We start from the raw sequence: 56,294 nt of genomic DNA, 5'->3' as shown, positions 1-56,294 counted from the left end.
CTGCGATCGAAGGATGCAGGTTAACCGGCAGGCGTCATCACTTCGTTTCCGGCGCGCCCCCGATGCCGGATTTTTGAAGTACGTGCCGGGACATCGCCCCTCGACGTCGCCTCTCGGGCCGTCGGATTTCAGGTGGGCCATGCGCCGGAATCGCGGTTCCTGTTCCCCGCGCCTCCGACACGCCTGCAGCTGCTCGGCCCACTGAGCCTCACAGGTGCGATGCAGAGAACTGGTCCGCACCGTCCCGTCACTGCCGACCCCGCTGCCACGCCGGCCCGAGAGGGCTCGCGAAACCATCGGGCGCATCGGCCGCGGGGAGGGCCGATGTAGAGGGCCGCGCCGCTCGGAGCAACCGTCGGCGCGGCGACCATTGGCCTGTTGCGGCGCTTCGTCCGGTCGGCGGCGCCAAGCGCCTGCGGCTTCCGCCCCGCTTGTTGGTGTGGTCCGACCTGCTACCCTGTCGATATGAGTGACGCCTTTCCCTCGTCCGATCGAACCGAGACCCCCGTGCCCTGGCGACTGGCGGAGGCCGAAGCTCGTTTCGCCGAACTCGTGCGCCGGGTCCGCAGCGAGGGGCCGCAGCACGTGACGGTCCACGGCCAGGACGAGGTCGTGGTCATCGCGGCCGAAGAATTTCGCCGCCTCACGATGGCTCAGGCGGATCGGAAGGCGACCGGTGAGGCGCTGATTGCCGCGCTCCAGGCCTCGCCCTATCGCGACGTCGAAATTGAGCCGGAGCGGTTTGCCATGCCGGTTCGCGACCCGGCGCCGTGACCGCTTGGCTGCTCGACACCAACGTCTTGTCCCGAGTTGCGCCGTCCGCGGCCGGAACCGAAGGTCGTGGCCTTCGTTCGAGACCAGCCGCTCGACAGCCTGCATATCAGCACCGTGACTCTGGCCGAGATCCGCTTCGGCATCGAACGCCTCGGCGAGAGCGAGCAGCGCACGGCCCTCCATCACTGGCTCGATGCGCGGATCAGACCGATGTTCGAAGGGCGTACGCTGGCAATCACGGAGGATGTGATGCTGCGCTGGCGGCTTCTCTTCGAGGAAGGCAGGAAGGCCCGCCACACGTTCACGCAGCCCGATCTGATCATCGCCGCTACGGCGATCCAGCACGATCTGACCGTGGTGACCCGGGACGTGAATGACTATCGCAGAGCGCAGGTCGCCGTCATGAATCCTTGGCTTGCAACCCACACTCCTTGAGCGGTGCCGCGGGCATCACCACGCCCGCGGCATCAATCAAAAAGTTACCGCAGCGAGCCGCAGAACCGCTGGATGCGGCGGCAGGCCTCTTCCAGCGCCGTGTTCGAGGTGGCGTAGGAGATGCGCAGGTTCGGGCCGAGGCCGAAGGCCGAGCCGTGGACCGCGGCGACCCCTTCCGCCTGAAGGAGTTCGGTGACGAAATCCTCGTCGGTCTCGAGGGTCTTGCCGGTCTCGGTCCTGCGGCCGATCAGTTCGGCGCAGGACGGGTAGACGTAGAAGGCGCCCTCCGGCGTCGGGCATTTCAGGCCGCTCGTCTGGTTGAGCATCGAGACCACGAGGTCGCGCCGCTCCTGGAACGCCGCCTTGAAGCGGGCGAGGTGCTCCTGCGTGCCGTCCAGCGCCGCCACCGCCGCCCATTGCGAGATCGAGGAGGCGCCCGAGGTCTGCTGGCCCTGGACGAAGTCCATCGCCTTGATCAGCGGCTCGGGACCCGCGGCGTAGCCGATGCGCCAGCCGGTCATGGCGTAGGCTTTTGACACGCCGTTCATGGTGAGCGTGCGGTCATAGAGGCCGGGCTCGACCTGGGCCGGGGTGACGAATTCGAAGGCGCCGTAGGTCAGGTGCTCGTACATGTCGTCGGTCAGCACCCAGACATGCGGGTGCCGCATCAGCACGTCGGTCACCTGCTTCAGCTCGTCGCGGCTATAGGCGGCGCCCGAGGGGTTCGAGGGCGAGTTGAGGATGATCCACTTCGTTTTCGGCGTGATCGCCCGCTCCAGATCCTCCGGCTGGAGCTTGAAGTCGTGCGCCATGTCGGTCTCGACGAAGACCGGCGTGCCGCCGCACAGCACCACCATCTCCGGGTAGGACACCCAGTAGGGGCGCGGGATCACCACCTCGTCGCCGGGGTTCAGGGTGGCGAGCAGGGCGTTGTAGATGACGTGCTTGCCGCCGGTGCCGACGATGGTCTGCGAGGCCTTGTAGTCGAGGCCGTTCTCGCGCTTGAACTTCTTCACGATGGCATCGCGCAAGGGGACGATGCCGGAGACGGGCGGGTACTTGGTCTCGCCGCGGCGGATCGCGTCGATCGCCGCCTCCTTGATGTGGTCGGGCGTGTCGAAGTCCGGCTCGCCGACCGAGAGGCTGATCACGTCGACGCCCTTGGCTTTCAGCTCGCGGGCCTTCTGCGTCATCGCGATGGTCGCGGACGGTTTCACGCGCGAGAGGGCGTCGGCGAGAAAGCCCATGGGAAAACTCCGAGGATTCTGACGGTTGGGGCCGGGCTCCGGGTGTCGGCCCGGATTGCGCGGCCCTCGTAGTCCCGCCGTGCCGGAGCCACAAGACCGGGGAGCGGATCGCCGTCCCCGATCCTGGCATTTTTCACACCACGAAGAAGTCCGAAGCCGACAGGCTGCTCAGCACGCCGGGCTGGCCGATGTCGAGATCGGCGACCGCGACGGCCTCCCGCGCGCCGGAGCCGTCGGCATCGTAGAAGACGATGCCGTTCCAGGACGAGACGACGATGCGGTCGTCGGCGTCGAGGCCCGAGGGTCTCTGGGTGTCGACGATCCTGAAGGCGTCCGCATCGAGGGCGCCGCGCTCCAGCGCGGTGAAGATCGCATCGTCGAGATGGATCACGTCGTCGACGGGGCGGAAGTCGGTGATCTGGTCGAGGTTGATGGTGTCGGTCGGCCGGGTGTTGAACACGAAGGTGTCCGAGCCGGTGCCGCCGGACAGGATGTCCCGGCCCAGCCCGCCGACGATCACGTCGTGGCCGCTCGCTCCGCTGAGGGTGTCGTTGCCCTCGCCGCCCTCGATCCGGTTGTTGGCGCTCGATCCGGTGATGCGGTCGTTGAACCGGCCGCCGCTGATGTTCTCGATCGAGACCAGGGTGTCGGTGCCGATGGAGTGGAACTCCATGCCGGAGCCGACCCGGTAGATGCCCTCTTCCTGCGTGGCGGTGCCGCGGGCGAGGTTCGCGACCACCTGACCGTAGAAGCCCGAGTAATCGACCGTGTCGGTGCCGGCGCCGCCGTCCATCCGGTCGTTGCCGTTGAGGTCGCGGAACGTGTCGTTGTTGTCCCCGCCATACATCCGGTCGTTGCCCCAGCCGCCGAGCAGGGTGTCGTTGTTCGCGCCGCCGTACAGCACGTCGTTGTGGTTGCCGCCGTCGAGGATGTCGGCGCCGTCACCGCCGTGCAGGCGGTCGTCGCCGTTGCCGCCGAACAGCCGGTCGTTGCCGCCGCCGCCGAGGATCAGGTCGTTGCCGTCCAGGCCGTAGATGAAGTCCTGGCGGCTCGTGCCGGTCAATTCGTCGTCCTTGAAGAACCAGTTCTGATCGCCGCGGATCGTGGCCATGGTCGCCTCCTTCGTCGTCGGTGCCCGAAGCGCCGGGCCCGTGAGAGGGACCATGACCCCGTCGGCGGCGGACTTCCGTGATGCGGATCACACAAGCCCGGAACCTCTCGCGGAGCCTGGCTCACGCCTCGACGAGCACGACGTCGAGGGAGGCCCGCCGGCCGCGGAGCGCCGCGCGGGCGGGGCGGGACCGATGGGGCAGGGGCACGGCCTCCAGGCGCGCGGCCAGCAGCGCGGCGGAGAGCACCAGGGGCACGCCCTCCGCCTTCGCCACGTCGAGGAGGCGCGCGGTGGTGTTCACGGTGTCCCCGGTCGCGGTGATGTGCTGGTTGCGCGCCCCGCCGAGGCGCGACAGCACCACCGGCCCGGCATGGGCGCCGATCCGCACGCCCGCCGGCGCCTCGCCGGGTGTCAGCCCCGCGAGCCACGCGCGCAGGGCGTCCGCGAGGTCGAACGCCGCCGCGACCGCCCGGTCGGCGTCGTCGGGCCGCGCCTCGGGCAGGCCGAACAGGACCATCGCCCCGTCGCCCATGAAGCTCGTCACCGCGCCGCCGCGGGCGGTCACGGCTTCCTCGACCCGGTCGTGCATCGCCTTCAGCATCGCCCGCGTCCGGACGGGGCCGAGCCCCTCGCTCGCGGCGGTGAAGCCGGAGAGATCGAGGAACAGGACGGCGGCCCGCTGCTCCACCGGCTCGGCGAGGAAGTCCGGCGCCTCGGCGAGCCGATCCGCGACGGCGGGCGGCAGGAAGCGCAGCAGCGCGTCGCGGGAGGCGGCGAGCCGCCGTTCGGCCGCCCGGTCGAGCCAGAGGCGGGCCGCGAGCGCGGGGGCGAGCGGGGCGAGCGCCGCCAGCGGCAGGGCCATCGACAGCCAGATCCCGTGGGCGAACAGCAGCGTTGCGCCGACGAGGAAGCCCGCCAGCGGAAGCGCCGCCAGCGCGAGGCCGAGGCCGACCCGCCGCAGGGAGAGGGCGGCGAGCATCAGGAGCGGCAGGACGAGCGCGGCCGCCGCGTCCGCCCGGCGCACGGCGGCGCCCCGGTCGAGGGCGTCGCCGTGGATCAGGTGGGACAGGCCCGTCGCCAGAACCTCCGCGCCGGGCAGGACCGGATCGAACGGCGTGGCGAAGCTGTCGCCGCTGCCGAGCGCGGTGGCGCCGACGACGAGGATCTTCTCGCGGATCGCCGCATCGGCTTCGCCCGCCATCACGGCGGCGGCGCTCACCGTCGGCACGCTGCCCTGCGGGCCGTAGAAGCGCAGCGCCAGGGCCGCGCCGAGATCGAGCGGCGTGCGCGTCCCGCCGAGGCGCACGGCATCGGCCTCGAAGGCGGGCCGGCCGCCGGCCGCCAGCATCGCCGCCCGCAGGGGCAGGCTCGGCAGGACGGCGCCCTCGTGCGCGACGAGCAGCGGCACGTGCCGGGGCGTGCCACCCGCATCGGTCGCGACGTTGACGAGCCCGCCCTGCGCCGCCGTCCTCAGGCGCTCGGTCGGGCGGGCGAGGGTCTCGGCCACCGGCAGGCCGTCGACGGAACCGAGGCGCGCCCGCCGCTCGGACCCGGTCCGGGCGAAGGTCGCCGCCATCCCGACCACCGCGGGCAGGCCGGCCAGGGCGGCGGCGAGGCCTGCGTCGGCCTCCGCCGGGCCGGGATCGAGGAGCAGCATGTCGAGGGCGACCGCCCGCGGCCGGGCCGCGCGGAGCGCCTCCATCAGCCGCGCGAGCGAGGCCCGCGGCAGCGGGTAGCCGCCGGCCGCGGCGATCGTGCGCTCGTCGATGGCGACGATGACCACGCCTTCCGGCACCGGGCGCGGGCCGGCGATCAGGAAGCGCAGGTCGGCCAGCGTCGCCTCGGCCCGGTCGAGGACGGAGGCCTCGCCCGACAGGTGCGGCAGGGCGAGCGACAGGCCGACGCCGAGCGAGGCCGCGACCGCGAGCGCCGCCAGAGCGAGCCGCGGGGCCGCCCCGTTCCGCATCAGCGGCCGAAGCGCGCCAGGAGGTGCAGGCGCCGCTCCCGCGCCCACCGCTTCACCGCGAGCGCCGCGCCGTCGGGGGCGACATCGACCCCGTCGCCGGCCCGCAGCAGCACCGCCGCCGGTCCGCTCGAGGGCGCATCCCGGCGCGTCACCCGCACCGCGCCGTCCTCGACGAAGATGGCGGTGGCCCCCGCTCCCGCATCCACCGCCCAGGTCGTGCCGCGCACCGAGGCGACGGCGTGGGGCGTGCGGACCTGGAAGCCGGAGCCGCGGGGGGCGACCTCGATCAGCAGTGCCTTGCCGTCGAGTTCCACCGCCTCCGGCCGCCCGTTCCGGTCGGCGTCGATCAGGCGGTAGGCCGCGCCCTTCTCGGCGCTCAGGGTCACGCCGCCGGGACAGTCGAGCACCTCCCGCGGCGGGTCGGTGAAGGTGCTGACCCGGCAGCCGTCGCGGGTCTGGGCGCTCGCCGCGGCCGCCCAGGACAAAGCCAGGACGGCGATCGGGAGACCGATCGTCGAGGGTCTCGAACCCGTCCGTACCCGCATGACTACGCTCCCGCCCTGTCGTCGCTGTCGCTCGCCCGGCGCATCAGCGCGTCGGGATCGAGGATGGTGATGCGCCCGCGGCCCAGGGTCAGCAGGCCCTCGCGCCGCCAGATCTGGAGCTGGCGGTTGACGCTCTCGCGGGCCGCGCCGACGAACCGCGCCAGTTCCTCCTGCGAGACGGTGATCTCGCTGCCGTAATCCTCGCACAGGCCCGCGAGCCTTCGCAGGAGGCGATCCTCCAGGGACAGGAACGCGGCCTCCTCGGCCCGCCGGCTCAGCCAGCGGATGCGCGCGCAGAGGAAGGCGATGAGGCGCACTGCGATGGCCGGCTGCCGCTCGATGAGGGCCAGCAGATCGCGCCGCAGGATCGCGAACAGCTCGGTCGGCTCCACCGCGACGGCGGTCGCGGTGCGCGGCTGCCCGTCGAGGAGCGCCACCTCGCCGAAGACGTCGCCGGAGCCGAGCAGGTTGAGGGTGGTGCTGCGCCCGTCCCCGGTCTCGGTGAGGATGCGGACCTGCCCGCGCCGCACCGCGTAGAGCGCGTCGCCGGGATCGCCCTGGCAGAACAGGGTGCGGCCGGCCTCCAGGCTGCGCGTCACGCACAGGCCCGCGAGCGCCGCCACCGCCTCCTCGCCGAGGCTGGCGAAGAAGGGGTTGGCGGAGAGGAGCCGCGCGAGGTCGCGCGGCGGGCTCGCGGGCCCACTCATGCGCCGGCCCTCGGTGGCGGAAGGGGCCATGCCCCGTGTCTGTCCATCCGCATCGTCCCGCCCGAAGCCCGTCTCGCCGCGTCGGCGAATCGCCGGCTCGACCGGAGCCTATCCGCCCGAGCGGGACCGTGACACAGATCACGGATGACGGGCATGGCCCGCGCGTCGATGCCGGCGCGGCATCGCGGCGGAGCTTCGCCGCGGCGCAATTTTTCTCAATCTGCGTGGAAGAGTTTTTCAGGAGTGCCTTCGGGCGGTTCTGCGTTATCTTCGCGAATAGAGTCATGCTGTTTCTTGCGCTGCCGCGAATGTTCGGTGCAGTGCAAGAATGATTGCATGCAAAATTCAACCGACCGCGCCGCCGGGACTTGCCGGCGTCGTGCGGCCGGCCGATGTCATGGTCGGATGCGAGGACCGCCGCACGGGACGGCCCGCACCGGACCGGAGGGAGGATCGCGGGCTCCATGAAGAAGAACAAGGTCATCACGGCGGAAGAGGCGATCGCGCTGATCCGCGAGAACGACGTCGTGACCACCACGGGCTTCGTCCAGAGCTGCATCCCGGAGGCCCTGCACGCCGCCCTGGAGAAGCGCTTCGTCGAGACCGGAAGCCCGCGTGGCCTCACCCTGATCATGACCGCGGGCGCGGGCGACTCGAAGGGCCTCGGCACCGGGCGCCTGGGCCATGACGGCCTGCTCTCGCGGGTCATCGCCGCCAATTTCGGGCGCATGCCGAAGGTCGCGCAGGCCGCGCAGAACAACCTGATCCGCGGCTACAACCTGCCTCAGGGCGTGATCTCGCAGCTCTACCGCGCCTGCGCCGCGGGCCAGCCGGGGCTGTTCTCGAAGGTCGGCCTCAAGACCTACGTCGATCCGCGCCACGGCGGCGCCAAGGTCAACGACCTGACGACGGAAGACATCGTCAAGCTCGTCGAGGTCGATGGCGAGGAGTGGCTGTTCTACACCGCCACCAAGATCGACGTGGCCTTCATCCGCGCCACCTCGTCCGACCCGTCGGGCAACCTCTCCTTCGAGAAGGAGGCGCTGACCCTCGACTGCCTCGCCCAGGCGATGGCGGCGCGCAACAACGGCGGCATCGTCATCGCCCAGGTCGAGCGCATCGTCGACGACGGCTTCCTGCTGCCCAAGGACGTGCGGGTGCCCGGCATCCTCGTGGACTGCGTGGTGCTGGCCGAGCCCGAGATGCACCGCATGAATTACGGCGTGATGCACGACCCCGCGCTCGCCGGGCAGATCCGCGTGCCCGTCACCGGCATCAAGCGGATGCCGCTAAACGAGCGCAAGATCATCGCGCGCCGCGCCGCCTTCGAGCTGCCGCCGAACGGCGTGGTCAATCTCGGCGTCGGGGCCCCCGAGGGCATTTCTTCCGTCGCCAATGAGGAAAAGATCACCCCCTACATCACGCTGACGACGGAAGCCGGCGCGGTGGGCGGCGTGCTGGCCTCGGGGTCGAGCTTCGGCGCGGCGACCAACGCCGACTGCATCATCGACCAGAACCAGATGTTCGACTTCTACGACGGCGGCGGCCTCGACATGACCTGCCTCGGCATGGCCGAGTGCGACGAGGCCGGCAACGTCAACACCTCGAAGTTCGGCGGCAAGCTCAACGGCTGCGGCGGCTTCATCAACATCTCGCAGAACGCCCGCTCGGTGGTCTTCGCCGGCACCTTCACCGCGGGCGGCCTGGAGATCGCCGTGCAGGACGGTCAGGTGAAGATCGTCAAGGAGGGGCGTGCCCGCAAGTTCGTCACCGCGGTCCAGCAGAACACCTTCTCGGGGCCCTACGCGGTCGAGCGCTCGCAGCCGGTGATCTACGTGACCGAGCGCTGCGTGTTCCAGCTCACCAAGGACGGGCTCGAACTGATCGAGGTGGCGCCGGGCATCGACGTCGAGCGCGACATCCTCGCCCACATGGATTTCGCCCCGATCGTGCGGAACCCCGTGCCGATGGACGCCCGCATCTTCCGCGAAGACCCGATGGAGCTGCTCTCGGACCTGCTCAACCTCGACCTCAAGTCGCGCGTCAGCCTGGATGCCGAGCGCAACATCCTCTTCATCAATCTGGAGGGCTGGTACTGCCGCGTGAAGAGCGACATGGACGAGCTGCGCATGACCATCGTCGAGGCGTGCCGCAAAGCCGGACAGCGCGTCAACGCGGTGATCAACCACGACGGCTTCCGCCTCAACGAGAACCTCTACGACGACTATGCCGGGATGATCCAGTATCTCCAGGCGAACTACTACGCGACGACGACCCGCTACGCGACCAGCGCGTTCCTGCGCCTGAAGATGGAGGAGGCCCTGACCAAGCGCGGCGTCGCCCCCCACGTGTTCGAGCGCAAGGAGGAAGCCCAGGCCTTCGTCGGCACCACCGAGGACAAGCGCGCCCGCAAGAAGATCTCGCCCGCCGTGGCGGCCTGATCGGGGCTGCGATGGCCGGGAACGCCCTGCACGGCATCGCCGGGATCGAGGATTACTGGGAGCGCAGGACGATGCGCTCCCGGAGGCCCGCGCCGAGCGCCATGGCCGACCGCATCCTCCTCGACCTGCTCGGCCTCGGGATCGAGCAGGCGCTTCAGCATCTCGGGCAGACGCGGCCCGATTTCGACGCCTTCGCGGCCTGGGTGGTGGCCACCGCCGGGCCGCCCGACCCGGAGAAGATCGCGCGCTACAACGCCTGGGTCGCGGGCGATCCGGTGCCGGAGGCGACCGCGCGGGAATTCGCCGCCATCGACGCGATGGCGCCGGTCCTCGACGCAGACGACCTCGCGCAGTGGGACCGGCTCGGCTACGTGGTTTTGCGCCGGGCGATCGAGCCGGACGAAGCCGCCGCGGCCGAGGCGCTGCTGTGGCGCCTGCTCGACGCGCGCCCCGACGATCCGTCCGGTTGGTACGGCCCGCGCACCAACGGCATCATGATCCAGCACTTCCAGGACCCGGTGCTGGAGGTGGCGCGGCGCTCAAAGCGCATCTACAAGGCCTTCGCTCAGCTCCACGGCACCGGCGACCTGTGGGCCTCGACCGACCGCATGGGCTTCAACCCGCCCGAGCACGCGGGCTACCGCTTCCCCGGGCCCCACCTGCACTGGGACATGAGCCTCGCGAGCCCCCGCCCGCTCTCGACCGGCGGTATCCTGTATCTCACCGACACGGACGCGAACCAGGGCGCGCTGCAGGTGGTGCCCGGCTTCCACCACCGGCTCGACGGCTGGCTCGCCGAGATCGGCGACGCCGACCCGCGGACGGTCGATCTCAGCGCCGAGGCGGTGCCGATTCCGGCCCGAGCCGGCGACCTCGTGATCTGGCGCCACGAACTGCCGCACGGGGCGAGCCCCAACACCGCCACGCGTCCGCGCATGGTGCAGTACGTGAACCGCTACAGCCCGGAGGAGATCGAGCAGCGCGTCTGGCTCTGAAGTCCTCTCTTGCGGGAGGGCTGCCTTGAGGGCCGGCCTCGCCGTGTCGGATGGGATGCCAACGACCCCGCAAGGAGCACACTCTGCCGCCGAAATCCGGTTCTGCTTATCAGGCGCTATAAATATAGTTCCGATACTGTGACGATGTACTGAATATTTCACGAAATTTGCCGAGTTCGCCTCGCTGTTTTTGCGGTTTGTTAAGGTTGGGCGTCGATTCATTCGTGGATCGAAGACGGATTCATCCAATGACGATGACGCTCAAACGGACTCTCCTCGGCCTGTTCACGCTCATGCTGCTCCTGGCCGCCGGGCAGGGCACGCTCGCCCTGATGAAGCTCGACGCGATCGGCACGCGGACGGCGAGCCTGCTCGACAACACCATCCCGTCGATCAACGAGGCTCACGCCATCAACGCCCTGGTGATCCGGACACGGCTCTGGCAGTTCCGCTACGTGGCGGCCGAGAATGCGGCCGCACGCACCGAAAGCATCGAGAAGGTCGAGAGCTTCGCACGCGCGCGCAATGCCAAGATCGAAGAGTACCGCGCGCTCGTCTCCTCGCCGGAGGAGCGTCGGATCTACGACAATCTGCGGGCAAATCTGGAACTGCTCAAGCCGACCTGGGAACAGCTCCGCTCCATTCCGCCGGAGCGCCAGGACGAGGTGCTCACCTTTTTCCGCGGTCAAATGGCCACGCATTACTTCGCTGTCTCCGAGGCGGCGCAGGCGCTCGTCGGCGTCAACCTGGCCGCGAGCAAGACGATCGACGCCGCCCTCCGGGCCGAGCAGAGCACGGCCGTTCAGGTCACGCTGATCGCGCTCTGCATCACGACCCTGACCGCGATCGGCGCCATGATCTTCTCCCTTCTCGGCGTCTCGCGCCCGATCGAGCGGATGACGGACGCGATGCGGCGCCTCGCCGGCGGCGACGCCGACGCGCCGATCCCCTTCGGCCGGCGCCGCGACGAGATCGGCGCGATGGCCGGGGCGGTGCAGGTGTTCAAGGACAACCTGATCCGCACCCGCCAGCTCGAGGAGGAGACCGCGCTCGCCCGCGCCTCGGCGGAAGTGCTGCGCAAGGCCGGGATGCGCCAGATGGCCGATGGCTTCGAGCACGCCGTGGGCGGCATCCTCGCCACCGTCACCGCCGCCGCGACCGAGCTTCAGACGACGGCGCAGAGCATGACGGCCATCGCCTCGGAAACGGCCGGCCGCTCCACCGCGGTCGCGGCGGCGGCCGAACAGGCGGCCGGCAATGTCGGCATGGTCGCTGCCGCCAGCGAAGAACTCGGTTCCTCGGTGAGCGAGATCGGCCGGCAGGTCGCGGGCTCGGCCGAACTCGCCGGGATCGCGGCCGGCGAGGCGGGGCAGACCGTCTCCCTGGTGCGCGACCTCTCCGAGGCGGCCTCGCGCATCGGCGACGTGGTGGCGCTGATCTCGACCATCGCCGGCCAGACCAACCTGCTGGCGCTGAACGCCACCATCGAGGCGGCCCGCGCCGGCGAGGCGGGCCGCGGCTTCGCGGTCGTGGCGGCGGAGGTGAAGGAACTCGCCAACCAGACGGCGCGGGCCACCGACGAGATTTCGGCGCAGATCGCCCGGATCCAGGCCGCGACCGGCGGGGCGGTCACGGCGATCGACGGGATCGCAGGCCGCATCCGCGAGATCAGCACTGTGGCCACCGGCATCGCCGCGGCGGTGGAGGAGCAGGGGGCGGCGACGCAGGAGATCGTGCGCAACGTGGCACAGGCCTCCGCCGGCACGTCCGAGGTGACGGGCAACGTCGCGGGCGTCGCCCAGGCGGCGGAGGAGACGGGGGCGGCGGCCTCCCAGGTCCTGGGGGCGGCCTCCGAGCTGGCGCAGCAGGCCGACCGCCTGAGCATGGAGATGTCCCGCTTCCTCGCCACGGTGCGGGCCGCGTAGAGCCGCGCCCGGCTCCCTGGGTCGGGGGCCATCTCCAAGCCATCAGCGAGCGTGGGCCAAGCCGGGATGCGGATCGATCCGCATTCCGGCTTCGCCTTGCGCGATCCGCTGCTCTCTGCTAACGCCCCCGCCCATTCCACACGCGGAGTGGCCTCATGCCTGAATGAGGCGTTTCCGGTGGCCGGCACTGAAGCCGGCTGCACCCTCCGCGGCGGTATAACCGGAGAGACCAAAGACCATGGCCGTCGATTTTTCCATGCGCCAGCTCCTCGAGGCCGGCGCCCATTTCGGGCACCAGTCGCACCGCTGGAACCCGAAGATGCAGCCCTACATCTTCGGCACCCGCAACAACATCCACATCATCGACCTCGCCCAGACCGTGCCGGCGCTCCACGCCGCGCTGCAGGCGGTGAGCGACACCGTCGCCCGCGGCGGTCGCGTGCTGTTCGTCGGCACCAAGCGCCAGGCGGCCGATTCCATCGCCGAGGCCGCCAAGCGCTCGGCCCAGTACTACGTCAACTCCCGCTGGCTCGGCGGCATGCTGACCAACTGGAAGACCATCTCCGGCTCGATCCAGCGCCTGCGCAAGGTCGACGAGACGCTCGAGGGCGGGGCCGTCGGCCTCACCAAGAAGGAGCGCCTCATGCTGACCCGTGAGAAGGACAAGCTCGAGAAGGCGCTCGGCGGCATCAAGGACATGGGCGGCGTGCCCGACCTCCTGTTCGTGATCGACACCAACAAGGAGCAGCTCGCCATCAAGGAGGCCCAGCGCCTCGGCATCCCGGTCGCGGCCATCGTCGACACGAACTGCAACCCGGACGGCATCTCCTACATCGTCCCGGCCAACGACGACGCCGGCCGCGCCATCGCGCTCTACTGCGATCTGATCGCCCGCGCGGCGATCGAGGGCATCGGCCGCGGCCAAGGCGCGCTCGGCATCGATGTCGGCGCCTCCGAGGAGCCGACCGCCGAGGAGCTGCCGCCGGCCAACGACGACGTCGCGGCCTCCGTGGCCTCCGACGCGATCGCCCCGGCCGATGTCGCCGCGCTCGCCGAGTCGACCGAGCATTTCGAGCAGCTCGCCGCCCCCCGCGGCGCGCCCGACGACCTGACCAAGCTCAACGGCGTCGGCCCGCAGCTGGTGCAGAAGCTCAACGACGCCGGCGTGTGGCACTACTGGCAGATCGCCGCGATGCAGCCCGAGGACGTGGCCAAGCTCGACGCCGACCTGAAGCTCAACGGCCGCATCGAGCGCGACGGCTGGATCGCCCAGTCCCGCGGCTTCGTCGAGGCCGCCGCGGCTTAATTCTCGATCGTTTTCGCCGCCGGGGCCTTCCCGGCGGCGGCACCGTCATAAACCTGCAAAGCCCGGTGCTTTCAACGAGCGCCGGGCTCGTTCACTTCAAGACCTGCACTTCCAGACCCGAGAGGATCGCCATGGCCAACATCACCGCCGCACTCGTGAAGGAGCTTCGCGAAAAGACCGGCGCCGGCATGATGGATTGCAAGGGCGCGCTCAACGAGACGGACGGCGACCTCGAGGCCGCGGTCGACTGGCTGCGCAAGAAGGGGCTCGCCAAGGCCGCCAAGAAGGCCGGCCGCGTCGCGGCGGAAGGCCTCGTCGCCGTCGAGTCCGCCGGCCGCCACGCCGCTCTGGTCGAGGTGAACTCCGAGACCGACTTCGTCGCCCGCAACGACGGCTTCCAGGCCTTCGCCCGCGAGTCCGCCAAGATCGCCCTGAACACCGACGGCACGCTCGAAGGCCTCCAGGCCGCGCATTTCCCGGGCGCGTCCGAGACGGTTCAGGAGAAGCTCTCGAACCTCATCGCCACCATCGGCGAGAACATGACGCTGCGCCGCGTCGCCAAGCTCGAAGTCGCCAAGGGCGTGATCGCGTCCTACGTCCACGGCCAGATCAGCGAGGGCCTCGGCAAGATCGGCGTGCTCGTCGCGCTCGAGTCCGAGGGCGACGTGGAGGTCCTCTCGACGCTGGGCCGCCAGATCGCCATGCACATCGCGGCGACCAACCCGGTGGCGCTCGACGCCTCGGGCATCGATCCGGCCGTGGTCGAGCGCGAGAGCAACATCCTGCGCGAGAAGAACGCCGGCAAGCCGGACCACGTGATGGCCAAGATCGTCGAGAGCGGCCTGAAGAGCTACTACAAGGAGGTCACCCTCCTGGAGCAGCCCTTCGTCCACGACGGCTCCAAGACCATCTCCCAGGTGCTCAAGGAAGCCGCGGGCAAGGTCGGCGGCGACGTCGCCATCAAGGGCTTCGTCCGCTACGCGCTCGGCGAGGGCATCGAGAAGGAAGAGGGGCCGGACTTCGCGGCGGAAGTCGCGAGCATGTCGCGCTGATCCGAGGAACGTTCACGGCACGATCCGGCTCGGCCAAGGCTGGTGCCGGATCGCGTCCGCGATCGATGGCAATCTCAGATCCATGGCGGCGGTTCGAACAGAGCCGCCGCCATTTTTGTGCCATCGGATAGCTCCAGTAGCCCAATGGTCGAACTTCGATGCATTCGGATCGTCTTATGTATCCACCTGACATTACTGAACGAAACGCTTGGCCCGGCCCCTGTTTTTCGGAGAGCGGCGGCAAGAATGAAGCGTGTAATGAAGAGAATTACGTTTTCGCGGCGATCGGATCGGTCGCGTCCGGCTGGGAATTCGAGGAGCCGGAGTGGCGTCGCGTAAATCAGCCGCGCTTGAACGAGGACCAGATCGGACTTTTTGCGATTTGGAATGTAGCGGGGCAAATCGAAAACGGTGGGATTACGCAGGTATTTTATAATAGCTTTGGAGAGCTGGCTGAAGACGCCTTGCAGGGGGCTCGGCGTTTTGGGCTGAACCGACTGGCCGATATTTTGGAAGAGGCTTACGACAGATTCGCCAGACCTGTACCAATTGACCGCGAAGAGCGCTGGAGATTGCTCGAGAAAATGGCTGGCATGCAGCCGCATGATTCTGAAGATATGGAGGCCGTATCAGAAATATTTAAAAAGTGCTCGAAGGTATTCGATGATTTGGACGATCGTTATTTTGATCTGTTGAATGAAAGTGGCGAAAGCATTTTGATCACTTTGGCAAGGATCATCGAGGCGCGTAAGGGTAGTTTCTTCAAAGAATAGATCGTCTTGGACCAGGGTTGGCTTGGCCCGCCCAGGGCCGGCAGGCGGAGCGGTGAATCCGCTGCTTCTCCCATCCTGCTCGATTGGCAGCAGGAATGCCGCCGCCCCTCGACGTTCGGGTCCCCGTCTTGCTAGAAGCCGGCGCCAGCAGCCAAGCCGACGAGGATCCGATGCCGGAGACGACGCCCTACCGCCGTGTCCTGGTCAAGCTCTCGGGCGAGGCGCTCGCCGCCCCCGACGGGTTCTGGCTGCATCCGCCGATGCTGGCCGCTCTGGCCGAGGACATCCGCGAGGCCATCGGCCACGGCATCGAGATCGCCATCGTGGTCGGCGGCGGCAACCTGATCCGCGGGGCGCGCATCTCCCAGGCCGGCTGGATCGACCGGGCGACCGGCGACTCGCTCGGCATGATGGCCACCGTGATGAACTCGCTCGCCATCGAGACCGCGCTCAACGCGGCCGGCGTCCAGGCGCGCACCATGTCGGCGGTGTCGATGCCGACGATCTGCGAGACCTATGCGCGCCAGCCGGCGCTGCACCATCTCGACAAGGGGCAGGTCGTGGTGCTCGCGGGCGGCACCGGCAACCCCTACTTCACCACCGACACGGCCGCGGTTCTGCGCGCGGCGGAACTGCGCTGCGACGCGGTGCTCAAGGCGACCCAGGTGGACGGCGTCTACTCGGCGGACCCGAAGCGCGATCCGGAGGCGATCCGCTACGATTCGATCACCCACGACGAGGCCATCGCCCGCGACCTCAAGGTGATGGACACCGCCGCCTTCGCGCTGGCCCGCGAGAGCCGGCTCACCCTCGTGGTCGGCTCGGTCCATGCGCCGAGTTCGGTCACGGCGATCCTGACCGGGCAATCGGTCTCGACCCGCGTGGTGCCGTAGGCGAAACGCCGCGCCACGCTATTTGCGGCTCCAGGGTTTTTCGTTCATGTAGCGCCACCGCGACGGAGGCTTCGCGCCTTCGCGCCGATCTGCCACCCGAACGCGTCGGGATTTTCAAAACCATGGCCACACCGGATTTCGATCTCGGCGACATCAAGCGCCGCATGCAGGGCGCTATCGCCTCGCTCAGCAAGGATCTGGGCTCGCTGCGCACGGGGCGGGCGACGCCGAGCCTGGTCGAGCCGATCAATGTCGAGGCCTACGGCTCGATGATGCCGATGGCCGGCGTCGCCACCGTCAGCGTGCCCGAGCCGCGCCTGCTCTCGATCTCGGTGTGGGACCGCTCGATGGTCACCGCCGTCGAGAAGGCGATCCGCGAATCCGATCTCGGCCTCAACCCGATGACCGAGGGGCAGACCATCCGCCTGCGCATCCCCGAGATGAACGAGCAGCGCCGCAAGGAGATGGTCAAGGTCGCCCACAAATACGCCGAGGAGGCCCGCGTCGCCGTGCGCCACGTGCGCCGCGACGGGCTCGACATCCTCAAGAAGCTGGAGAAGGACGGCGCCATCAGCCAGGACGACGAGAAGCGTCAGGCCGGCGACGTGCAGAAGGCCACCGACGACGCCATCGCCGAAGTCGATCAGGTGCTGGCCTCGAAGGAAAAGGAAATCATGCAGGTCTGAGGATTTGTTTGGTTTTTCGTGAAGGGTTCCCAAAGGGCAAGCCCTTTGGCGGGGCGCCGGGGCAGAGCCCCGGCATCGTTCCAGGGCGCTGCCCTTGACCCGCGAAAGGACGTGTCCTTTCGAAACCATGACTTTTTGCCTGACGGGGAGAGGCGGTTGGTTCGCTCGGAGGGCGCGCGGCAGATCGGGGCGGACACCGCCCCCGATGGAGCGGCGCGCCCGGCTCCCCGGCACGTCGCGATCATCATGGACGGCAACGGCCGCTGGGCCGCCCGGAAGGGGCTGCCCCGCTTCGAGGGGCATCGCCGCGGCGTCGAGGCGGTGCGCCGCGCGGTGCGCTCGGCGATCGATCTCGGTGTGGCCTACCTCACCGTCTACAGCTTCTCGTCCGAGAACTGGCGCCGTCCGCCCTCCGAGATCACCGAGCTGATGGGCCTGCTGCGCCTGTTCGTGCGCGGGGATCTGGCCGACCTCCACGCCAACAACGTGCGCATTCGGGTGATCGGAGAGCGCCAAAACCTCTCCGCCGATATCGCAGCGCTCCTCGACGAGGCCGAGGCGCGCACCCGCGCCAATACCGGCCTGACGCTGGTGGTCGCCTTCAACTACGGCGGCCGCCAGGAGATTCTGAGCGCGGTTCGGCGGATCGCCGCATCGGTCGCCGCGGGCCGGCTGCGGCCGGAAGAGATCGACCTGCCGACGATCGCGGGCGCCCTCGACACCGCCGGCATCCCCGATCCCGACCTCGTGATCCGCACCTCCGGCGAGCAGCGCCTGTCGAACTTCCTGACATGGCAGACGGCCTATGCCGAGTACGTGATCGAGCCGGGCTTCTGGCCGGATTTCGACCACGCGGCCTTCGAGGCGGCGCTCGCCGAGTACCACCGCCGCGACCGCCGCTTCGGCGGCCTCGGGACGACGGCCGGCTGATGGCGCAGTCCCCACCCGTCCGGGCCGTGCGCTCCCCCTTCGCCACCCGCGAGTTCCGGCTGCGCACCGTCTCGGCGATCGTGCTCGGCACGGCGGTGGTCGGCACGCTGCTCCTCGGCGGCTGGGCCTTCGCCCTGGTCTGGCTCATCGCCGGCACGGTCGGCGCCGCCGAATGGCTCGCCATGACCCGCTCGGAGCCGCTGCTGCCGCTGCTCGGCGTCACCGGCGCGACGCTCGCCGGGCTCGCCGCCGCCGCGCTCCTCGGCGCGCCGGCGTGGAGCTTCCTGCTCATCCTGCTCGCCGGCAGCGTCGGCCTCGTCGCGCTGGCGCGCGGCATCACCCGGCGCAAGGCCGTGAGCGGCCTCCTCGGCGGCGCCGTCGTCGCGCTGGTGCCGACGCTTCTGCGCATCGATCCCGCCATCGGCCTCGTCGGGCCGGCCTGGATGTTCGCCGTGGTCTGGTCGACCGACATCCTGGCCTACATCACCGGCCGCCTGATCGGCGGGCCGAAGCTGATGCCGCGGGTGAGCCCCAACAAGACGTGGTCGGGCGCGCTCGGCGGGCTCACCGCCGGCATCGTCGCCGGCACCGTGACGGCGGCCATCGCCCGCAGCCACGGCTGGGAGGCGCTGCCCGCCGTCTCGCTGCCCGTGGTCGCGCTGTTCAGCGGGATCGCCTCGGTGCTTAGCCAAGGCGGCGACCTCGTCGAATCCTCGCTCAAGCGGCGCTACGGCGTGAAGGATTCCGGCCGCTCGATTCCCGGCCATGGCGGCGTCATGGACCGGCTCGACGGCTTCTTCGCCGTGGCGCTGCTCGCCGGCCTGTGCTTTGCCGCGCTGCGGCTCACCGCTTGAGCGCCTGTTAGGGAAGTTTCGTCGTGAGCCTCACCGTCACCGTCCTCGGCGCCACCGGATCGATCGGCCGCTCGACCACCGACCTCCTGACCCAGCATGCCGGCCGCTTCCGCGTCGGCGCGCTCGTCGGTGGCAAGGACGCGGCCGCGCTCGCCAAGCTCGCCCTGGAGATGCGGCCCGACTTCGCCGCCCTCGCCGACGAGTCCGCCGGGCCAGCTCTGGCCGAGGCTTTGTCCGGCTCCGGCATCCCGAACGGGGCGGGGGAGAGTGCGGTGCTGGAGGCGGTCGCCCGCGAGGCGGACATCGTCGTCGCCGCGGTGAGCGGGGCGGCGGGCCTGAAGCCGACCCACGCGGCGCTCCGGCTCGGGCGCACCATCGCGCTCGCCAACAAGGAGAGCCTCGTCTGCGCCGGCGACGCCTTCATGCGCGACGCCGCCCGCTACGGCGCAACGATCCTGCCGGTCGATTCCGAGCACAACGCACTGGCCCAGGCCATGGGCGACGGTCGCGTTTCCGACATCGCCAAGATGACGCTCACGGCGTCCGGCGGCCCGTTCCGCACCTGGACGCGGGAGCGCATCGCCGCCGCATCGCCGGCCGAGGCCGCCGCCCACCCGACCTGGTCGATGGGCATGAAGATCAACATCGATTCCGCCTCGCTGATGAACAAGGGGCTGGAGCTGATCGAGGCCCGTCACCTCTTCGCCATCGAGGCGGCCCGGCTCGACGTGATCGTCCATCCGCAATCGATCGTGCACGGGCTGATCGCGTGGCGCGACGGCGCCGTCACCGCAGGGCTCGCGATGCCGGACATGCGGGTGCCGATCGCCCATTGCCTCGGCCTCGGCGACCGCCTGGAGATCGCCCGCGGGCGCCCGCTCGATCTCGCGACGACGGGCAGCCTCACCTTCGAGCCGGCCGACGAGGCGCGCTTCCCCTGCCTGCGCGTCGCTCGCGCGGCGCTGACCGAGGGCGGGGCGGCGCCCACCGTGATGAACGCCGCCAACGAGATCGCGGTCGCCGCCTTCATCCGCGGCGCGATCCCCTTCTACGGCATCGCCGAACTGGTCGAGCGCGCCTGCGAGCGCTTCGCCACTGTCCACACCCGCGCGCCCGAGGACGTCGAGGAGGCGCTCGCCATCGACGCCGAGGTACGGGCCTGGAGCCTGGAGGCGGTGCCGCAGGCCCGCGCCGCCGGTTAACCCTAGGACAGGCTTGACGGGGACCGGCTCACCGCGCGCGAATCGAAACAATCGAAAGGTCTCGCGCCGGGCCGCGCGGCGTGCGACGATCCGCGACTTGCGGCTTGGGGGGCCGCCCTGTCAGGGCGGACCACGAGACGAGCGCGGCAAAAGGGTGCCGGAATGGATTTCCTCAGCAGCATGGGCGGCAACGCGGCCGGTTTCTTCGGCGCGGTGATCCCGTTCCTGATCGTGCTGACCATCGTGGTCTTCGTCCACGAGATGGGGCACTTCCTCGTCGGCCGCTGGTGCGGCGTCGGCGTCAACGCCTTCTCGATCGGCTTCGGGCCGGAACTCGTCGGCTTCACCGATCGGCGCGGCACCCGCTGGAAACTCTGCGCGATCCCGCTCGGCGGCTACGTCAAGTTCGTGGGCGACGCCAACGGCGCCAGCGTGCCCGATCCGCAAGCGGTCGCCCGGATGAACCCGCACGAGCGCGCGATCAGCTTCCCGACCCAGCCCGTGGCCAAGCGCGCGGCGATCGTCGCCGCGGGGCCGATCGCCAACTTCATCCTGGCGATCGCGGTGTTCGCGGGCGCGATCTACGTCAACGGCCGTTACGAGACGCCGGCCCGCGTCGAGGCGGTGCAGCCCGGCAGCGCCGCCGAGCGCGCCGGCTTCCAGCCCGGCGACGTGATCCGCTCCATCGACGGGCAGACCATCGCGACCTTCGGCGAGATGCAGCGCGTCGTCTCGGGGGCGGCCGGCTCGTCCCTCTCGGTCACGGTCGATCGCGGCGGTGAGGCGAAGACGCTGACCGCGGTGCCCGAGAAGATCGAGGACCGCACCCCGTTCGGCCGCCACCGCTTCGGCCGGCTCGGCATCAACGGGCCGCGGGGCGACGCGGCCAAGCTCGTGCATTACGGCCCCTACGAGTCGCTCAAGCTCGGCGTCAGCGAGACCTACTTCGTGGTCGAGCGCACCTTCGACTACATCGGCAAGCTGGTGACGGGCCGCGAATCCGCCGACCAGCTCTCCGGGCCGATCGGCATCGCCCGGGTCTCCGGCGAGGTCGCCCGCGTCGGCGGCGTCGGCGGGCTGATCGGGCTGATCGCGCTGCTCTCTGTCTCGATCGGCCTGCTCAACCTCTTCCCGATCCCGCTGCTCGACGGCGGCCACCTCCTGTTCTACGCCTTCGAAGTGGTGCGCGGGAAACCCCTGAGCGAGCGCGCCCAGGAGATCGGCTTCCGCATCGGTCTGGCCTTCGTGCTGATGCTGATGCTGTTCGCCGCCTGGAACGACATCCTCAACCTCGGCGCCTCCTTCAGCCGCGGCACCTGATTTTCCCGGCCTCCGTCGCCGGCGCCCGCCTCCGCGGGCTTCAGGTTTGCTCCTGGATGCCTCGGCCGATGCCGAGGCCCGCTGCGCGCGGCGCCCTTCGCGCCGCGACGCCGCCCGCGCGACTTCGAGCGGTGGCCCGGCCCTTTCGGCCGGGCCTTTTTCGTGGATGAGCGCCACGATTCCGATTCGGAGCCGTGGTTAACGGGGTGTTGCGGCGATCGGATCCCGATCCGAAAAGCCGTGGTGGGAGCCGCATTTACGCCCCATTCACCCTGATCCGCGATCCTGTGGGCAAGTGCCGAGCCGTTAAGTGGCGCGAAGGCCACGACCCCCCAAAATCCCTTAACGGCGGACCTCCCCCGCGTTGCGTCGCAGGGGAATCCCGATACAAGCGTGGCTGGGACCAGAGGGCGGCCTGTCTCTAACCGGACGGCGGCCCGCGGGTGCGAACCCGTGCTGAGATAAAAAGAGACGGGCGATTACATGATGTCGATGACGGGAAAGCGCCGGCGCAAGTCGGCGGAGCGGGCCATCGTTCTGGTCGCCACCGCCGCCGGTGTGATCCTCGGCGGCGAGGTCGCTCACGCCCAGCAGATCGTCGTTGAAGGCAACAAGCGGGTCGATTCCGGCACGATCCGCTCCTACGTCACCGGCACCGCCTCCGGCTCCCCCGAGGAGGCCCGGCGCAACCTCCTCTCCACCGGCCTCTTCTCCGACGTGCAGGTCTCGGCGCGCGGCGGCACCACCGTGGTGCGGGTGCGCGAGAACAGTGTCGTCGGCCGCGTCTTCTTCGAGGGCAACAAGAAGGTCGAGAAGTCGACGCTTGAGGGCGTCGTCGAGTCCAAGGAGCGCGGTGCGCTCAGCCAGGCGGTCGTCGCGGCCGACGTCGAGCGCATCCGCGAGGTCTACAAGCGCTTCGGTCGCGGCACCGCCAAGATCAGCTACCGCCTCGTCGACCTGCCCAACGGCCGCTCCGACGTCGTCTTCACCATCGACGAGGGCGACAAGACCGGCATCCGCGCGATCAACTTCGTCGGCAACCGCGCCTATTCCGAGTCGACGCTGCGCGGCCTCATGACCTCGACGGAGATGAACTTCCTGTCGTTCATCAAGACCTCCGACGTCTACGATCCGGACCGGATCGCGGCCGATGTCGAACTCGTGCGCCGCTACTACCTCAAGAACGGCTATGCCGATTTCCGCGTCGTCAACGCCGACGCCCGCTACGTCGAGGCCGCCGACGATTCCGGCTGGGTCGTCACCGTCACGGTCGACGAGGGCGAGCAGTACACCGTCGGCGCCGTCGCCGTGGATCCGCGCATTCCCGGTGTCGACCGCGAGGCCCTCGACGGCCAGATCCGCGCCCGCGTCGGCGATGTCTACAATGCCGAGGACGTGGAGAAGTCGCTGGTCGGCGTGACCACCGAGGTCAACCGCCAGGGCCATCCCTTCGCGCAGGTGCGCCCGACCGGCCAGCGCGACCGTGCTTCCCGGCAGGTCTCCCTCGGCTTCGTGGTCGAGGACGGCCCGCGCGTCTACGTCGAGCGCATCAACATCCGCGGCAACACCCGCACACGCGACTACGTCATCCGCCGCGAGCTCGACCTGACCGAGGGCGACGCCTACAACCGCGTCCTGGTCGACCGCGCCGAGCGCCGTCTCAACGGCCTGGGCTTCTTCAAGAAGGTGCGGTTCTCCAACGAGCCGGGCACCTCGCCGGACCGCGTGATCGTGAACATCGACGTCGAGGATCAGCCCACGGGCTCGTTCTCGGTGGCGGGCGGCTACTCCACCCAGGACGGCATCATCGGCGAGGTCTCGGTCTCCGAGTCGAACTTCCTGGGACGGGGCCAGTACGTGCGCGTCGCCGGCCAGGGCGGCCAGTACGCCAAGGGCTTCGACTTCTCGTTCACCGAGCCGTACTTCCTCGGCTACCGCATGGCGGCCGGCTTCGACGCCTTCTACAAGTACTCGGACCTGACCCGCTACTCGCGCTACGAGACGACCGTCTACGGCGGCCAGCTCCGCGTCGGCCTGCCGATCACCGAGGATTTCGGCGTCACCTTCCGCTACTCGCTCTACAACACCGAGCTGAAGGTGCCGAACACGATCAAGCGGCCCTACAACGACTGCTCGGTTCCGATCCCCGGCTACACGCAGCTCAACCCGGCCGGAACGGTCGATCCGACGACCGGCCAGAATGTCGCCGGGCTGCCGACCTATCCGAACTGCGCCTATGACGGCGAGGCGTCGATCGCGCTCAAGGGATCGCAGGGCTCGACCCTGACCTCTCTCGCCGGTGTGACGCTGGCCTACTCGACCCTCGACAACCTGCAGCGGCCGACCAACGGCTTCTACGGCGAGCTGAAGCCCGACGTGGCCGGCATCGGCGGCGACTCCAAGTTCTTCCGTGTGACGGGCGACGCCCGCTACTACAAGGAGATCTGGGAGGACGTGATCGGCTTCGTCCGCCTGCAGGGCGGTCACATCTCGGCGCTCGACGGCAACCCGCTGCGCATCACCGACCAGTTCTTCCTCGGCCCGTCGCTGGTCCGCGGCTTCGCGCCGAACGGCCTCGGACCCCGCGACGTCGGCATCGCCGACGCCCGCTCCAACGCCATCGGCGGCACGACCTATTTCGGCGCCACGGTCGAGGTTCAGTTCCCGATCTGGGGCATCCCGAAGGATCTCGGCCTGAAGGGCGCCGTGTTCGCCGATGCCGGTACGCTGTTCGGCTATTCCGGTCGGCGCACCTTCAACGTGAACGGCGACGCCTTCATCAACGGCCTCGGCCCGACGGGCTGCAACTACCGCAGCATCGGGGCCGGCGCGATCACCGTCGAGCCGGAATGCGTGAACGTCCGCGACAGCGCCACGATCCGTTCCTCGGTCGGTGCCTCGATCCTGTGGAACTCGCCGCTCGGCCCGATCCGCTTCGACTACGCCTACGCCCTGACCAAGGACGAGGGCGTGAGCAACGGCTTCGGCAAGGTCGGCAAGGACCAGCTCCAGGCCTTCCGCTTCTCCGGCGGCTCGCGCTTCTGACCCCGTGACGCACCGACCCGACGCGGGTCGGTGCGTTGTCCCTCCATGTCAGACCCCGTCTTCATCACGCCGCAGGGCGGCCTGAGCCTCGGTGCGGTCGCCGAGGCTTGCGGCGTTTCCCTGCCGGAGGGCGCCGACCCGGCCCGCCCCGTCACCGGTGCGGCTCCGCTCGAATCGGCGGGTCCGTCCGAGATCGCCTACATGGACAACGCCCGCTACGGCGAGGCGCTGTCCGGCACGCGGGCGCTCGCCTGCCTGGTCTCGCCGCGCTTTTCCGCCCGCGTGCCCGAGGGCACGGTGGCGCTGGTGCTGCGCGATCCCTACCGCGCCTATGCCGGCCTGCTGGCCCGCCTCTACGGCGAGGCGATGCGGCCGGGCTCGCTGTTCGGGGCGAGCGGCGTCTCCCCCGGCGCCCACGTGCATTCCCAGGCCCGCCTCGAGGACAATGTGCGCGTCGATCCCGGCGCGGTGGTCGGGCCCGGCGCCGAGATCGGCTCCGGCACGGTGATCGGGCCGAACGCCGTGATCGGGCCGAACGTGCGGATCGGACGCGATAGCTCGATCGGGGCCGGCAGCACGCTCACTCACGCGCTGGTCGGCAACCGCGTCATCGTCCATCCCGGCGCCCGCCTCGGCCAGGACGGATTCGGATTCGCCATGGGGCCGGGCGGGCATCTCAAGGTGCCGCAGATCGGCCGGGTCATCGTCCAGGACGATGTCGAGATCGGCGCCAACACCACGATCGACCGGGGCGCCTCGCGCGACACGGTGATCGGGGAGGGGACCAAGATCGACAACCTCGTGCAGATCGCCCACAACGTGGTGATCGGCCGCCACTGCGTGATCGTCTCCGGGGTCGGCATCTCCGGCTCGACCACGCTGGAGGATTACGTGGTGCTGGGCGGGCAGGTCGGCGTGGTCGGCCACCTGCGCATCGGCATGGGCTCGCAGATCGCCGGCTCCTCCAACGTCAACCGCGACGTGCCGCCCGGCTCGCGCTGGGGCGGCACGCCGGCGAAACCCGTGCGGGCATGGTTTCGCGAACTCACGACCCTGGCCCGGCTTGCCGAACGCTCGGGCAGCGACGAAAAATAAGGTTCCCGAAGGACAAGTCCTTCGGCGGGGTGCAGGGGCGGCGCCCCTGCGGCTTCGGTTCAGAACAGCGCGCGGATATCCGGCGACGCCTCCCATTCCACGAGCCGCAGGCAATGCAACGCCTCCGGCCGCCGCGTCCGATAGAGCGCGAGGCTCTCGGCCACGAAGGCGTCGAGATCGAGCACGACGGGCGGTTCGCCGCGCCGCTGCCCGCGCTTGAACGACGTGGAACCGGGAACGCCGTAGAGCGTCGCGAGGGGCGGGTAGACCGGCCAGACCGGCCCGTCGACGAGCGGGTCCGGCCCGTAGGCCTCCACCGGGACGCCGCGGATCGGGAGGCCGGCCTCGCGCAGCAACCGGGCGGCGATGTCTGCGAGCACGAAGCCGCGCGGGCGGTCGATGCCGTGCATGAACAGGCCCCGGCGCGCCCAGCGCAACAGATCGTCGGCGAAGTCGAGGCCGACGGCGCGGCCGGATGCGACGAGCGCGGCGGCGGCCCCGTCCCAGGCGTCGAGATACCCCAGCCGCGAAAAGACATCCTCGCGGTAGAGCCGGACGATCGCCTCCGCATCCAGGCCCCGGCGATGGCCGAACAGGGCGATGGCCGAGTGATCGGCCCCGAGAGGGGAGGGGACGCCGTCGATGCGCACGGCGTCCGGATGGAAGGCGGTGAAGACGACCTTTGGAAACAATCTCGCCCGCGGTGGCTCCGGGAGGCGCGGCTGGGTGAAGACGTGGTCGAACCCGGTAAGCGCCCCCCGTCCGAGATCGCCCGTCGCGATGAACCGCACGCGCGCTCCGGCTGCCAGGATGCGCATGGCCTCGGCGACGCCGCGGGCCTGTTCGTCGCCGACGACCGCGATGCGCGGGCCCGCCCCGGCCTCCTCTTCCCGCGGGCGGCGCGCGAAGAGCCTGCGGAACGACAGGGGCAACGGCCGGCTATTCCCGCCGCAGCAGGCGGTCGACGACGAGGTCGGACCAGAAGCCCGCGCGGAAATCGCGCTTCAGCGCCTCGGGGTCGTAGCTGTGCTCGACCCAGTCCGAAAAACTCTGGCCGCGCGGCTCGCCCTCGCGGAGATAGGCGGCGAAGAAGGCATCGAGGATGCCGGTCTTGGCGAAGCGGAAATGGCCGTAGCGCGGCGAGAGCTGGCGCAGCGCCTCCCGCACCGGGCGGTCCTCGTGCAGGATCAGGAACAGGGCGGCGGCGAGCCCGGCCCGGTCCGCACCGGACTTGCAGTGCATCACCGCCGGGTACTCGATGCCGGCGAAGAACGCCTTGGCGGCCATCAGGGTCTCGCGCGAGGGCGCCTCGCGGGAGCGCAGCACGAACTCGACGAGCCGCAGGCCCTGCCGCTCGCAAGCCTCCCGCTGCAGCGGCCAGGAGCCGTGCTCGCGCCCGCCCCGCAGGGAGACTACGGTGCGCACCCCCCGGCGCTTGAACCACGCGAGCTGGTGCGGGCTCGGCTGGGCCGAGCGCCAGACGAGGCCGGTGCCGATGCGATGGCGGTTGAGATAGGCCAGCCGGAACACGCCGTGATCGACCAGCAGCATGTTCGCCCACGCCTTGGCGCGGGAGACCGGACCGGCGATCGGCTTCTCGAACTTCGCGATGCGCGCCATGCGCCGCGCGTAGCGCGTCTCGGGGGGAAGGAAGCGGTTGAACAAGGGGACGCGCGGGCTGGCCGGAAGGAATGTCCGTCTAGCAGCCCATGATTCGGGCGACAACGCGGGCGGTGCGGGCAAGATCGGCGTCACGGCCGGCTATGCGACCTGCGTTGCATCCTCGTCCCGATGGAAGTCGGTCTGGATGCTGCCCCCGGCCTCGTCGATCAGATGCTGGAACGACAGGCTGATATGCGGAAATTCGGACTGCGCGGGGCCGTACCAGAACACGTCGATGCGTAACTCGACGCCCTGATCCTCGACCAGAGCCTTCATCTTGAGCCATCGTTTCTCGGACCATGCGGATCGCAGGCCGAGAATCGCGATTTCCAGGGCCTCCAGATGCTTCTTCAGGCTGCCCGAGGCCACGATGTTGCGGGTGCTGTAGACCCACAGGCCGAACCGCCTTTCCTGCTCTCGGCCTTTGACACTGTAGGTGTCGCCGCGCCGGTACGAGAGGGTGGGCTCGCGCTCCATGATGGCCGAGACGAGATCGGGGTCAAGATGCTCGCCCTTGAGCACGATCGCCGCGTAGGTCACGGGAAGCGGTCTTGGATCAGTGCTCATCGTACAGATTCCCGATCTCGTCGCCGTTGAGCCTGCCGGTCACATCGCCGTTGTCGTAGATCATCACGTCGTCGTTCGGACGGAGGCCTGCCGATTGTTTGATCGTGTGCAGGGCACCGCTGCAGACGTAAGGGTCGATCCTCAATTCCTTGCTCACATGCGGGATCGGATTGCCTCCGGTGCGATCCCAGATGACGCGACGTGACAATCGACTCGCTCGTGATCGTGTTGCCGCAATCTACAGGCGCCTTCGGGCCATTCGAGCGTAGCCGATCCCTTCTGACGCGCAAGTTGCTGCTGAAGGCCGGCTGCCCGCTTTCCCCGTTGCTCGGCCGCCGCGTTTGCCGGCATCATAGAGGCGAACCCCTCAGCGGAGCCGGCCATGACGACGAACACCGTGAGCATCCGCCGAGCCCGCCCCGCGGACGCGGCCGGCCTCGCGGGGGTGTTCGACGCGTCGTGGCGCGAGGCCTATCAGGGGGTGATTCCGGGCGTCGCCCTGGAGCGCTTCCTGGCGCGACGCGGCGGGATGGCGTGGCGGGCGATGATCGGCGGCGGGCGCGGGCTCGCCGTGGTCGAGTTCGGCGAGCGGATCGCGGGTTACGCCGCCTACGGCCGGGCGCGCGAGCGGACGATGCGGGCGGACGGCGAGATCGACGAACTCTACATCGCCCCCGAGTTCCAGGGGCTCGGCTTCGGCACGCGCCTGTTCCGGGCGGTGCGCAACGACCTGATCGACCGCGGTCTGACCCGCATCGGCGTCTGGACGCTCGCCGACAACGCCCGCGCCTGCGCCTTCTACGAGCGGCTCGGCGGCGTGCCGGGGCCGGAGGGGTTCGAGCGCGTCTCGGGCTTCAGTCTGCCCAAGACCGCCTACCTGTTCACCTGAGAGGCTTTGCGCGGCGGCAACACTCGGCGATTCCTGTCCGAAGGGCCGATTTTCTTTCGCGCGCACACACCCTAAGACAGCGAACGGTCGCCGCAGCCCGACAGGGTCGCGCCGAAGCGGCCGATATCAAGAAAGCAGACGCCATGGACATCAACGCCATCTCGATCGGCAAGACCCCGCCGCACGACGTCAACGTGATCGTCGAGGTGCCGATCGGCGGCGAGCCGATCAAGTACGAGATGGACAAGGAGGCCGGCGCGCTCGTCGTCGATCGGTTCCTGTACACGGCGATGCATTATCCGGGCAATTACGGCTTCATCCCGCACACGCTGTCGGGCGACGGCGACCCCTGCGACGTGCTGGTGGCCAACACCCGCGCCATCGCGCCGGGCGCGATCATCAGCGTGCGTCCCGTCGGCGTGCTGGTGATGGAGGACAATGCCGGCGAGGACGAGAAGATCATCGCCGTCCCCTCGCGCCACCTGACCATGCGCTACGACCGGATCGAGAACTACACCGACCTGCCCGACATCACGCTGCACCAGATCCAGCACTTCTTCGAGCACTACAAGGATCTGGAGCCCGGCAAGTGGGTCAAGGTCGTCCGCTGGGGCGACAAGGAGGAGGCTCATCGCCTGATCCTCGAAGGCATCGAGCGCGAGAAGGCCAACAAGGCCAAGTGAGTCAGAGGTTTCGAAAGGACTACGTCCTTTCGTGGGTCCAGGGCAAAGCCCTGGTCGGCGAAGCCAATCTCGGGGCTCTGCCCCGAGACCCCGGCAAAGGGATGATCCCTTTGCGATCCCGGACTTCTACAGTGCTTCGCCGCGGAGCAGGCGGGGGCCTTGGGCGCGTCGGCCCGCGGCTTGGCCGATGAAGAAGTCTTTGAGGCCCGGCAGGCGATCGACAAGGCCGAGGCCGAGGTCGCGGGTGAGCCGCAGGGGCAGGCTGTCGTTCGAGAACAGCCGGTTGAGCCCGTCGGTCGCCGCCGCCATCGCCACCGTGTCGAACCGGCGTGCCCGCTCGTAGGCCTTCAGCACGTCGTCGGTGCCCGGATCGAGCCCGAGCCGCAGCGCCTCCGTCACGGCCTCCGCCAGAGCCGCCGCCCCGGCGAGCCCGAGATTGAGCCCCTGGCCCGCCACCGGATGGATCACGTGGGCCGCGTCGCCCAAGAGCGCGAGGCGCCTCCCCCGGAAGCTGCGGGCGAGGCCGAAGGCCAGCGGATGCGCCGAGGGGCCGTGCTCCAGGGCGATCCGGCCGAGTTCCGCCCCGAACCGCCGCTCGATCTCGGCCAGCGTCTCGGCTTCGTCGCCGCCGAGCAGGGCCGGCACATCGGCGCTCCGCTCGGTCCAGACGATCGAGGAGCGGTGGCCGAGGTCGCCGCCGGCCCTGAGCGGCAGGATCGCGAAGGGGCCGCTCGGCAGGAAGTGCTCGAAGGCCCGGCCCTCGTGGTCGCGCGCGTGCCGGACCGTCGCGACGATGCCCGATTGCGGATACGACCAGCCGACCCAGCCGATCCCGGCAGCCTCCCGCAGGGCCGAGCGGGCGCCGTCCGCGGCCACCACCAGCGAAACTTTTTCGGATTGGCCGTCACTGAGTTCCGCACGGATGCCGCCGGCCTCCGGCACGGCCGCGCGCACGCCCTGCGGCACGAGCCGCACCCCGGCCTCGCGGGTGGCGTCGAGCAGGGCGGCGGCCATCGGCTCGGCCTCGACCATGTGGGCGAACGGCTCGCCGTCCGCGCTCGCCTCCGCATCGCCGAAGGTGAGGAAGACCGGCCGCACCGGATCGCCGACCCGGCTGTCGCTGATGACGAGGCGGCGCATCGGCTCCGCCGCGGGGGCGATGGCCTCCCACAGCCCGAGCCGCTCCAGCATCCGCCGCGGCCCCGCCGCCACCGCGTAGGCGCGCCCGCGATGGCGCGCGGCGCCCGCTTGCAGACCGGGGTCGCAGACCGCCACGTCGAGGGCCGGTCCGTGCGCCCGCTTCAGCGCCACCGCGAGCGTCAGGCCGGGCAGGCCCGCGCCCGCCACCAGCAGGCTGCGGCTCCCGGAACGGCGACCGGTCTCGCCCATCGACGTCTCCACAGATCTCATGCCGTGCTCATGCCCTTGCCGGGCGCCCGCGTCGAGTGATAGCCGCGCCGCGGTCCGTTCTGTCATCGCTCCGGAAGCCGCCATGCCCGATCCCGTCGACGGACTCCTCGCGATCCTCGACCTGGAGCGCCTGGAGACCGACCTGTTTCGCGGGATCAGCCCGCCGATCGGCTGGCCGCGGGTGTTCGGCGGGCAGGTGGTGGCGCAAAGCCTGATGGCCGCCTCGCGCACGGTGGTGTCGGCGCGGGCGCCCCACTCGCTGCACGCCTACTTCCTGCTCGGCGGCGATCCGGCGGTGCCGATCGTCTACGAGGTCGAGCGCATCCGCGACGGCGGCAGCTTCACCACGCGCCGCGTCAAGGCGATCCAGAAGGGCCGGGCGATCTTCGCCATGTCGGTCTCGTTCCACGAGCCGGAAGCCGGCTTCGACCACGCCGCCGAGCCGCCCGACGTGCCGGCCCCCGACGCGCTCACCGACGCCCGGACGCTCGCGCACGCCGAGGGCAGCATCGTGCCCGCGCCGATGCTGGCCTACTTCACGCAGGCCTGGCCGATCGAGCTGCGCCCGGTCGAGACCGACCGCTACCGCGACCGCACCCCGCGGCCGGGCCGCTACCACGTCTGGATGCGCACGACGAAGACCCTGCCGGACGATCCGGCGCTGCATCGGGCCGTGCTCGCCTACGCCTCGGACATGACGCTGCTCGACGCCGCGCTGATTCCGCACGGCCGCACCGTGTTCGATTCCGACATCCAGTCGGCGAGCCTCGACCACGCCCTGTGGTTCCACCGCCCGTTCCGGGCCGATTCCTGGCTGCTCTACGCGCAGGACGCCCCCAGCGCCTCCGGCGCCCGCGGCTTCGCCCGCGGCACCCTGCACGACGAGGCGGGAAACCTAATCGCCTCGGTCGCCCAGGAAGGGCTGATCCGCCCGCGCCGCTGAAGACGCCCATCTCGGAGGCGTTTCAGGTCTCGACGGAGCTTGGCCGCGCGTTTCGCGATCAAAATTGCCGCTGAGATCGCCAATTTGATTAAACTGTATGCATCTTCGATCCGGGTGCTGCCCGCCCGGCGCGCGACCGGCGCTTAGCCCTTGGGCAGAAATGCGAGCCTGAAAATGGTTCCGCTTGGCATAGTCCTTGAATGAAGGCGCCCGGTCGCAGGGTCATCCCGACGTCTGCGAGCCGCTGGGTCTCGGCCGGTGCGCGGCCGGCACGAACGAACAATCAGGGGGCGCCGCCCATGAAAATCGTGATGGCGATCATCAAGCCGTTCAAGTTGGAGGAGGTCCGCGACGCCCTGACCGGCATCGGGGTTCACGGCCTGACCGTGACCGAGGTCAAGGGCTACGGCCGGCAGAAGGGCCACACCGAGATCTACCGCGGCGCCGAGTACGCCGTGAGCTTCCTGCCGAAGCTGAAGATCGAGGTGGCGGTGGCCGCCGACCTCGTCACCAGCGTCATCGACGCCATCGCGGGCGCCGCGCGCACCGGCCAGATCGGCGACGGCAAGATTTTCGTCATGCCGCTGGAGAAGGCCGTCCGCATCCGCACCGGCGAGACCGACGTCGACGCCCTCTAAGCCTCACGCGTTTCGACGGCCCGCCCGGCCGCCCGAGAAAAGATTTCGCAACGCTCTCGCAGAACGCGATCAGGAGCTTCCCGTCCCATGAAACTTCGTACTCTTCTCGCGCTCGGGCTGGGAGGTGCCGCGCTCGGCCTCCTCCTCGTCGAGCCGTCGCTGGCCCAGACCCCCGCCCCCGAGGCCGCGCCGGCGGCCGCGACGCCGGTCCCGAACAAGGGCGACACGTCCTGGATGCTGATCTCCTCAGCCCTGGTGCTGATGATGACGGTGCCGGGCCTCGGTCTGTTCTACGGCGGCCTCGTGCGCACTAAGAACATGCTCTCGGTGCTCACCCAGGTCATGGCCATCGCCTCGATCGTCTGTCTGCTGTGGGTCTTCTACGGCTACAGCCTCGCCTTCACCAACGGCGGCGGCCTCAACGACTTCGTCGGCGGCTTCGGCAAGGCCTTCCTCAAGGGCGTCGACGCCACCACCGTGGCTGCGACCTTCTCCAACGGCGTGGTGATCCCCGAATACGTCTATATCTGCTTCCAGATGACGTTCGCGATGATCACCCCGGCGCTCATCGTCGGCGCCTTCGCCGAGCGGATGAAGTTCTCGGCGCTGGTCGTGTTCTCCATCCTGTGGGTCACGCTGATCTACTTCCCGATGGCGCACATGGTCTGGTACTGGGGCGGCCCGGACATCTTCGCCGACGCCGCCAAGAAGCTCGCCGAGGCCACCGACAAGGCTGCGGCCCAGGCCGATTACGACGCCGTGCTCGCCGACGCCGGTCTGCTGTTCAAGTGGGGGGCCCTCGACTTCGCCGGCGGCACCGTCGTGCACATCAACGCGGGCATCGCCGGCCTCGTCGGCTGCCTGATGCTCGGCAAGCGCATCGGCTACGGCCGCGACCTGCTCGCCCCGCACTCGCTGACCATGACCACGATCGGCGCCTCGCTGCTCTGGGTCGGCTGGTTCGGCTTCAACGCCGGATCGAACCTCGAGGCCAACGGCACCACCGCGCTCGCCATGATCAACACCTTCGTCGCCACGGCGGCGGCGGCGGTCTCCTGGCTCTTCGTCGAGTGGGCTGCCAAGGGTAAGCCCTCGCTGCTCGGCATGCTCTCGGGCGCCATCGCCGGCCTCGTCGCCGTGACGCCGGCCTCCGGCTTCGCCGGACCGATGGGTTCGATCGTGCTCGGGCTCGCCGCCGGCGCCGTCTGCTTCGTGATGTGCTCGACCGTGAAGAACGCGCTTGGCTACGACGACTCGCTCGACGTGTTCGGCGTCCACTGCGTCGGCGGCATCCTCGGGGCGCTCGCCACCGGTATCCTGGTCTCGCCCGATCTCGGCGGTGCCGGCATCCCGGACTACACGACGAAGCCCGGCGAGCTCGTGCTCGGCGCCTACGACATGACCGCCCAGCTCATCACCCAGGCCAAGGCGGTCGGCTTCACCCTGCTGTGGTCGGGCATCGGCTCGGCGATCCTCTACAAGCTCGTCGACCTGACGATCGGCCTGCGCGTCACGCAGGAAGAGGAGCGCGAGGGCCTCGACATCGCCGATCACGGCGAGCGCGCCTACAACTACTGACCCCTCGATCGCCGTCCCGGACCTCGCGTCCGGGACGGTTCTGTGAGCGACATGCGAAGGGCCGCGGCGCGATGCGCCGCGGCCCTTCGTGATTCGGCCCATGCCGGCTTGGCCGGCGAAGGACCGCGACGGGGCCGACGGATGCAGGAACGTCCCCGGACGGACCGCGGGATCGCTCCGATCTGTTGTTCCGGCGGCTGCCACAAATGTGTTCCTTCGGCAACAGTTCCGCGGCATCGCCGAAGCTCGGCCGTATTTGCCTACGTTTTAGGCAGTTGCCTCAATCTTCATTTTGCGATGCACGAGCCGCTCCGGCACCTTGGCCGTATCAAACAACCGGGGCAGAGCTCGATGACCATCCGACTGACACTGAAGGCCTCCGTGGCCGCACTGGCCGCCCTGACGGCCGGCCCGGCGCTCGCCGCCGACCTTCCGATGAAGTCGCCTCCGGTGATCGCCATCGAGCATTGCAAGGCCGCGATCTCCACCCCGGCCTTCGCCGGTCTGATCAAGGCGAACCCGAACCCGGCCTGCTTCACCACCGGCATCGGCGACATCTATGTCGGCGGCGCGGTGACCGGCTTCGCCTACACCCAGACCAACGCCTTCGGCATCGTCTCCCCCGGCGGCGAGGTGGACCGCTTCGGCCGCGTCGACTTCACGAACCTCCAGGCCTGGGTCCAGAAGGCCGACGGCCCGTTCCAGTTCTATGTGCATACCGGCCTGTACTCGATCCCTGCGCTCGGCCTGCCGCTCTACTCCTCGTTCGAGCAGACCGAGTCGCTATTCGGCCCGGTCCCGGTTGCCTACGGCAAGTGGCAGTTCAACGACGAGTGGTCGTTCCAGGCCGGCCGGATGTTCACCAACATCGGCTCCGAGCTGCTGTTCTCCTACCAGAACCTGAACATCACCCGCGGTCTGGTGTTCAACCAGGAGAACTTCATCAACCAGGGCGTCCAGGTGAACTACGCCAGCGGCCCGTGGGCGGCCTCGCTCTCGGTCAACGACGGCTTCTACTCGGGTGAGCTGAACTGGATCACCGGCCTCATCACCTACAAGATCGACGACTCGAACACGATCGGCATCAACGGCGGCACGCATTTCAGCGATTTCGACTCGTCGACCCGCAGCCCGCGATTCCAGTTCGCGACGATCAACTCGCTGCAGAACAGCAGCATCATCAGCGTCAACTGGACCTACGCCAACGGCCCGTGGATCGTGACCCCGTACTTCCAGTACACCAACGTCGCCTCCAAGCCGAACTACTTCTCGCCGATCGTCGGCGCCGAGACCTACGGCGGCGCGCTGCTCGCCGGCTACGCCTTCAACGAGAATTTCGGCCTCGCCGGCCGCGTCGAGTACATCGCTCAGTCGGGCACCCGCGGCGACTTCGCGGGCATCAGCGCCACCAACGTGCTCTACGGCCCGGGCAGCTCGGCCTTCTCGTTCACCATCACCCCGACCTTCACCTGGGACCGCTACTTCATCCGCGGCGAGTTCGCGACGGTGCAGGCCTATGACGTCGCCAAGGACTTCGCGCTGGGCTTCGGCTCGGGCTTCGGCCGCAACGGCCTCAAGAACTCGCAGGAGCGCTACCTGATCGAGACCGGCTTCACCTTCTGAGAAAGCCGACATCGCCCCCCGCGCCGGAAGGCGCGGACTTGCCAGAAGATCGAAGCCCCGGATCATGTCCGGGGCTTCTTTCGTTCCCGGGCCTCGATGCTTAGCCCCCCGTTAAGACGCAGGCGTTAGCCTTACCGCACCGTTGTCATCGGTCCGGTATCCCATGCGTTCCCTTCGCCGCTCCGCGTCGCCCTACGACACGTTCGTCGACAGCCTGCGGCCGTTCCTGGCCAAAAGGCTGACGGAGTGCGGCGGCCTCATCCTGTTCGCCGGCGCCGTCGCCCTGATCGTTGCGCTCGCAACGTGGTCGATCGACGATCCGAGCCTCAACCACGCCACCGACCATCGGGCGCACAACGTGCTCGGGCGTCCGGGTGCGGTGGTGGCCGACCTCGCGATGCAGCTCCTCGGCCTCGGCTCGATCATGCTGGCCCTGCCGCCCATCCTGTGGGGGATGCGGCTGATGCGGGAGCGCGAGCTGCCGCATGGCGGCATGCGTCTCGTCCTGTGGTGCATCGGCGTGCTCGGCACGAGCGCGGTCGCGAGTGCGCTACCGCCGACCGCGCGCTGGCCGCTGCCGACCGGCATGGGGGGCGTCGCGGGCGATGCCCTGCTCGCCGGAAGCCGCATGATGGTCGGGCCGTTCGCGGCCTTCGCGGGTTTCGTCTTCGCGGCCATCGCGATCCTGAGCCTCACCGCCGCCTGCCGCGTCGCCAAGCCGGCCCCGGAGGACGAGGAGGAGGTCGCCTACACCCCCGCCCGCCCGGCGCCCCACGCGCCGGCCCGCGCTTACGAGGAGCGCTACGACACCGACGAGCCGAGCCTCGGCATCCTGTCGCTCGGCGCGCTCGCCCACGCCGTGATGCGCGGCCGCGCCTCGCTCCGCGACCGGGTCGAGGCCTGGAAGGCTCCCGCCGACGAGCGCGACGGGCTCGCCTATGCCGGCGCCTCGCCCGCGCTCGCTGCCCGCCGCGCCTTCGAGGGCGAGGATGCGCCCTGGGCGGCGCATGCCCCCGCGCGTCCGACTGCGGGCCGCCGCGAGCCGGTCTTCGACGGCGAGGAAGACGACGAGGCCGAGGCGCCGCCCGCGCCCGCCTCGGCCCCCGCGCGCGCCGCCGCGCCGCGCCCTGCCGCCGTCATCGAGGACGACGAGGAGCCCGAGGCCGAGCCGCCCGTCTCCCGCGTGTCGCGGCCCACGCCGCAGCCGCAGCCGGCCCGGCCCCGTCTGGCCCCCGAATTCCGCCCCGAGCCCGGCGCCTACCAGCACCCGGCCCTCGAACTGCTCGCCCGCCCGCGCGAGGCCGCACCCGGCTCCGAGGTCTCGGCTGAGGCGCTGGAGCAGAACGCCACCATGCTGGAGGCCACCCTTCAGGATTTCGGCGTCCGCGGCGATATCCTGGCCGTGCGCCCCGGCCCGGTCGTGACCCTCTACGAGCTGGAGCCGGCGCCCGGCACCAAGTCGAGCCGCGTCATCGCGCTGGCCGACGACATCGCCCGCTCGATGGCGGCGGTCTCGGCCCGCGTCGCGGTGGTGCCGGGCCGCAACGCCATCGGCATCGAGCTGCCGAACATGAAGCGCGAGACCGTGTTCCTGCGCGAACTGCTGGCGTCCGCCGATTTCGCCGAGACCAAGCACAAGCTCGCGCTGTGTCTGGGCAAGAACATCGGCGGCGAGCCGATCATCGCCGACCTCGCGCGGATGCCGCACCTGCTGGTCGCCGGCACCACCGGCTCGGGCAAGTCCGTCGCCATCAACACCATGATCCTCAGCCTGCTCTACCGGCTCAAGCCCGAAGAGTGCCGCCTGATCATGGTCGATCCCAAGATGCTGGAGCTGTCGGTCTACGACGGCATCCCGCACCTCCTCTCGCCGGTCGTCACCGATCCGAAGAAGGCGGTCATCGCGCTGAAATGGGCCGTGCGCGAGATGGAGGAGCGCTACAAGAAGATGTCCAAGGTCGGTGTGCGCAACATCGACGGCTTCAATGCCCGCCTGGAAGAGGCCCGCACCCGCGGCGAGACCCTGACCCGCACGGTCCAGACCGGCTTCGACCGCTCGACCGGCGAGGCGGTCTACGAGGACGAGGTCATGGACCTCAACCCGCTGCCCTACATCGTCATCGTGGTCGACGAGATGGCCGACCTGATGATGGTGGCCGGCAAGGACATCGAGGGCGCGATCCAGCGGCTCGCCCAGATGGCGCGCGCCGCCGGCATCCATCTGATCATGGCGACGCAGCGCCCCTCGGTCGACGTCATCACCGGCACGATCAAGGCGAACTTCCCCACCCGCATCTCCTTCCAGGTGACCTCAAAAATCGACTCGCGCACGATCCTCGGAGAGATGGGCGCCGAGCAACTGCTCGGTCAGGGCGACATGCTGTTCATGGCCGGCGGCGGGCGCACGACCCGCGTCCATGGGCCGTTCTGCTCGGATTCGGAAGTCGAGAGCGTGGTGGCGCATCTCAAGCGCCAGGGCCGGCCCGCCTATCTCGAAGCGGTCACGGCGGACGAGGGCGAATTGCCGTCGGGTGGCGCGGCGGCCGCCTCTTCGGACGGCGCGGTGTTCGATGCCGGCCAGTTCGGCGGCTCCGAGGGCGGCGACCTCTACGAGCAGGCGGTCGCGGTGGTGATGCGGGACAAGAAGGCCTCCACCTCCTACATCCAGCGCCGCCTCCAGATCGGCTACAACCGCGCCGCCTCGCTGATGGAGCGGATGGAGACCGAAGGCCTCGTCGGCCCCGCCAACCATGCGGGCAAGCGCGAGATCCTCGTGGAGCCCGAGGCGCAGGACTACTGAGCCGGATCAGCGCCCCCGCATCGACGCCAGCAGGAAGACCAGGGCGACCCCGCAGGCCGTTGCAGTCGGGGACGCCCAGCGCTCGACGGCGCCGGCGAGCGAGGCGCCGGCGACGTCGCCGAGATTCATCGCCGCCATGAAGATCTGGAACTGCGTCGCCGACACGCCCTGCGTCCGGCTCGCCAGCACCACGGTCGGCTGCAGCGCGACGTAGAGGAGCGCCGGCACCACGCTCGCCAGCCCGAGGATGAGGGGGCCGCCCCGCGCCTCGAACCCGCCGAGAACCAGCAGCGCGATGACGGCGAAGGCCGCCGCGCAGGCGAGGCACAGCCGACGCAGGGCGGGGGCAGGCCCGGCCCGATCGACGGCGAAGCCGACGAGCCCGGCCCCGAGGGTGCCCCCGAGGAACGCCAACAGCGCCTGCACCTGCGACAGCGCCCCGGCCTCCCAGCCGTGGTCGCGCACCATCGCCACGGCGAAGGGCACCTGGAGCAGCGCCAACGCGAAATCGATCCCGAAGCACAAAGCCAGCAGCAGAAGCGCCTCGCGATGGCGGAAGGCGGCAAAGACTCGGGCGACGCCCCGCCCATGCGCCGCCAGCGCCCGCGGCGCGCCGGAGATGATCGAGCCCGAAGGCAACCCGACCCGCAGCAGCGCGTCGCCCGGCCGCTCGCGCACGAGGCTGGCCGTGACCACAAGGACGGCTGTGAGGATGAGCAGCAATCCGGCGGCGGCGGGGAGGCCGATCTCCGGCAGCAGCCAGCCGAACAGCGCGGCTCCGAGGGCGGAGCCGGTGACGAAGCCGGCGCGGGTGCAGGCGCTGACGCGGCCGAGTTCGCCCTCCGGCACGTTGGCCACGATCATCCGGTCGGTCGCCGTGTCGGCGAGCGAGGCGCAGAGGCTGTGGAGCAGGAGCACCGCGCCGAGCGTCGTCGGGTCGGGCCGCGCGCCGAGGAACGGCAGCAGGCACAGCGCGATCTGGCCCCCGAACAGCCCGCGCACGAGCCAGACGCGATGCGCGCCCATCGGATGCGGCGCGGACCCGTCGAGCAGCGGCCCCCACAGCAGCGGCTGCAACACCCACGGCAGGCCGACGAGCGCCAGCAGCGAACCGACCGCACCCGCGCCGTGACCGTTGGCGGCGAGATGGTTGGCGAGCGCCAGCGTCGCGAAGCCCGCGACCGTGCCCTGATAGAGGTAGAGGCCGGTGAACAGGCCGACGCGCCAGCGCCGGGTCAGCAGGCTTGGCCTGTTCTTCTCGGTGCGCCCGAATTGATCGAGCGCTTCACGGGATGACATTCGGGCACTCTCCACCCGAGCAGGGTGGCGGCGGCGCAGTCGCGCGGCAATGCGGCAGGATTTCCTCAGAGTACCTTTGAGCCGCTCATTCCAACCCATCCCCTCATCCTGAGGTGCGGAGCGAAGCGCAGCCTCGAAGGAGGGCTCCAGAAGTCGCGCGCGAGCTGGAGCCCTCCTTCGAGGCCCGCTCGCGCGGGCACCTCAGGATGAGGGGGGGATGGAAGAAAACGAACCGAGTTTTTAGGCCGCCAGCACCGCCAGCACGCTGCGCCCGACCTCGCTGGCGGCGTAGCGGGTGCGTTGCGTCCGGGCGTCGCGCGCGGTCACGCTCACCAGTGTCTCGCCCGCGAGCGTGTCCACGGCCCGCAGCACCAGGGCGTGCTCAATGCCGAAGACGCGGGCGAAGCTGCGGCTGTCCTCGGCCAGCCCGAGATGGAGCCCGGCGAGGATGCCGGATTCCAAGAGGCTCAGTTCGGGGCGAAGCGCCGCGATGGTGTCGGTGGTCGCCAGGAACGTCTCGGCGTCGGCGGGGGGCTCGCTCACGCGGCCTTCGCCGCGGCGCCGCGGGCCCTGACCTGCACCAGCACTGATTTCGAGGTCGGGGTGTCCGAGAACTCGCCGAAGGCCGAGAGCGGCACCAGCACGTTGAGTTCCGGGTAGTAGCCGGCGAGCGACCCGCGCGGCATGTCGAACGGCACGAGGCGGAAGTCTTCCGCCCGCCGTTCGATGCCGTCGTCGGTGCCAGCGCCGACGAGATCGACCCGCTCGCCGAACCGGTTTTTCAACTCCGCGAGGTCGTCCGGATGGGCGAAGACCACGCGGCGCTCGCCGTAGACGCCGCGGTAGCGATCATCCAGGCCGTAGACGGTCGTATTGTACTGATCGTGGCTGCGGAACGTCTGGAGCACGAAGGTCTCAGCCGAAACGCTCGCGCGCTGGTGCTCGGTCGCCACCGGCAGCGGCCCGCTGGAAAAGTTGGCCCGGCCCGTCGCCGTCTCGAACACACGCTCGGAGGCGAGGTTGCGCAGCATGAAGCCGCGGGGTTTTCGCACACGAGTGTTGAAGCCCGTGAAACCGGGAATCGTGCGCTCGATGAGGTCGCGGATGCGGTCGTGGTCGTCGGCGAGGTTTTCCCAGTCGATCCGCTCGGAACCGACGGTCGCGGCGGCCATGCCGGCGATGATGGCGACCTCGGAGCGCAGATGCGGGGAGGCCGGCTTGTTGATGCCGCCCGAGCCGTGGACCATGCTCATCGAATCCTCGACGGTCACGATCTGGACCTTGCCCCGGCTGTTGCGATCGACCTCGGTGCGGCCGAGGCAGGGCAGCACGTAGGAGACGCGGCCGGGCACGAGGTGCGAGTGGTTGAGCTTGGTCGCGATGTGGACGGTGAGCTCGCAGCCGGCGAGCGCCTTGGCCACCAGCGGCGTATCGGGGGTCGCACGTAAAAAATTGCCGCCCAGGCCGATGAAGGCCTTCGACGAGCCGTCGAGCATCGCGCCGATGGCCCCGAGCACGTTGTGGCCGTGCTTGCGCGGCATCCGCAAGCCGAACTCGCGCTCCAGCGCCTCGATGAGGGCCATGGGCGGCTTCTCGTTGATGCCGACCGTGCGGTCGCCCTGCACGTTGGAATGGCCGCGCACGGGGCACAGGCCGGTGCCGGGCCGCCCGACATGGCCGCGCAGGAACAGCACGTTGGCGATCTCGCGGATCGTCGCCACCGAGTGGCGGTGCTGGGTCACGCCCATCGCCCAGGTGGCGATCACCTTGTCGGCCCCGAGATAGACCTCGGCCGCCGCCTCGATCTCCTCGCGGGTCAGCCCCGACTGGTCGAGGATCGCGCTCCACTCCGTCGCCTCGACCGCCGCGCGGTATTCCTCGAACGCCAGCGTGTGGGTGGAGAGGAACGCGTGGTCGAGGAGCGAGGGCTTGCCCTCGCTGAGCGCCGCCGCGTCGCGGGCGAAGACCACCTTGGCGATCCCGCGGAAGGCCGCCATGTCGCCGCCGGGCTTGGGCTGGAGATAGTGGCTGGCGATGGGGCGGCTCGCACCGCGCAGCATCTCGACGCTGTTCTGCGGGTCGGCGAAGCGCTCCAGGCCCCGCTCGCGCACGGGGTTGAGCACGACGATCTGCGCACCCCGCTCGGCGGCGCGGCGCAGGTCGCCCAGCATGCGCGGATGGTTGGTGCCGGGGTTCTGGCCGACGACGAAGACCGCGTCGGCCTTCTCGAAGTCTTCGAGCAGCACCGTGCCCTTGCCGATGCCGATGGCCTGGACGAGCGCGATGCCGCTGGCCTCGTGGCACATGTTCGAGCAGTCGGGGAAGTTGTTGGTGCCGTAAGACCTAGCGAAGAGCTGGTAGAGGTAGGCCGCCTCGTTCGAGGCGCGGCCGGAGGTGTAGAACTCGGCGGCGTCCGGGTTGCCGAGGCCGCGCAACGTCGCGCCGATCTCGGCGAAGGCTTCCGTCCACTCCACCGGGCGGTAGGTGTCGGTGGCCGCGTCGTAGCGCATCGGATGCGTCAGGCGGCCCTCGCTCTCAAGAGCGTAGTCGGTCCAGCCGCGCAGTTCCGAGACGGTGTGACGCGCGAAGAAGCGCGGGGCGGCGCGCTTGTCGGTGGCCTCCCAGGAGACCGCCTTCACGCCGTTCTCGCAGAACTCGAACGACGAGCCGTGGGCCGGATCGCCCCAGGCGCAGCCGGGGCAGTCGAACCCGTCGGGCTGGTTGGCCGAGAGCAGGGCCCGCGCCCCGGAGAGCGGCGCCCGGCTGCCGAGCAGGTGCTTGCCGCAGCTCTTCAGAGCACCCCAGCCGCCCGCGGCGGAGGAGCGCTTGAGGGACCCGTCTGAACGGTCCATGCCGAAATCCCGGAAAAAGCGATTGTGCAACGCCAGATAAGCGGCTTCCGGGAAGCCTCACAATTCCGACTCTGCGCAGTCCTCTCATGACTCTGGCGCTTGGCTGGAGATTTGAATCGCTTCGATATGCGCTAGGCACAATCCTGCAGCTTCCACGGTGCCGTCGCAGGGGTGCATGAACGACTTCGCCGACCGTTCGCGGAAGGCACGGTCGAGCATCCTCCGACCTTCTTCCGAGCTTGGCTTTGAGCTGTGCAACCGGAAGTAGCCGGCGCGCCTGTCGCCGGTCGAAGCGGCGTCCGGTCGGGGAAGGATTCGGAGGGTGGGCCGGACGACGTGCAATCTCTATCGGATGGGCAACGCGACGAGCGCCCGTCTCGATCATGTTCGTCCCGCGGATGTGGAGCATGCCGTCGTCGCGGGCGTCGATTGGGTGCGGGCCGGGACCGGGGGCGTATCGACCTTCTGGGCCCCGGCTCCGGGGAAGGGGCGCTGGTGGAGGCTGGCAGCCGGCTACGATTACGGACCACTCCTGCTCGTCTGGAACGATGTGGGGAACCACTGGTCCTGGGAACCGAGCATTGATATGCCGCTGAGCGACTACAGGTCGTTGCTCGACACGGCGAACCGTCATTTCCGTTGAGCGGACAACGAGCGGGACGACGCACCCATGGTCAGACTCTCCCCGAAGGCTCTTCGCTTCGCCGAGGATGCCGTCCGCACCCGGCCCGAGACTGCCGATCGCAACGATCCGCCGAGGATCGTCTGGGACCGTTGGCGCGAGGAGCGCGCCTTGGATGCCGCGCCGCCTGGTGGAACCGTCGAGGTGCCCGATCCGGTGGCGCGGGTTCTGCTGTCCGCGGTGGAACAGCGTGTCGAGGAGATGCAGCGCTCGTTCGACTATAGCGAGGACGAAGACGACGTCCTCCGGAACGACCTTCTTTTTCTGCGCAACGTTCTGGATGTTCTGCGCGGTTGCCTTCCCGAGGCGCAGAGGGCCGCCGTCTGACGTCCGCTCTCCGCGCGCTCGACCCGCCCGCGCTGGCGCGGGGCTTATGCCTCAATCGAGCCGTGACAGACTCGCCGCATCCCGCCCGACGACCGGCGCGAGATTTTTCAAGCCCTCCGCCCGGAGCCGATCGACCAGCCCCCGCTTGATCGTGCCGACGAGCCCCGGCCCCTCGTAGACCAGCGCCGAGTAGATCTGGAGCAGGCGTGCGCCCGCGCGGATCTTGGTCCAGGCGGTCTCGGCCGAGTCGATGCCGCCGACGCCGATCAGCGGAATGCGGTCGCCGACGCGCAAAAACGTTTCGGCCAGAAGTCGGGTCGAGGCGGTGAAGAGCGGGCGGCCCGAGAGGCCGCCGGTCTCGGTCGCGAGCGCCGTCTCGGCGAGCGTCGAAGGCCGCGCGATCGTGGTGTTCGACACGACGAGCCCGTCGATGCCGCGGCGGAGCGCGGTGCCGGTCATGGCGTCGAGGCCGTCGAGGGCAATGTCGGGAGCGATCTTGAGCAGCACCGCCGGGCGCGCGCCGGAGGCGTCGCGGGCGTCGACGACGCGGGCGAGCAGGTCGTCCAAGAAAGCCTCGCCCTGGAGGTCGCGCAGGCCCGGTGTGTTGGGCGAGGAGACGTTGACGGTGAGGAAGGCCACATGCGGCGCGAGCCGCGCGGTGCAGGCGACGTAGTCGGCGAGGCGATCCGATGATTCCTTGTTGGCGCCGATGTTGACGCCGACGATGCCCGGCCGTCCGGCCCGCGCCTTCAGCCGGTCGGCGACCGCGTCGAGGCCCTCGCTGTTGAGGCCGAAGCGGTTGATCACCGCCCGGTCGCGGGTCAGCCGAAAGACACGCGGACGCGGATTGCCGGGCTGGGGCAGCGGCACCACGCCGCCGACCTCGACGAAGCCGAAGCCGAGGCCCAGCATTGCGTCGGCGACCCGCGCGCCCTTGTCGAAGCCCGCGGCCAGCCCGACCGGGTTGGGGAAGCGGCGGCCGAACAGCTCGACCGCGAGGGCGGCGTCATCCGGGGCTGGGCTGCGCGGCGGCAGCAGGCTCAGACCCCGCAGGGTCAGGTCGTGGGCGGTCTCGGCATCGAGGCCGTGCAGGACCGGCCGGGCGAGGGGAAACAGCGCCTCGATCATGGCGACACGACCTCCGCCGGGAAGATGTGGCGCCCGTCCGCGCCGAGCGGCAGTTCGGCGACCGAGCGCACGGCGCTCAAAGGCAACTCGCCGTAGAGGTGGGGGAACAGCGCGCCGCCGCGGGAGGGCTCGAACCGCAGGGCCTCGCCGAGCGCGTCCGTCTCGACGGCGATCAGCAGCAGATCGTCCTGGGCCGCGAAGTGACGCGCGGCGGTCTCGGGCGCCTGCTCCGCGGTCGAGAAGTGGATGAAGCCGTCGGCGCAATCGATCGGCGCGCCGCGAAACACCCCGTGCGCCTCCGCCTCCCGCCAGAGCGGGCGCGGGCAGATCTTGTAGACGAGGGGCATGGGCTTCCTTCCCGCTCCTTCGGAGGGTGGAGCGATAGGGCCCGGGCGCGTGCGCCGCAACAGGGCGGAGGCGCATCGCATCCGGCCTTCACCCGGACGCCGCGCGGTGCGAGACTGCCCAGCTCCTGCGGCCGCGATTGCATTCGGTCCCGGCTGGTTCTAGTTTCCTATGACTAGGCCGTCTGTCCCATCGGCAGGCGCGCTGGGCTGGGGCCGTCATGCTGTCGCACGAGCAGATCTGGGCTGCCATCGACCGTCTGGCCGAGCGCTACGGCTATTCCGCCTCGGGCCTCGCCCGCCGCGCCGGCCTCGACGCCACCAGCTTCAACCGCTCGAAGCGGATCGGGCCGGACGGGCGCAAGCGCTGGCCCTCGACCGAATCGGTCTCGAAGGTGCTCGCCGCCACCGGCGCCAGCCTCGACGACTTCTTGCGGTTGATCGAGTCCCGCGAGGGGCCGGCCCGCACCATGGTGCCGCTGATCGGCCTGACCCAGGCGGGCTCCGGCCGCCTGTTCACCGACGAGGGCATGCCCGCGGGCGGACCCGGCTGGGACGAGATCGAGTTTCCCGATCTCGGCGGGGACCGGGCCTTCGCCCTGGAGGTGCAGGGCGATTCGATGCGGCCGCTCTACCGTGACGGCGACGTGCTGATCGTCTCGCCCACCGCCAGCGTGCGCAAGGGCGACCGGGTCGTGGCGCGGCTCGCCAACGGCGAGGTGCTCGCCAAGGAACTGCGCCGCCGCACCGCCCGCACCGTGGAACTCATCTCGCTCAACCCGGAGCACGCAGACCGCACGGTGCCGCTCGCCGAGATCGCCTGGATGGCGCGGGTGATGTGGGTGCGGCAGTAGGGATTTACTGTGTTGCCCGAGGACCGACCTTCGGTCGCTTCTCGGGCGCCCGGCGGACGACCGCCGCCCCGCCGTCGCGGGGGCGACAGGCGACGCCTCTCGGGATCATTGCCCGGCGATCAGGTGCGCGACGTCGAGCACGATGTGGCCCGAGAGCAGGCCCCAGCCGCAGGCGATCATCGTGGCGATCATCACGAAGGGGATCGGCCGGCGCTCCAGCTTCCGTCCGCGCAGGGTGTTGCGCAGGATGATGAAGGGCGCGACGAAGGCGAGCATCGGCAGGGCGGCCAGCGTCGAGACGCCGCCCGATTCCAGCAGGCGGAAGCTCGCCCGGCGGTTGGTGGCGAACTCGAAGGCGCTCGCCAGCAGGCCCGCCAGCGCGAGCCCGACGACGAGCGCCTGAAGGGATTCGATCGAGGACGGGCTCAGGGCCATGACGCGACGCTCCTTTTCAGGATGAGACGCGTACTCTGACCGATCGTTTACGCCTTGTTAAGGAAGACCTTTCCTCAACGTTAACGCCGCCCACAGGCACGGTAGCGAGGGCGGCGCCCGCTCAGGCGTCCTCTTCGAGGTCGATGTCGAGGATCGCCATCCGGAAGGTGAAGGAATCGTCGCCGTCCTCCTTGTCGTCGGCCAGCACGCCGATCGACTCGTCGCCGATGAACACCTCGGCGGAATCGCCGGTCTTCATCGCGACCACGCGGATGTTGGTGTTGGCGAACTTGCGGCGCAGGTAATCCTGCAGCTTGGCGGTCTCGGTCTTGTTCACGCCGTCAACCTTCTGGCTTGCGGGGCGCCGCGCGGGAACGCGCGAGGCGCGGCGCGGGGAATGACGGCGGCTTGCCAGATCGCGGGGGGGCAGGCAACCCGGCAGACGGTGGCGCACGAAGCTGCTATGGCGGCGCGGCGCGGGACGCCCGTCCCGACGCCCACCACCCGACACGCTTTCATGGAGGCGGAGCATGGCCCAGGCAATCCGGCAGACGACCGACCGAGCCGCCGCGCGCCCGCTCCGCGGGCACTCGGCCACGCCGAGACTTCCCACATGAAAGCACGGATGATTTGACGACCATACCGATTCACCGCTTCTTTTCGGAAAGCGCCTGGATCGAGGGCAGCGCCCTCGCTCAACTCGAACATCTCACCCGCACGATCCCGGACATCGCCGCGCTCGCCGCGATGCCGGACCTGCATCCGGGCAAGTACGGCCCGGTCGGCATCGGCATGCTCGCGCCCGATCTCCATCCGCCGCTGGTCGGGTCGGATATCGGCTGCGGCATGGGTCTGTTCCGCACCGATCTCAAGCTGAAGAAGCTGCGCGTCGACAAGGCGGCCGAGCGCCTCAAGGTCCTCGATGCGCCCTGGGACGGTGACCTGCGCGGAATGACCGAGGCCGCCGGGCTCGCCCCGACGCCCTACGATGTCGGCCTCGGCAGCATCGGCTCCGGCAACCACTTCTGCGAGGTGCAGGCCGTCCATGAGGTGCGGGACGAAGCGGCCTGCCGGGAGGCGGGCATCGACCCCGACCGGGTCCATGTCCTCGTCCATTCGGGCTCGCGGGCGCTCGGGGCCTCGAGCCTGGAAGCCCTGGTCCGGACGGAGGCCGGGCCGCTCGCATGCGCCTCGGAGGAAGGGCGGCGCTACCTCGCCGCCCACGACCATGCCGTCGCCTGGGCCCGGATCAACCGGGCGATCATCGCCGAGCGGGCCGGGGAGGCCCTGCGCGGCGCGGTCGAGCCGGTGGCCGACTTGGCCCACAACTTCCTCGAACCGACGGAGCGCGGCATCCTCCACCGCAAGGGGGTGGCGCCTGCCGACCGGGGGCTCGTGCCGATCCCCGGCTCGCGCGAGACGCTGTCCTACCTCGTCCGGCCGAGCCCCGGCGCGAGCCCGGACGCGCTCGCCTGCCTCGCCCACGGCGCCGGCCGCAAGCACGACCGGGGCTCGATGCACGGCCGCATCGAGCGGGTGCGCTCGGTGCGGGAGGGGCTCAAGCGCAACCCCTTCGGCGGGCTTGTGGTCTGCGAGGACCGCAACCTGCTGATCGAGGAGGCGGGCGACGCGTACAAGGCGATCGACCAGGTGATCGACGACCTCGTGCGCTTCGGCCTGGCCGAGGTGGTGGCGACCTTCCGGCCCCTCGTCACCTTCAAGACGGGCCTGAGTACGATCGGTCGGCGAGAGGGCGGACAGGGGAGGGGCCGATGAGCCTGCGCCTCCTGATCACCAGCGGGCGCGGGCCGGCGGAATGCCGGATCGCGCTGGGCCGTGTCGTGCGGCTCCTGCGCCGGGAGGCCGAGGCGGCGGGCCTCGACCTCTGCGAGATCGCCGGGCCGGCCCACCCCCAGGGGCACGGGCCGGCCTCGGTCGTGCTCGTCCTCGACGGGCCGGAGGCGGCGCGCCTCGCCGCCGCCTGGTCCGGGACGATCCAGTGGATCGCCCAGAGCCCGGTGCGCCCGCACCACAAGCGCAAGAACTGGTTCGTCTCCGTGTCGCAACTGCCGCCGCTTCCGACGGCGGAGGCGGTGCGGGAGGCGGACGTGCGGTTCGAGGCGTTCCGGGCGGGCGGCCCCGGCGGCCAGCACCAGAACACGACCGACAGCGCCGTGCGCGCCACCCACGGACCGACGGGCCTCAGGGTCGTCGCCCGGGAGGAGCGCTCGCAGCACCGCAACCGGGACATCGCCCTGAAGCGGCTCGCCGAACTCGTCGAGATCCGGTCGGCTCTGGAACACGGCGCGCTTCAGGACGAGGCGCAACGGCGTCACGATGCGCTGGAGCGGGGCAACCCGATCCGGGTTCTGCGCGACGAGGCTTGACCCCCGCGGCCCGCGGCCTCCGGGCCGCGGGTCCGCCCTCAAATGCCGCCGGCGATGTCGACGAACTCGCTCATCGCGACGAGCTGGTCCATCGAGCGGGCGGGCTCGGCGCAGCCGGCGGCGCCGACGACGCGGGCCGGCACGCCGACGACGGTGGTGTGGGCGGGCACCGAGCGCAGGACCACGGAGCCGGCCGCGACGCGGGCGCAGGCCCCGACCTCGATGTTGCCGAGGATCTTGGCGCCGGCGCCGATCATCACGCCGCGGCGGATCTTAGGGTGGCGGTCGCCGCCGTGCTTGCCGGTGCCGCCGAGCGTCACGGCGTGCAGGATCGACACGTCGTCCTCGATCACCGCGGTCGAGCCGACGACGACGCCGGTGGCGTGGTCGAAGAACACGCCGCGGCCGATGCGGGCGGCGGGGTGGATGTCGGTCTGGAACACCTCCGAGGACCGGCTCTGGAGGTAGAGGGCGAGGTCGCGCCGGCCCTGGTGCCAGTACCAGTGGGCCAGCCGGTGCGCCTGGAGCGCGTGAAACCCCTTGAAGTAGAGCAGCGGCTCGATCGCCCGCGTGGTCGCGGGGTCGCGGTCCATCACGGCCAGGATGTCGGCGCGCATGCTCTGGCCGATGGCGGGATCGTCGGCGACCGCCTCGTGGAAGCCGTGGGCGACGAGTTCAGTCGGGAGCGCGCTGTGACCAAGGCGCGCGGCGACGCGATGGCCCACCGCCGCTTCGAGCGTCGGGTGGTTGAGGATCGTCGCGACGAAGAACGAGGCGAGGGACGGCTCGTCGCGCAGCACCGATTCGGCCTCGCCCCGTATCCGCGTCCAGAGCGGATCGACGATGCCGGCGATCGCCTCGCGCCCGACCGGGCTGAGCGCAGGACTGGCGGACATGCATTCCTCCTCGACGGATGGACCGGCGGGCCAGCCGCCCGCCGCGATACCCTATCGCGGCATCGGATAACGATCCGTCCCAAGGTCGGTCCGGAGACCGGATCGGCTGCGAAGCTTCCCTCGCGGAGACGGCGGATGCCGCGATGCGAGCGTGGCCGGCGAGAGCCTTCTACCGCTTCGCGCGACGGCATACAGCTTGGGTCGGGCTCCCGCCGTATCAAGGGGCCGTGATCGAGGAGCCGATCAGGCGGCCGGGCGCCGGCCGCCGTTGTCGTTGCCGCTGAAACGGGACTCGATCACCTCGATCAGCCGCTCGGCCATGATCTCGACGGGCACGTCGGAGGTATCGACCACCGCGGAGGCACGGGCGTAGAGCGGCTCGCGGCTGAGCAGCACCGCGCGCAGGTCGTCCAGCACCCAGGTCGGGTCGCCCTTGCCCTCGACATGGCCCTGGTCGCGCACCCGCTGGAGGTGCTCCTCGGGACGCGCCTTCAGCCAGATCGTGTAGAACGAGGACAGGAGCAGGTCGTAGGTCAGCGGCTCGGCGACGATGGAGCCGCCGGTGGCCAGCACCATCGGCCCCGGATGCTCGGCGAGTTGGCGCAGGGCCTTCTGCTCCAGGCGGCGATAGCCCTCCTGTCCGTAGATCGCGAAGATCTCGCCGACCGACAGTCCGTTCTCGCGCTCGATCTCGGTGTTGAGCTCGACGAAGCGCCAGCCGAGATGGGCCGCCGCCATCCGCCCGAGGGTCGACTTGCCGGCGCCGCGCAGGCCCACGACCGCCACGCGGCGGCGCACGACCCGGCTCTCGACGCTGGCCGAGCCGGCCAGCGCCGACTTCGCGAGCGCGATCTGGTCGGGATTGGCCTGCTCCAGAAGGTCGCGGACCACCCGCCAGTCGGAGGAGGTCTCCTGCGCCGCCACGAGATCGTCGAGGCGCATGCCCATCGCGTTGGCCACGCGCCGCAGCAGGATGATCGAGACGTTGCCCTGGCCGCCCTCGAGTTGGGCGATGTAGCGCTCGGACAGGCCCGAGGTCTGGGAGAGCAGCTTGCGCGAGAGCCCGCGCACCGTCCGGGCGAGGCGCACGCGCCGGCCCAGCTCGTTCAGGAAATCCGCCTCGTGTTCGGCCGCGTCGGTCATGGCCTCAGCTTACCTCTCGTCCGTTTCCGACGCACGTTCCGCATCTTCCGCTCGGGGCGCCCATCGTCCGGCCCGATCATCGGCCGGGCCTCGCTCTGTTGCAACGCACGGGCCGGATCTCGCACATGCAGCATACAGTCGCGAACATCTGGAGGCCGAGGCGTGCTCGCGCAACCCATAGCGCGGGCGCGCCCTCCATGCGAACTCGGCGGTGGATAAAATATCTGTTCGTTTCCCGAGCCTACGGCGCGAAACCGGGCCCTTCAGTCCCTCAGCGTCACGCCCTCGAACAGGTAGCGTCCGAGCGGGTCCATCCGGAACCCCGCGACCGTCCGCCGCGTCGCCATGTGCACGACGGTGTGGGCGAGAGGCACCCAGGGCAGGCCTGCGCGAAACCGCTCCTGGGCCTCGCGGTAGAGCCGCGTCCGGGCCTCCCGGTCGTCGGTCCGCCGCGCCGCCTGGATCGCCGCGTCGTAGGCGGGATCGCACCAGCGGGCGAGGTTGGCCCCGCCCGGGGCCGCGGCCTGGCAGCCGAGCAGGACGTTCATGAAGTTGTCCGGATCGCCGTTGTCGCTGGTCCAGCCGTAGAGCATCGCGGTCGGCTCGCCGCCGTAGAGCGCGGCCCGGTACTCGCCCCAGCCCCGCGTGACGAGGTTGGCGCGGATGCCGATCCGGGCGAGGTCGGCCTGGATCATGTCGGCGACGCGCCGGCCGTTGGGGTTGTAGGGCCGGCTCACCGGCAGGAACCACAGGTCGGTCTCGAAGCCTCCCGCAAGGCCGGCCTCGGCGAGCAGCCGAACGGCGGCCTCGCGGTCGAAGCCGATCTCGGGCAGGCCGTCGTGGAAGGCCCAGCTTCCCGGCGGCAGCGGGTTGCGGGCGAGCCGCCCGGCCGCGCCGTAGACCGCCTCGACGATGGCCTGACGGTCGATGGCGAGGTTGATCGCCCGGCGCACCCGCACGTCGCTCATCGGCGGCCGCGTGGTGTTGAGGGCGAGGTAGGCGACGTTGAGTTCCTCGCCCGACAGGAGCACGAGGTCGGGATCGGACCGCACGGCGTCGAGATCGGCCGGGCTCGGGAAGGCCGCCACCTGGCACTCGCCGGCCTTGAGCTTGGTCAGCCGCACCGCCGCGTTCGGGGTGATCGAGAAGACGAGTCCGTCGATCGGCGCGGACCCCTCCGCCCGGTCGCCGGCCGGTTTGCGCCAGTAGTCCGGGAAGCCGCGATAGCGCATGGCGAGGTCGGGGCGGTAGCCGGCGAAGCGGAACGGGCCTGTGCCGATGGGGGACCGGGCCAGTTCCTCCCGGTCGCCGGATTCGGCGAGGCGCTCGGCATATTCGGCGGAAAGGATGCCGCCGAAGGCCTGGGCGAGGTTCGGCAGGAAGGTGGCGTCGGCCTCGCGCAGGCGGAAGCGCACCCGCCGGGCGTCGAGCCGCTCGATCCCGAGGATCAGCGCGGCGAGGCCGAGATCGCGGAAATAGCCGAAATCCGCCCCGCCGATCCGGTGGTAGGGATGGTCCGTCCGCCATTGCCGGAGGAAGCTGAACAGCACGTCGTCGGCATCGAGCGTGCGGCTCGGCGCGAACCGGGCGTTGGCGTGGAAGCGCACGCCCTCGCGCAGGGTGAAATCGTAGGTCCGGCCCTCGTCGGACACGGTCCAGGATTCGGCCAGGGCCGGGCGCAGGGTGGTGGTGCCCGGCTCGAACTCGACGAGGTTGTTGAACATCTGCCACGTGACGTTCATCGCGGTCGTCGTCGTGACGCGGCCGGGATCGAGCGATTCCGGGTTGCCCTCGGAGCAATAGACCAGGGTGCGCGCCGCCGCCGGCCCCGCGAGCCCGAGGATGAGGCTGGCCAAGAGGCTTGCCACGAGGCTGGCCACGAGGCCGAATTTCGAACCGGCCCGTCTCACGATGCGCCCGCTCCCGCCGGGGCCCGCGCCGCCGGCCGCTCGCCGCCCGCGGGCTCGCGGGGGAACTCGATCCGGACCGTGGTGCCCCGGCCCGGCTCGCTCTCGACGGCGATGCGCCCCTGGAGCTTTCCCGTGACGAGGTTGTGGACGATGTGCATGCCGAGCCCGGTGCTGCCGCGGGAGCGGGCCGTGGTGAAGAACGGATCGAAGATGCGGGGGAGGTTCTCGGCGGGGATGCCGGCGCCGTCGTCGGCGACCTCGATCCGCACGAGCGGACCCGCCGCCGCCGCCCGCACCACGATGGTGCCGGGGCTGCCCTGCGGCCGCTGCGCGAAGCCGTGCACCACGGCATTCGCCACGAGGTTGGTGACGACCTGCGCCAGCACCCCTGGATAGGTATCGACGGCGATGCCCGCCGGGCCGTCGGACCGAATGCGGTGGCCGCCCTTGCGCAGCAACGGCTGCAGGCTCGCGAGCAGCTCGTCGAGCCAGACGTCGAGGGTGAAGCTGCGGCGCTCGTCGCTCGCCCGGTCGACCGCGACCTGCTTGAATCCGTGGACGAGGTCGGCCGCGCGGGTCAGGTTGGAGGAGAGCAGGTGCGCGCCCTCGCCGACGCGGTCGACGAAGTGGGTCAGGCGCGAGCGCGACAGGGTGCCGGAGGCCATCACCGCCTGGAAGGCCCGCGTCTCGTCGCGCACCAGCGTCGCGGTGGTGAGCGCGATGCCGAGCGGCGTGTTGATCTCGTGGGCGACGCCCGCCACGAGCTGGCCGAGCGAGGCGAGTTTTTCCGCACGGATCAGGTCGTCCTGCGCCTGACGGAGATCATGCAGGGCGGCATCCGCCTGATCCTTGGCCCGGCGCAGGGCGCGCTCGCGGCGCCCGATCTCGGTGACGAAGAAGTTGGTGGCCCGGGCGATGTCGCCGAGTTCGTCCGCCCGCTGCGTGCCGGAGAGACCGGCCGCCTTCGGGTCGGCGGCGAGCGCGATCATGTCGCCCTGGAGCTGGCGCAGCGGCACCAGGATCGAGCGGGCGACGGCGAGCGCGACGAGCGCGCCGAGCAGCAGGCCTCCCGCTGCGCCGACCAGCAGGAGCTGGCGCAGGAACGCACCGAGCCGGTCGGCATCCTCCAGGGCGGCATCGTTGAGGGCGCTGGCCGTCTCGCTCATCGCGGCGGCGAGCGCGTCCATCTCGGCGATCATCGCGTTCTGGCGCTTCAGGCCCTCCACCGTCGTGGCGAGGCGGCTGCGCCAGCCGTCGATGGCGTCGACCATGTCGCCCTGGATCAGCGGCGAGATCGGCAGGCTCGCCGTGCTGGCGGAGAGCCGCTCGCCCTCCGCCAGCATGGCGCTCGCCCCTTGCGGATCGCGCCGGACCAGGGCGTCGGCGGTGCGCTGGCCGAGCTTGAGCGCGCTGATGCCGATGTTCTGGGTCGCCTGCCCCGTCTCGTTGGCCGCGATCGCGTAGGCGAGGAGCTGGGCCACCTCGTCGTGGAGCGCCCGCTGCTCCGACGAGACGATCTTGAGCAGCCGCTCGATCCGCTCGGCGAGCGCCCCGCCGCCGTCGCGTCCCGCCTCCCGCGCGGCCAGCAGGGCGGTGATCTCCTCCGCATCCCCGTCCCGGCCCGATCCGCGCAGCGCAGCGGCGAGGTCGTCCCCGGCCTGCGCCAGACCGGCGGGTCCGGGGGAGGGTGCGGCGGGCTCTCCCCCGGCGGCCCGCGCCTGCGCGAGGTCGAGACGCGCGAGCGCGGCCGCCAGGACGTTGATGCGCGCCACCGCGTCGCGGGCGGTGCGCAGCCGCTCCACCTTCTGCGCCAAGGTCCGGGCGAGGTCGGCATTCGAGCCCTGCTGGCGCAGCCGCGCCTGATCGGCGAGTTCGATCAGGCGACCCGCGCGGCGGCCCATCTCGGCGACGAGGACATCGTTCTCGCGCGTCAGCGCCGTCAGCGCCTGCATCCGCTCGATGGATCGGTCGAGCGTCCGCCGGGCCGCGGCGACCCGTTCGGCCTGCCCCCTGGTGCGGACCTCGGCCTGGAGCGCGTCGAGGCCGCGGCGGGCATCGCCGGTCAGGCCGAAGAAGCGCGCCTCGCGCGCCGCGCGCTCGTCCGGATGCGCCGCGACGTAGGCTTCGCGCTCGGTGCGGGCGACCGTCAGGTCGTGGAAGATCCGGGCCGCGAGCAGGGCACCGGTGCGGGCGCGCTGCTCCTGGGCCAGCAGGAACCAGCCGGCCGCCGCGATGGCCGCGGCCACCAGGATCGGGACCCCGCCGACAAGGGCAATCTTCCGCCCGACCCGCATCCTCGACCCGCATAGCGCTCCTGGCGGAGCGATTGACCGACGCGGCGGATCGTTGCCGCAAATGCGCGGCCCGACAAGGGTTGCGCGAGCCGCGCTCGACGCCGTCCTCACCTGCGGACGATTCGGCCGGGGCGTCCGTCCGGCGTCACGCTCCGATCAGGGAGGCGTGGCGGCGCTTGCGCACCGGTGCCTCGCGGCCGGCATTGCCGCCGACGAAGCGCCCCTCCTTCGCGGCCGGCGCGGAGGTGATCCGGCCCGGGCGTCCGCCGCTCTGGCGAGGGCCGTGCAGGATCTCGCGCAGGGTCGCGAGGGCTTCGGGCGACGCGTCGAGGAGTTCCTTCGAGAAATGCGGCATCGCCTCCTCCTCAGGACCGGGTGAGGGCGATGACCCGCACGGGGCGGCCCTGCCCATGGCAGCCCGCCGGCAGCTGGGGCCACGCGGCGGGAGTGCAGGACGGCCCGGCCTTCTCGGCAGCGGCGGGCACGGCCTTCGCGGCGACCGGCCGGGCCGGCGGGTCGCTCCAGGCGGCGGGGGCCGAAACCGCGTCCGTCGCGGCAAGACCGGCCACGACGCCGCCGGAGAGCACCGCACTCGCGGCGATGATCGAAACCCATCCCTTCATGACATCCCCCCGCGGCTTGGCCGTCGTCGATAGGGACCTTTTAGGAAGGCCGCGTATCCGGGATTTTGCGTCGCCCGTCACAGGATCACGGGATCGGAGGTCGATTGTTGCGTCGCCCCGGCTCCGACGAAACAATTGGGGCGCTGGCGCGATCAATCCCCCTCGGGGCGGAAGACGTAGCCGAGGCCGCGCACCGTTCGGATGAACCGCGGGTGGGCCGGGTCCGGCTCGACCTTCTTGCGGATGCGGTTGATTCGCACGTCGATCGCCCGGTCGAAGGCGTCGGGATCGCGGGCATCGGCGAGGTCGAGCAGGCGCTCGCGGGAGAGCGCGCGCTTGGGATGGTCGGCGAAGGCCTTGAGCAGATCGAACTCGGAGCGGGTCAGTGGCTGCTCGACGCCCTGGTCGTCGCGCAGGCGCATGGCATCGAGCTCGAGCCACTTCGTCCCGAACCGCACCCGGCGGGCGGGCGCCTCCGCAGCGTGCTGCTCCTGCGGCTTTGCCGGGGCGGGCGCGCTCTGCGCCCGGCGCAGCACCGAGCGCACCCGGGCGACGAGTTCGCGCAATTCGCAGGGCTTGGGCAAGTAGTCGTCGGCGCCGAGTTCGAGCCCCACGACCCGGTCGATCGGGCTCGCGGTCGCGGTCAGCATGATGATCGGGATGCGGCTGCGCGCCTTCAGATCGCGCACGATCGACAGCCCGTCCTCCTCCGGCATGTTGAGGTCGAGCACGATCAGGTCGGGCGTGCGCGCCAGAAGATGCGCCCGCAGCGAGCGGCCGCCGTCGCAGAGCGCCACGTCGAAGCCGTGCAGGCGCAGGTAGTCGCCGACCATGGCGCGGGCGTCGGGCTCGTCGTCCACCACGACGACGTGGGGGCCGGATCCGGAGGTTCCGGTCATCGTGGCAAGATTCCGTGAGCCGGAGAGACGACCTGCGCCATCGGCGTGAAGCTTTCCTCGATCGAATGTCGGTCTCGCGCGCCCGGCCGAGAGTCCGGCGCTGCAACTCTTCGGCCACAATGCCCG

At 70.2% G+C, this 56,294-nt stretch carries 53 protein-coding genes; 29 read left to right on the top strand and 24 right to left on the bottom strand.

Annotated features, from left to right (window positions below):
• Positions 1 to 507 precede the first annotated feature (507 nt).
• Together HNR00_RS12575 and HNR00_RS12570 are read left to right on the top strand one after the other, a co-directional pair.
• The gene (locus HNR00_RS12575) at positions 508 to 774 is read left to right on the top strand and encodes a type II toxin-antitoxin system prevent-host-death family antitoxin (RefSeq protein WP_376770380.1); all 267 of its coding nucleotides are present in this window, start codon (positions 508 to 510) and stop codon (positions 772 to 774) included.
• Positions 775 to 840: 66 nt separating this feature from the next.
• Entirely contained in the window at positions 841 to 1,209 is a 369-nt protein-coding gene (locus tag HNR00_RS12570) for a PIN domain-containing protein (protein ID WP_312886044.1), read from the top strand.
• A gap of 44 nt (positions 1,210 to 1,253) precedes the next feature.
• Here HNR00_RS12570 and HNR00_RS12565 read toward each other — a convergent pair whose 3' ends face one another.
• From HNR00_RS12565 to HNR00_RS12545, 5 genes are all read right to left on the bottom strand, one after another.
• Positions 1,254 to 2,456: a pyridoxal phosphate-dependent aminotransferase gene (locus HNR00_RS12565; protein ID WP_183569733.1), complete on the bottom strand. Its 1,203-nt coding sequence runs from the start codon at positions 2,454 to 2,456 to the stop codon at positions 1,254 to 1,256.
• Between the two features lie 133 nt (positions 2,457 to 2,589).
• Positions 2,590 to 3,567: a calcium-binding protein gene (locus HNR00_RS12560; protein WP_183569732.1), complete on the bottom strand. Its 978-nt coding sequence runs from the start codon at positions 3,565 to 3,567 to the stop codon at positions 2,590 to 2,592.
• Positions 3,568 to 3,688: 121 nt separating this feature from the next.
• Complete coding sequence (locus tag HNR00_RS12555; protein WP_183569729.1) at positions 3,689 to 5,533, bottom strand: CHASE2 domain-containing protein; 1,845 nt, start codon at positions 5,531 to 5,533, stop codon at positions 3,689 to 3,691.
• Positions 5,533 to 6,078 (bottom strand): FecR domain-containing protein, encoded by a 546-nt coding sequence (locus HNR00_RS12550; protein WP_183569727.1) that lies wholly within the window; start codon positions 6,076 to 6,078, stop codon positions 5,533 to 5,535. Before HNR00_RS12550 ends, HNR00_RS12555 begins: the two co-directional genes overlap by 1 nt.
• Positions 6,079 to 6,080: 2 nt before the next feature.
• Positions 6,081 to 6,785, bottom strand: a complete 705-nt coding sequence (locus HNR00_RS12545; protein WP_183569725.1) for a Crp/Fnr family transcriptional regulator — start codon at positions 6,783 to 6,785, stop codon at positions 6,081 to 6,083.
• A gap of 128 nt (positions 6,786 to 6,913) precedes the next feature.
• On the opposite strand from HNR00_RS12545, the gene HNR00_RS12540 reads away from it, so the two are divergent.
• The 15 genes from HNR00_RS12540 to lpxD all read left to right on the top strand — a co-directional run bounded on the left by HNR00_RS12540 (position 6,914) and on the right by lpxD (position 25,302).
• Positions 6,914 to 7,117, top strand: coding sequence for a hypothetical protein (locus HNR00_RS12540; protein WP_183569723.1), 204 nt, complete (start codon positions 6,914 to 6,916; stop codon positions 7,115 to 7,117).
• A gap of 132 nt (positions 7,118 to 7,249) precedes the next feature.
• Entirely contained in the window at positions 7,250 to 9,226 is a 1,977-nt protein-coding gene (locus HNR00_RS12535) for an acyl CoA:acetate/3-ketoacid CoA transferase (protein ID WP_183569721.1), read from the top strand.
• A gap of 11 nt (positions 9,227 to 9,237) precedes the next feature.
• Positions 9,238 to 10,221: a phytanoyl-CoA dioxygenase family protein gene (locus HNR00_RS12530; RefSeq protein ID WP_210306456.1), complete on the top strand. Its 984-nt coding sequence runs from the start codon at positions 9,238 to 9,240 to the stop codon at positions 10,219 to 10,221.
• 254 nt (positions 10,222 to 10,475) lie between these two features.
• Positions 10,476 to 12,146, top strand: coding sequence for a methyl-accepting chemotaxis protein (locus HNR00_RS12525; RefSeq protein ID WP_183569825.1), 1,671 nt, complete (start codon positions 10,476 to 10,478; stop codon positions 12,144 to 12,146).
• Positions 12,147 to 12,384: 238 nt separating this feature from the next.
• Positions 12,385 to 13,452: a 30S ribosomal protein S2 gene (locus tag HNR00_RS12520; protein WP_183569719.1), complete on the top strand. Its 1,068-nt coding sequence runs from the start codon at positions 12,385 to 12,387 to the stop codon at positions 13,450 to 13,452.
• Between the two features lie 131 nt (positions 13,453 to 13,583).
• Positions 13,584 to 14,504 carry a translation elongation factor Ts gene (gene tsf / locus HNR00_RS12515; protein WP_183569717.1) on the top strand — a complete coding sequence of 307 codons (921 nt, stop codon included), beginning with the start codon at positions 13,584 to 13,586 and terminating at the stop codon, positions 14,502 to 14,504.
• Between the two features lie 176 nt (positions 14,505 to 14,680).
• Positions 14,681 to 15,277 (top strand): DMP19 family protein, encoded by a 597-nt coding sequence (locus HNR00_RS12510; protein WP_183569715.1) that lies wholly within the window; start codon positions 14,681 to 14,683, stop codon positions 15,275 to 15,277.
• A 170-nt stretch (positions 15,278 to 15,447) separates the two neighbouring features.
• Entirely contained in the window at positions 15,448 to 16,170 is a 723-nt protein-coding gene (pyrH, locus tag HNR00_RS12505; protein WP_183569713.1) for a UMP kinase, read from the top strand.
• A 122-nt stretch (positions 16,171 to 16,292) separates the two neighbouring features.
• Positions 16,293 to 16,856, top strand: a complete 564-nt coding sequence (gene frr, locus HNR00_RS12500; protein WP_183569711.1) for a ribosome recycling factor — start codon at positions 16,293 to 16,295, stop codon at positions 16,854 to 16,856.
• A gap of 156 nt (positions 16,857 to 17,012) precedes the next feature.
• Positions 17,013 to 17,786, top strand: a complete 774-nt coding sequence (locus HNR00_RS12495; protein WP_183569708.1) for an isoprenyl transferase — start codon at positions 17,013 to 17,015, stop codon at positions 17,784 to 17,786.
• Positions 17,786 to 18,640 (top strand): phosphatidate cytidylyltransferase, encoded by an 855-nt coding sequence (locus tag HNR00_RS12490; protein ID WP_183569706.1) that lies wholly within the window; start codon positions 17,786 to 17,788, stop codon positions 18,638 to 18,640. The genes HNR00_RS12495 and HNR00_RS12490 overlap by 1 nt, the downstream gene beginning before the upstream one ends.
• A 23-nt stretch (positions 18,641 to 18,663) precedes the next feature.
• Positions 18,664 to 19,842 carry a 1-deoxy-D-xylulose-5-phosphate reductoisomerase gene (gene dxr, locus HNR00_RS12485; RefSeq protein ID WP_183569703.1) on the top strand — a complete coding sequence of 393 codons (1,179 nt, stop codon included), beginning with the start codon at positions 18,664 to 18,666 and terminating at the stop codon, positions 19,840 to 19,842.
• A gap of 162 nt (positions 19,843 to 20,004) precedes the next feature.
• Positions 20,005 to 21,162, top strand: coding sequence for an RIP metalloprotease RseP (gene rseP, locus HNR00_RS12480; RefSeq protein ID WP_183569701.1), 1,158 nt, complete (start codon positions 20,005 to 20,007; stop codon positions 21,160 to 21,162).
• 483 nt (positions 21,163 to 21,645) lie between these two features.
• Positions 21,646 to 24,207 carry an outer membrane protein assembly factor BamA gene (bamA, locus tag HNR00_RS12475; protein ID WP_183569699.1) on the top strand — a complete coding sequence of 854 codons (2,562 nt, stop codon included), beginning with the start codon at positions 21,646 to 21,648 and terminating at the stop codon, positions 24,205 to 24,207.
• Positions 24,208 to 24,252: 45 nt separating this feature from the next.
• Positions 24,253 to 25,302: a UDP-3-O-(3-hydroxymyristoyl)glucosamine N-acyltransferase gene (lpxD, locus tag HNR00_RS12470; protein ID WP_183569697.1), complete on the top strand. Its 1,050-nt coding sequence runs from the start codon at positions 24,253 to 24,255 to the stop codon at positions 25,300 to 25,302.
• Positions 25,303 to 25,361: 59 nt separating this feature from the next.
• Here the strand turns inward: lpxD and HNR00_RS12465 are convergent, their stop codons facing one another.
• The 4 genes from HNR00_RS12465 to HNR00_RS12450 form a co-directional block, all read right to left on the bottom strand.
• On the bottom strand, positions 25,362 to 26,234 hold the full coding sequence (locus HNR00_RS12465) for a WcbI family polysaccharide biosynthesis putative acetyltransferase (RefSeq protein WP_246390568.1): 873 nt from the start codon (positions 26,232 to 26,234) through the stop codon (positions 25,362 to 25,364).
• A gap of 7 nt (positions 26,235 to 26,241) precedes the next feature.
• Positions 26,242 to 26,967, bottom strand: a complete 726-nt coding sequence (locus HNR00_RS12460) for a fused DSP-PTPase phosphatase/NAD kinase-like protein (RefSeq protein WP_183569695.1) — start codon at positions 26,965 to 26,967, stop codon at positions 26,242 to 26,244.
• A gap of 96 nt (positions 26,968 to 27,063) precedes the next feature.
• Complete coding sequence (locus HNR00_RS12455) at positions 27,064 to 27,504, bottom strand: DUF4279 domain-containing protein (protein ID WP_183569693.1); 441 nt, start codon at positions 27,502 to 27,504, stop codon at positions 27,064 to 27,066.
• Positions 27,505 to 27,520: 16 nt separating this feature from the next.
• Positions 27,521 to 27,739: a hypothetical protein gene (locus HNR00_RS12450; protein WP_183569691.1), complete on the bottom strand. Its 219-nt coding sequence runs from the start codon at positions 27,737 to 27,739 to the stop codon at positions 27,521 to 27,523.
• Between the two features lie 174 nt (positions 27,740 to 27,913).
• Between HNR00_RS12450 and HNR00_RS12445 the strand changes: the two genes are divergently transcribed.
• Both HNR00_RS12445 and ppa read left to right on the top strand, forming a co-directional pair.
• On the top strand, positions 27,914 to 28,420 hold the full coding sequence (locus HNR00_RS12445; RefSeq protein WP_183569689.1) for a GNAT family N-acetyltransferase: 507 nt from the start codon (positions 27,914 to 27,916) through the stop codon (positions 28,418 to 28,420).
• A gap of 143 nt (positions 28,421 to 28,563) precedes the next feature.
• Positions 28,564 to 29,103, top strand: a complete 540-nt coding sequence (gene ppa / locus HNR00_RS12440) for an inorganic diphosphatase (protein WP_183569687.1) — start codon at positions 28,564 to 28,566, stop codon at positions 29,101 to 29,103.
• Between the two features lie 126 nt (positions 29,104 to 29,229).
• Here ppa and HNR00_RS12435 read toward each other — a convergent pair whose 3' ends face one another.
• Positions 29,230 to 30,492, bottom strand: a complete 1,263-nt coding sequence (locus HNR00_RS12435) for an FAD-dependent monooxygenase (protein WP_183569685.1) — start codon at positions 30,490 to 30,492, stop codon at positions 29,230 to 29,232.
• Between the two features lie 103 nt (positions 30,493 to 30,595).
• On the opposite strand from HNR00_RS12435, the gene tesB reads away from it, so the two are divergent.
• From tesB to HNR00_RS12410, 5 genes are all read left to right on the top strand, one after another.
• A complete protein-coding gene (gene tesB / locus HNR00_RS12430) occupies positions 30,596 to 31,456 on the top strand; it encodes an acyl-CoA thioesterase II (RefSeq protein WP_183569682.1) in 861 nt (286 codons plus the stop codon).
• Positions 31,457 to 31,755: 299 nt separating this feature from the next.
• Positions 31,756 to 32,094 carry a P-II family nitrogen regulator gene (locus HNR00_RS12425; RefSeq protein ID WP_056247188.1) on the top strand — a complete coding sequence of 113 codons (339 nt, stop codon included), beginning with the start codon at positions 31,756 to 31,758 and terminating at the stop codon, positions 32,092 to 32,094.
• An 87-nt stretch (positions 32,095 to 32,181) separates the two neighbouring features.
• Positions 32,182 to 33,672, top strand: a complete 1,491-nt coding sequence (locus HNR00_RS12420; RefSeq protein WP_183569681.1) for an ammonium transporter — start codon at positions 32,182 to 32,184, stop codon at positions 33,670 to 33,672.
• A gap of 351 nt (positions 33,673 to 34,023) precedes the next feature.
• Positions 34,024 to 35,295, top strand: coding sequence for an outer membrane beta-barrel protein (locus HNR00_RS12415; protein ID WP_183569679.1), 1,272 nt, complete (start codon positions 34,024 to 34,026; stop codon positions 35,293 to 35,295).
• 163 nt (positions 35,296 to 35,458) lie between these two features.
• Positions 35,459 to 38,095, top strand: a complete 2,637-nt coding sequence (locus tag HNR00_RS12410) for a DNA translocase FtsK (protein WP_183569677.1) — start codon at positions 35,459 to 35,461, stop codon at positions 38,093 to 38,095.
• A gap of 6 nt (positions 38,096 to 38,101) precedes the next feature.
• Here the strand turns inward: HNR00_RS12410 and HNR00_RS12405 are convergent, their stop codons facing one another.
• The 3 genes from HNR00_RS12405 to HNR00_RS12395 form a co-directional block, all read right to left on the bottom strand.
• Positions 38,102 to 39,394: an MFS transporter gene (locus HNR00_RS12405; RefSeq protein ID WP_183569675.1), complete on the bottom strand. Its 1,293-nt coding sequence runs from the start codon at positions 39,392 to 39,394 to the stop codon at positions 38,102 to 38,104.
• 240 nt (positions 39,395 to 39,634) lie between these two features.
• Positions 39,635 to 39,937 carry a hypothetical protein gene (locus HNR00_RS12400; RefSeq protein ID WP_183569673.1) on the bottom strand — a complete coding sequence of 101 codons (303 nt, stop codon included), beginning with the start codon at positions 39,935 to 39,937 and terminating at the stop codon, positions 39,635 to 39,637.
• Positions 39,934 to 42,246, bottom strand: coding sequence for an FdhF/YdeP family oxidoreductase (locus HNR00_RS12395; RefSeq protein WP_183569671.1), 2,313 nt, complete (start codon positions 42,244 to 42,246; stop codon positions 39,934 to 39,936). Before HNR00_RS12395 ends, HNR00_RS12400 begins: the two co-directional genes overlap by 4 nt.
• A 322-nt stretch (positions 42,247 to 42,568) precedes the next feature.
• On the opposite strand from HNR00_RS12395, the gene HNR00_RS12390 reads away from it, so the two are divergent.
• Both HNR00_RS12390 and HNR00_RS12385 read left to right on the top strand, forming a co-directional pair.
• Entirely contained in the window at positions 42,569 to 42,889 is a 321-nt protein-coding gene (locus HNR00_RS12390; protein WP_183569669.1) for a hypothetical protein, read from the top strand.
• 27 nt (positions 42,890 to 42,916) lie between these two features.
• Positions 42,917 to 43,255 (top strand): hypothetical protein, encoded by a 339-nt coding sequence (locus HNR00_RS12385; RefSeq protein ID WP_183569667.1) that lies wholly within the window; start codon positions 42,917 to 42,919, stop codon positions 43,253 to 43,255.
• A gap of 51 nt (positions 43,256 to 43,306) precedes the next feature.
• On the opposite strand, the gene HNR00_RS12380 is transcribed toward HNR00_RS12385, so the two are convergent.
• The gene (locus HNR00_RS12380; protein ID WP_183569665.1) at positions 43,307 to 44,383 is read right to left on the bottom strand and encodes a quinone-dependent dihydroorotate dehydrogenase; all 1,077 of its coding nucleotides are present in this window, start codon (positions 44,381 to 44,383) and stop codon (positions 43,307 to 43,309) included.
• Positions 44,380 to 44,730 carry a DUF952 domain-containing protein gene (locus tag HNR00_RS12375; protein WP_183569663.1) on the bottom strand — a complete coding sequence of 117 codons (351 nt, stop codon included), beginning with the start codon at positions 44,728 to 44,730 and terminating at the stop codon, positions 44,380 to 44,382. Before HNR00_RS12375 ends, HNR00_RS12380 begins: the two co-directional genes overlap by 4 nt.
• Positions 44,731 to 44,948: 218 nt before the next feature.
• On the opposite strand from HNR00_RS12375, the gene HNR00_RS12370 reads away from it, so the two are divergent.
• Positions 44,949 to 45,581, top strand: a complete 633-nt coding sequence (locus HNR00_RS12370; RefSeq protein WP_183569661.1) for a S24 family peptidase — start codon at positions 44,949 to 44,951, stop codon at positions 45,579 to 45,581.
• A 105-nt stretch (positions 45,582 to 45,686) separates the two neighbouring features.
• Here HNR00_RS12370 and HNR00_RS12365 read toward each other — a convergent pair whose 3' ends face one another.
• Both HNR00_RS12365 and HNR00_RS12360 read right to left on the bottom strand, forming a co-directional pair.
• Positions 45,687 to 46,016, bottom strand: a complete 330-nt coding sequence (locus tag HNR00_RS12365) for a DUF6949 family protein (protein WP_183569659.1) — start codon at positions 46,014 to 46,016, stop codon at positions 45,687 to 45,689.
• Positions 46,017 to 46,137: 121 nt separating this feature from the next.
• Positions 46,138 to 46,353 carry a DUF3126 family protein gene (locus HNR00_RS12360; protein WP_183569657.1) on the bottom strand — a complete coding sequence of 72 codons (216 nt, stop codon included), beginning with the start codon at positions 46,351 to 46,353 and terminating at the stop codon, positions 46,138 to 46,140.
• Positions 46,354 to 46,646: 293 nt separating this feature from the next.
• Here HNR00_RS12360 and HNR00_RS12355 point away from each other — a divergent pair, with 293 nt between their 5' ends.
• Together HNR00_RS12355 and prfH are read left to right on the top strand one after the other, a co-directional pair.
• Positions 46,647 to 47,792: an RNA ligase RtcB family protein gene (locus HNR00_RS12355; protein ID WP_183569655.1), complete on the top strand. Its 1,146-nt coding sequence runs from the start codon at positions 46,647 to 46,649 to the stop codon at positions 47,790 to 47,792.
• Entirely contained in the window at positions 47,789 to 48,403 is a 615-nt protein-coding gene (gene prfH / locus HNR00_RS12350) for a peptide chain release factor H (RefSeq protein ID WP_183569653.1), read from the top strand. Before HNR00_RS12355 ends, prfH begins: the two co-directional genes overlap by 4 nt.
• 38 nt (positions 48,404 to 48,441) lie before the next feature.
• Here the strand turns inward: prfH and cysE are convergent, their stop codons facing one another.
• The 7 genes from cysE to HNR00_RS12315 all read right to left on the bottom strand — a co-directional run bounded on the left by cysE (position 48,442) and on the right by HNR00_RS12315 (position 56,168).
• Positions 48,442 to 49,299 (bottom strand): serine O-acetyltransferase, encoded by an 858-nt coding sequence (cysE, locus tag HNR00_RS12345; protein WP_183569651.1) that lies wholly within the window; start codon positions 49,297 to 49,299, stop codon positions 48,442 to 48,444.
• 243 nt (positions 49,300 to 49,542) lie between these two features.
• Positions 49,543 to 50,442, bottom strand: coding sequence for a helix-turn-helix transcriptional regulator (locus tag HNR00_RS12340; RefSeq protein WP_183569649.1), 900 nt, complete (start codon positions 50,440 to 50,442; stop codon positions 49,543 to 49,545).
• Positions 50,443 to 50,705: 263 nt separating this feature from the next.
• Positions 50,706 to 52,352 (bottom strand): ABC transporter substrate-binding protein, encoded by a 1,647-nt coding sequence (locus tag HNR00_RS12335; protein WP_183569647.1) that lies wholly within the window; start codon positions 52,350 to 52,352, stop codon positions 50,706 to 50,708.
• Positions 52,349 to 54,646 carry a sensor histidine kinase gene (locus HNR00_RS12330; protein ID WP_183569645.1) on the bottom strand — a complete coding sequence of 766 codons (2,298 nt, stop codon included), beginning with the start codon at positions 54,644 to 54,646 and terminating at the stop codon, positions 52,349 to 52,351. The genes HNR00_RS12335 and HNR00_RS12330 overlap by 4 nt, the downstream gene beginning before the upstream one ends.
• A gap of 145 nt (positions 54,647 to 54,791) precedes the next feature.
• Positions 54,792 to 55,001 (bottom strand): hypothetical protein, encoded by a 210-nt coding sequence (locus HNR00_RS12325; protein ID WP_183569643.1) that lies wholly within the window; start codon positions 54,999 to 55,001, stop codon positions 54,792 to 54,794.
• A 10-nt stretch (positions 55,002 to 55,011) separates the two neighbouring features.
• A complete protein-coding gene (locus HNR00_RS12320) occupies positions 55,012 to 55,269 on the bottom strand; it encodes a hypothetical protein (RefSeq protein WP_210306455.1) in 258 nt (85 codons plus the stop codon).
• A 152-nt stretch (positions 55,270 to 55,421) separates the two neighbouring features.
• The gene (locus tag HNR00_RS12315) at positions 55,422 to 56,168 is read right to left on the bottom strand and encodes a response regulator (RefSeq protein WP_183569641.1); all 747 of its coding nucleotides are present in this window, start codon (positions 56,166 to 56,168) and stop codon (positions 55,422 to 55,424) included.
• Between the last annotated feature and the right edge of the window lie 126 nt (positions 56,169 to 56,294).

Origin of the sequence: Methylorubrum rhodinum (assembly GCF_014199935.1) — a bacterium.
GTDB classification, from domain to species: domain Bacteria; phylum Pseudomonadota; class Alphaproteobacteria; order Rhizobiales; family Beijerinckiaceae; genus Methylobacterium; species Methylobacterium rhodinum.
This window is presented reverse-complemented; position numbering and strand designations above follow the sequence as displayed.

Coding starts and splice junctions, on each gene's coding strand:
- HNR00_RS12375 (WP_183569663.1), bottom strand. CDS start 44,730: ATGCCCCTCGTCTACAAGATCTGCCCGCGCCCGCTCTGGCGGGAGGCG.
- bamA (WP_183569699.1), top strand. CDS start 21,646: ATGATGTCGATGACGGGAAAGCGCCGGCGCAAGTCGGCGGAGCGGGCC.
- HNR00_RS12555 (WP_183569729.1), bottom strand. CDS start 5,533: ATGCGGAACGGGGCGGCCCCGCGGCTCGCTCTGGCGGCGCTCGCGGTC.
- HNR00_RS12530 (WP_210306456.1), top strand. CDS start 9,238: ATGGCCGGGAACGCCCTGCACGGCATCGCCGGGATCGAGGATTACTGG.
- HNR00_RS12550 (WP_183569727.1), bottom strand. CDS start 6,078: ATGCGGGTACGGACGGGTTCGAGACCCTCGACGATCGGTCTCCCGATC.
- HNR00_RS12560 (WP_183569732.1), bottom strand. CDS start 3,567: ATGGCCACGATCCGCGGCGATCAGAACTGGTTCTTCAAGGACGACGAA.
- HNR00_RS12565 (WP_183569733.1), bottom strand. CDS start 2,456: ATGGGCTTTCTCGCCGACGCCCTCTCGCGCGTGAAACCGTCCGCGACC.
- HNR00_RS12415 (WP_183569679.1), top strand. CDS start 34,024: ATGACCATCCGACTGACACTGAAGGCCTCCGTGGCCGCACTGGCCGCC.
- lpxD (WP_183569697.1), top strand. CDS start 24,253: ATGTCAGACCCCGTCTTCATCACGCCGCAGGGCGGCCTGAGCCTCGGT.
- ppa (WP_183569687.1), top strand. CDS start 28,564: ATGGACATCAACGCCATCTCGATCGGCAAGACCCCGCCGCACGACGTC.
- HNR00_RS12340 (WP_183569649.1), bottom strand. CDS start 50,442: ATGACCGACGCGGCCGAACACGAGGCGGATTTCCTGAACGAGCTGGGC.
- tsf (WP_183569717.1), top strand. CDS start 13,584: ATGGCCAACATCACCGCCGCACTCGTGAAGGAGCTTCGCGAAAAGACC.
- HNR00_RS12385 (WP_183569667.1), top strand. CDS start 42,917: ATGGTCAGACTCTCCCCGAAGGCTCTTCGCTTCGCCGAGGATGCCGTC.
- HNR00_RS12545 (WP_183569725.1), bottom strand. CDS start 6,785: ATGAGTGGGCCCGCGAGCCCGCCGCGCGACCTCGCGCGGCTCCTCTCC.
- HNR00_RS12510 (WP_183569715.1), top strand. CDS start 14,681: ATGTATCCACCTGACATTACTGAACGAAACGCTTGGCCCGGCCCCTGT.
- HNR00_RS12315 (WP_183569641.1), bottom strand. CDS start 56,168: ATGACCGGAACCTCCGGATCCGGCCCCCACGTCGTCGTGGTGGACGAC.
- HNR00_RS12520 (WP_183569719.1), top strand. CDS start 12,385: ATGGCCGTCGATTTTTCCATGCGCCAGCTCCTCGAGGCCGGCGCCCAT.
- HNR00_RS12525 (WP_183569825.1), top strand. CDS start 10,476: ATGACGCTCAAACGGACTCTCCTCGGCCTGTTCACGCTCATGCTGCTC.
- tesB (WP_183569682.1), top strand. CDS start 30,596: ATGCCCGATCCCGTCGACGGACTCCTCGCGATCCTCGACCTGGAGCGC.
- pyrH (WP_183569713.1), top strand. CDS start 15,448: ATGCCGGAGACGACGCCCTACCGCCGTGTCCTGGTCAAGCTCTCGGGC.
- HNR00_RS12420 (WP_183569681.1), top strand. CDS start 32,182: ATGAAACTTCGTACTCTTCTCGCGCTCGGGCTGGGAGGTGCCGCGCTC.
- HNR00_RS12535 (WP_183569721.1), top strand. CDS start 7,250: ATGAAGAAGAACAAGGTCATCACGGCGGAAGAGGCGATCGCGCTGATC.
- HNR00_RS12325 (WP_183569643.1), bottom strand. CDS start 55,001: ATGCCGCATTTCTCGAAGGAACTCCTCGACGCGTCGCCCGAAGCCCTC.
- HNR00_RS12405 (WP_183569675.1), bottom strand. CDS start 39,394: ATGTCATCCCGTGAAGCGCTCGATCAATTCGGGCGCACCGAGAAGAAC.
- rseP (WP_183569701.1), top strand. CDS start 20,005: ATGGATTTCCTCAGCAGCATGGGCGGCAACGCGGCCGGTTTCTTCGGC.
- prfH (WP_183569653.1), top strand. CDS start 47,789: ATGAGCCTGCGCCTCCTGATCACCAGCGGGCGCGGGCCGGCGGAATGC.
- HNR00_RS12395 (WP_183569671.1), bottom strand. CDS start 42,246: ATGGACCGTTCAGACGGGTCCCTCAAGCGCTCCTCCGCCGCGGGCGGC.
- frr (WP_183569711.1), top strand. CDS start 16,293: ATGGCCACACCGGATTTCGATCTCGGCGACATCAAGCGCCGCATGCAG.
- HNR00_RS12365 (WP_183569659.1), bottom strand. CDS start 46,016: ATGGCCCTGAGCCCGTCCTCGATCGAATCCCTTCAGGCGCTCGTCGTC.
- HNR00_RS12425 (WP_056247188.1), top strand. CDS start 31,756: ATGAAAATCGTGATGGCGATCATCAAGCCGTTCAAGTTGGAGGAGGTC.
- HNR00_RS12410 (WP_183569677.1), top strand. CDS start 35,459: ATGCGTTCCCTTCGCCGCTCCGCGTCGCCCTACGACACGTTCGTCGAC.
- HNR00_RS12320 (WP_210306455.1), bottom strand. CDS start 55,269: ATGAAGGGATGGGTTTCGATCATCGCCGCGAGTGCGGTGCTCTCCGGC.
- HNR00_RS12445 (WP_183569689.1), top strand. CDS start 27,914: ATGACGACGAACACCGTGAGCATCCGCCGAGCCCGCCCCGCGGACGCG.
- HNR00_RS12380 (WP_183569665.1), bottom strand. CDS start 44,383: ATGATCGAGGCGCTGTTTCCCCTCGCCCGGCCGGTCCTGCACGGCCTC.
- cysE (WP_183569651.1), bottom strand. CDS start 49,299: ATGTCCGCCAGTCCTGCGCTCAGCCCGGTCGGGCGCGAGGCGATCGCC.
- HNR00_RS12370 (WP_183569661.1), top strand. CDS start 44,949: ATGCTGTCGCACGAGCAGATCTGGGCTGCCATCGACCGTCTGGCCGAG.
- HNR00_RS12490 (WP_183569706.1), top strand. CDS start 17,786: ATGGCGCAGTCCCCACCCGTCCGGGCCGTGCGCTCCCCCTTCGCCACC.
- HNR00_RS12435 (WP_183569685.1), bottom strand. CDS start 30,492: ATGGGCGAGACCGGTCGCCGTTCCGGGAGCCGCAGCCTGCTGGTGGCG.
- HNR00_RS12330 (WP_183569645.1), bottom strand. CDS start 54,646: ATGCGGGTCGGGCGGAAGATTGCCCTTGTCGGCGGGGTCCCGATCCTG.